Source organism: Pantoea eucrina, assembly GCF_002095385.1.
GTDB classification, from domain to species: domain Bacteria; phylum Pseudomonadota; class Gammaproteobacteria; order Enterobacterales; family Enterobacteriaceae; genus Pantoea; species Pantoea eucrina.
This window is the reverse complement of the sequence record NZ_MIPP01000031.1, coordinates 1-46,503: the sequence shown is the minus strand read 5'-3', so window position 1 is coordinate 46,503 and position 46,503 is coordinate 1. Positions and strand designations below refer to the sequence as shown.

The following is a 46,503-nucleotide window of genomic DNA, read 5'->3' as shown; positions in this document are numbered from 1 at the left end:
CAGCCGCCGGAGATGAACGCCGGGGATCGGGTGCCGGCCGAGCGTCAGCGTGTGCTGCGCTGGGTGCTGACGGGGCTGGCGGTGCTGCTGCTGCTGACCGTTGCGGGTATCAGTTTTGGCCGTAACGCTACGGGCTGGGCATGGGTAAGCGGTGACATGCTGCAGCAGCTGCTGCCATGGCGCGCACCGCGCGTGCTGGCGGCGCTGGCGGTGGGAATGATGCTGGGCGTGGCGGGTACGCTGATCCAGCGTCTGACCGGCAACCCGATGGCCAGCCCGGAAGTGCTGGGTATCAGCTCCGGGGCGGCGTGCGGCGTGGTGCTGATGCTGTTTTTTGTGCCGGGCGATGCGCTGGCGTGGCTGCTGCCGGCAGGGATAGCCGGAGGAGCGTTAACGCTCGGCGTCATTATGCTGGTTGCCAGCCGGGGGGGCTTTTCACCGCAGCGTATGCTGCTGGCAGGAATGGCGCTGAACAGCGCGTTTGCCACGCTGCTGATGCTACTGCTGGCGAGCGGCGATCCGCGCATGGAGGGGCTGCTGAGCTGGATCTCCGGCTCCACCTATAGCATCTCGCTGCCGCAGGCGCTGCAGAGTGCGGTCATCGCGCTGATACTGGTCGCCCTGGCACCGCTGGCAAGCCGCTGGCTGACGCTGTTGCCGCTTGGCAGCGCCACCGCCCGCTCCGCGGGGATGTCACTGACTGCCTCACGATTGCTGCTGCTGCTGCTGGCCGCCGCGCTGACCGCCGCCGCGACGCTGACGGTCGGACCGCTGAGCTTTATCGGGCTGATGGCACCGCATATTGTGCGTATGCTCGGCTTCCGGCGCGCGCTGCCGCAGATGATGATGGCTGGCGTAACCGGCGCCGGGCTGATGCTGGTGGCTGACTGGTGCGGCCGGATGCTGGCGTTTCCGGATCAGATCCCGGCAGGGCTGATGGCAACCTTCTTTGGCGCCCCCTATTTCATCTGGCTGCTGCGCCGCGCGTGACAGAAAAAAGGTGCGCCGTGGCGCACCTTTTTGTTATGGCCTGCCAGGGCAGGGCGGGTCGCTCCTCAGAGCAGTCCGGCGTTACAGCTGGGCAAAGCAGCGACGCGCTGCGGCAACGGTACGCTCAATATCTTCCGGCGTGTGCGCCAGCGACATAAAGCCCGCCTCGTAGGCGGAGGGGGCCAGGTAGATCCCCTCGCTCAGCATCAGATGGAAGAAGCGCTTAAAACGCTCTGTGTCACAGCGGGTGACATCTGCATAGCAGGTCACGCTTTCAGCATCGGTGAAGAACAGACCAAACATGCCGCCCACGTGGTTTACCACCAGCGGGATATTTTCCGCCTGCGCGGCAGCCAGCAGGCCCTCTGCCAGCTGCGTGGTTAGCGCGGTCAGCGTGGCGTGCGTGCCTGGCTGAGCAATCTGCGTCAGGCAGGCAAAACCGGCTGCCATTGCAATCGGGTTACCCGACAGCGTGCCCGCCTGGTAGACCGGACCTGTAGGTGCCAGCGCTTCCATCACGTCGCGACGGCCACCAAATGCGCCGACCGGCATGCCGCCGCCGATGATTTTACCGAGGCAGGTAAGGTCAGGCATCACGTTGTAGTAGGTCTGCGCGCCGCCCAGCGCCACGCGGAAACCGGTCATCACCTCATCGATAATCAGCAGGGCACCAAACTCGTCGCACAGCGCGCGCAGGCCTGGCAGGAAGTCAGGCTGCGGCGGGATACAGTTCATGTTGCCGGCAACCGGTTCCACGATGATACAGGCGATATCGTCCGGATACTCTTCAAACGCCGTGCGGACAGAGGCGAGATCGTTATAGGTGCAGGTCAGCGTATGGCGGGCAAAGTCAGCCGGCACGCCAGGGGAGTTCGGCTGACCCAGCGTCAGTGCACCGGAACCCGCTTTGACCAGCAGGCAGTCGGCATGACCATGGTAGCAGCCCTCAAACTTGATAATTTTATCGCGATGGGTAAAGCCGCGCGCCAGGCGGATGGCGCTCATGGTCGCTTCCGTACCGGAGTTCACCATGCGCACCATATCCATACCCGGCATCAGCTCGCACACCAGCTCCGCCATTTTCACTTCCATCTCAGTCGGCGCACCAAAGCTCAGGCCGCGCGCGGCAGCCTCAATGACCGCGTTGCGGATGGTCGCGTTATTGTGGCCCAGTACCATCGGGCCCCAGGAGCCGACATAGTCGATATAGGCTTTACCATCTGCGTCATACAAAAAGGCGCCATCGGCGCGTTCAATAAACAGAGGTACGCCGCCGACACCGGTAAACGCGCGCACCGGGGAGTTCACGCCGCCCGGGATCAGACGTTGTGCTTCGGTGTATAGATTTTCTGACTTACTCATGGTTTGGCTCCGGCTGTCTGGAAAAATTCATCCCGTCATTCTACGGGAAGATGCCGCGACGGTGAACCGCCGCGCAGCGCGCAGCAGGGGCCTCGCGCACGCAGGTTTAAACTGTAGTTCATTTCAGGGGCACACAGTGTCAAGGGTGCTACTTGATTGCACCGGGCGGCTGGCAGATAATAGCGTGATTAAGGTTGTTTTCTGACCTGGACGTTTACGCGGAGTAAAACATGAGTGATGACGTAGCAGCGCTGCCTTTGCAGTTTACCGATGCAGCAGCCAATAAAGTAAAAAATCTGATTGCGGATGAAGAGAATCCGGCGCTGAAACTGCGCGTCTATATCACCGGCGGCGGTTGCAGCGGCTTCCAGTATGGTTTTACCTTTGATGACCAGATGAACGATGGCGATATGACCATCGAAAAGCAGGGCGTATCGCTGGTAGTGGATCCAATGAGCCTGCAGTATCTGGTGGGCGGATCGGTGGACTACACCGAAGGTCTGGAAGGTTCGCGCTTTATTGTTACCAACCCCAATGCTAAAACCACCTGCGGCTGTGGTTCCTCTTTCAGTATCTGATGCCAGTCTGGCTGCCGTTCCGGCAGCCAGTTCTACCACTCAATAGTGACTAATTGTGTTGTGTCGTGCCGGCGCGCATCGCCCGTGAGCGTCTGCCGGGAAATACGCGGCTGAGCGCCGCTACCGCCCGCGCAGTCAGCGGCGGGCAGCCCCGGTGCACTGGCGGATGAGACAGTGCAGCGTGACACGATAGTCAGCGACACCGCAATCGAGCCGCTGGTGCCAGCCGCCATGGCGGACGCCGCGCCCGCCAGCATAATGGCCAGCAGTACAGCTCGGGTCATGATTAATTCCTGGTGTAGTCAAAAGCGCGTTGCGCTAAAAGGGCACGTAGCTTACGTGGCTGCCGTGCCTGCTCTCTTCATTGTCGACATATGCGGGCTGAACTTTATGCGCGGGCGCTTATTTTTTTAGCGGATGCAGCGCAGCGCAGAGCTGCTGCGCGGCCAGCAGCAGGCGCGGACCGGGGCGGCTCAGCCAGTCGGGGTTAATGGCAATCACCGGTACGCTGAGCTGTGAGCGCCAGAACCGGGTGATGCTGGCGGCCTGTGCGGTATCGCCGCTGATGACAATCGCTTGCGGCTGCCGTATCAGCACCTGCTCCCGGCTGACCTGCGGCCAGCTAACCCGGCTGTCGGCAAAAATATTCTGCCCGCCGCACAGCGTGACGATCTCATTTTGCAGCGTGTTACGCGAAGCGGTAAACAGCGGCTGCTGTCCGAACTGCAGAAACAGCGCCACCGGAGCAGCGTGCCGGTAGCGCTGGCGCAATGCAGCTTCCTGCGCCCGCAGCGCCTGCGCAGCTGAAACAGCCTGTTCAGGCCGCGGGCTCCAGCGCGCCAGCGACTGCACGGTATCTATCATCTCATCCAGGCTTTGCGGATCGATCCAGACCACCCTGACGCCAGCGTGCTGCAGCTGTTCAATCTGACGCGCCGGGTTACCGCCACGCCACGCCAGTACCACGTCTGGTTTCAGTTGCAGCACCTGCTCAACGCCGATGCCCTGCCAGTTCGCTACCTGCGGCAGCGTCCGGGCAGCGGGTGGATAGTCGGACCAGGCGCTGACCGCCACCGGTGTGATACCGGCGGCAAAGGCCATCTCTGTAAGATGCGGGGCGAGGGTAATGACGCGCGGAGCCGCTAACACCAGGCCGCTGCAGAGCAGCAGCAGCCCGGCGAGCAGCCACTTAGCCATGCGTCAGACGGGCAAGCAGGCGCTCTGTCATCAGAGAGGATTGTCTGGCCGCCACGCTGAGAAACTCATCAAAACTCAGGTGGGAGGTTTTATCGGCGACGTCAGAGATGGCGCGTACCACGACAAACGGCACGTTAAACTGGTGACAAACATGACCAATGGCGGTGGCTTCCATTTCTACGGCAATCGCCTGCGGAAACTGTGAGCGGATGCGTGCCAGCGGCTCTGCACCGTTGATAAACGCGTCGCCGCTGACCACCAGGCCGCGCACGGCGTTCAGCTGCAGCTCGCTAATTGTCTGCTCAGCGGCCGTCACCAGCTGGCTGTCGGCCACAAACGCTTCCGGGCAACCTGCCATCTGACCCGGCACATAGCCAAAAGCGGTGACGTCAGCGTCGTGATAGCGTACTTCATCAGATACCACGATATCCCCGACCTGCAGCGTCGGCGCAAGGCCACCCGCAGAGCCGGTGTTGATCACCAGATCGGGTTTGCAGAGCTGCAGCAGCAGGGTGGTGCCCAGCGCGGCGGCCGTTTTCCCGATTCCTGATTTCAGCAGGGCAACCTCAACGCCATTCAGGGTACCGGTATAGATTTCACATCCGGCCAGCTTCAGCGTCTGACGGTTTTCAATTTTGTCACGCAGCAGGGTAACTTCCTGCTCCATCGCGCCAATAATGCCTGCTTTCATAAAGAATCTCGCTGTGTTTATAGATGTTTAAGAGGAAACTGAGGCATAGTCTATCATGGCTTCAGAGCGATGAATTCACCAAAAAGAGGGCCCGCTATGGTGGCGATTAATTTCAGGAAGAAGATCGGTTTCACGCGCCCTTATACCAGCCGTAAAGCACCGGAAGGCGAATACGCGATCACCCGCCATTTTGAGAGCGATCGGGGCCGGATCATTAACTCCGCCGCTATCCGCCGGCTGCAGCAAAAAACCCAGGTATTCCCGCTGGAGCGCAACGCAGCCGTACGCTCGCGGCTGACTCATTCGCTGGAGGTCCAGCAGACCGGCCGCTACATTACCAAGGAGATTCTCCATACCCTGAAAACCCAGGGCGGCGGGCTGGAGCAGTATGGCCTGGACGGTTTTGAAGGGGCTACAGAGACGCTGGTCGAGATGGCCTGTCTGCTGCATGACGTCGGCAACCCGCCGTTTGGACATTTTGGCGAAGCGGCGATTAATGACTGGTTCGAAGATAATCTGCCGGCAGAGCTGGTGGATCCGCTGGTCGCCGGCGTGGCCAGCGACGAACAGCAGGCTGACTTTAACGAACTGAATGCAATGATTCGTCAGGATCTGTGCAATTTTGAGGGGAATGCACAGGCGATTCGGCTGGTCCATACGCTGCTGCAGCTTAACCTTAGCTATGCCCAGGTCGCCTGCATTCTGAAATATACTGCCCCCGCCTGGTGGCAGGGTGAGAAGCCGGCTGAATTCAGCGTCCTGATGAAAAAACCCGGCTTTTATCTCTCTGAACGGGAATATATTGCGGAGCTGCGCGTCGCCACCGATCTGGCGGAACATCATCGCTATCCGCTGACCTGGATAATGGAGGCGGCGGATGATATTTCATACTGTATTGCCGACCTGGATGACGCCGTTGAAAAAGCGATATTTACCGTGGATACGCTCTATCACGCGCTGGTTAAAGCCTGGGGGCCGCTGATTCCCGGTGATGCATTTAGCCGCACCATTGGTGAGGCCTGGAAAGAGGCGAATCAGAAAAAACGGCGCAGCATCAGCGATCAGTTTTTTATGTCGCTGCGCGTAAACGTGCAGAATCTGCTGGTAGGCCATGCGGTGCGGCGCTTTGTCGATAACCTGCCGGCCATTTTCTCCGGCAATTTTAATCACGCCCTGCTGGAAGATGATGGTGATGAAGGGCGGCTGCTGAAGCTGTTTAAAACCGTGGCGCGTCAGCAGGTATTTAATCATCCTGAAGTAGAGCAGCTGGAGCTGCAGGGCTACCGGGTAATTAAAGGCCTGCTGGAGATCTATCAGTCGCTGATGCAGCTCAATTATGAGCAATTTACCACCTTAATGAATGATGATTATCTGGCGGGCCATCCTATTGAGACGCGCCTGTTCCATAAGCTCTCCGGTAAACATCGTAAGGCGTACCAGCAGCAGATGCGCGCGCGCGTCGTTGAGCATAAATATCAGCGGCTGTTATGGGAGCGCTATTATCGCTTCCGCCTTATTCAGGATTATATCAGCGGCATGACGGATAATTATGCGTGGGACGAATATCGCCGGATGATGGCGGTAGAATAGGGCCAGTTTTGTAAAGACGACGCATAAATATTTACCTTTAGGCAAAACTTTATCGCCTTTTTTGCGTATAAAATTTATCTCCGTTATGACGGCCACAGCAATGGTCAGGCTGCAACTTTCAGAGAGAAAAAACGAATGAAAAAAAACAGATTGATGCTGAGTGCGCTGGCACTGAGTCTGAGTATGGCGTGCGCGCCTGCTGCAGTATTTGCCGCTGAAACGGCGTCCTCCTCCAGCCAGCAGCTGCCCAGTCTGGCACCCATGCTGGAAAAAGTGATGCCTTCCGTGGTGAGCATCAACGTTGAAGGCAGCACTGCGGTAAAAACGCCGCGCATGCCGCAGCAGTTTCAGCAGTTCTTTGGCGATAATTCGCCTTTCTGTCAGGATGGATCGCCTTTTCAGGGATCGCCGCTCTGTCAGGGTGGCGGTGGCGCAGATGATGGCGCACCGGGCAATGCACAAAAACAGCCGTTCCGCGCGCTCGGTTCCGGCGTCATTATTAACGCAGAGAAAGGCTATGTGGTTACCAACAACCACGTAGTGGACAACGCCACAAAAATTCAGGTTCAGCTCAGCGACGGCCGCCGCTATGAGGCCAAAATCATCGGTAAAGATCCGCAGTCTGATATTGCCCTGATCCAGCTGCAGGATGCGAAAAACCTCACGGCGATTAAAATGGCCGATTCCGATACGCTGCGGGTAGGTGACTATACCGTTGCGATCGGCAACCCTTACGGGCTGGGTGAAACCGTGACCTCCGGCATCGTCTCTGCGCTGGGCCGCAGCGGCCTGAATGTGGAGAATTACGAGAACTTTATCCAGACTGACGCCGCCATCAACCGCGGCAACTCGGGCGGTGCGCTGGTCAATCTGAACGGCGAGCTGATCGGGATTAACACGGCTATTCTGGCACCGGATGGCGGTAACATCGGCATCGGCTTTGCTATTCCCAGCTCGATGGTGAAAAACCTGACGGCGCAGATGGTGGAGTTTGGTCAGGTTAAACGCGGTGAGCTGGGGATCCTCGGCACCGAGCTGAACTCAGAGCTGGCGAAAGCGATGAAGGTTGATGCCCAGCGCGGCGCCTTTGTCAGCCAGGTTCTGCCTGGTTCTGCGGCGGCAAAAGCGGGCGTGAAAGCCGGCGACGTCGTGGTTTCACTGAATGGCAAGCCGCTGAGCAGCTTTGCTGCCCTGCGTGCTGAAGTGGGCTCGCTGCCGACGGGCACCAAACTGCAGCTGGGTCTGCTGCGCGAGGGTAAATCCCAGAGCGTGACGGTAGAGCTGCAGCAGAGCACCAAAGATAAAGTGCAGTCGGCGACCATTTACACCGGTATTGAAGGCGCCGATCTCAGCAACGTGGAGAGCAATGGCCATAAAGGGGTGCGCGTTGACAGCGTGAAAGCAGGCAGCGCGGCCGCGCGTATCGGCCTGAAGAAAGGTGACATCATCCTCGGGGTTAACCAGCAGGCGATCGATAACCTGGGTGAACTGCGTAAAATTCTCGACACGAAACCGCCGGTACTGGCGCTCAACATTCTGCGCGGTGACGCGTCGCTTTATCTGCTGATGCAGTAATTCTCTCTGCATAAACCGGGCGGGCTGCGGCTCGCCTTTTTTCTTTTGTGCGCCCGGTAACATTTTCCGCAATCTCTCCGCCACTATGTGCAATTGCACAATGTCAGCCGTCAGCAGGATGCGTATTCTGTCGGTTTGCCCCTTGCTCAGGAAGTGATCCATGGCAACCTCTCATCTTGATGCGCGTCTGGCGCAGGATATCGTTGCGCGCACCATGAAAATTATCGACAGCAACGTCAACGTGATGGATGCGCGCGGGCGCATTATCGGCAGCGGCGATCGTGAACGTATCGGCGAGCTGCACGAGGGCGCGCTGCTGGTACTGTCGCAGGGCAGGGTGGTAGATATTGATGAAGCGGTAGCAAAGCATCTGCACGGCGTGCGGCCTGGCGTCAATCTGCCGCTGCGCATTGAAGGCAGCATCGTGGGAGTCATCGGGCTGACCGGAGAACCTGCTGCCCTGCGGCATTACGGCGAACTGGTCTGTATGACGGCGGAGATGATGCTGGAACAGGCGCGGCTGCTGCATCTGCTGGCGCAGGATAGCCGCCTGCGCGAAGAGCTGGTGCTTAACCTGATCCGCAGCGACACACTCTCGCCGACGCTGAACGAATGGGCGCAGCGGCTGGGTATCGATCTTAACCAGCCGCGTGTGGTGGCGGTAGTGGAAGTGGATAGCGGCCAGCTGGGCGTAGACAGCGCAATGTCAGAGCTGCAGCAGCTGCAGACGCTGCTGACCACGCCGGATCGCGATAACCTCATTGCCATCGTATCGCTGACGGAGATGGTGGTGCTGAAACCCGCGCTGAACGCTCACGGCCGTTACGATCATGACGATCACCGCCGGCGCGTTGACCAGCTGCTGCAGCGTATGAAAGAGAGCGGTCAGGTGCGTATGCGGATTGCGCTGGGCAATTATTTCCCCGGACCGGGCGGCATTGCGCGCTCGTGGCGTACTGCCCGCACCACTATGTCAGTGGGCAAGCAGCGTATGCCGGAGCAGCGCAGTTTTTTTTATCAGGATCTGGTGCTGCCGGTACTGCTCGACAGCCTGCGTGGCGGCTGGCAGGCCAGCGAGCTGGCGCGTCCGCTGGAAAAACTCAGAAGCATCGATACCAACGGTTTATTACGGCGTACGCTGCTCGCCTGGTTCAGCCATAACGTGCAGCCTGGCGCCACGGCACGCGCGCTGTTTATTCATCGTAATACGCTGGAGTATCGTCTGAACCGGATTTCAGAACTGACCGGACTGGATCTCGGCAATTTCGACGACCGGCTGCTGCTGTATGTGGCGCTGCAGCTGGATGAACGGGCGTAAAAAAGGCCAGCAGCGCTGGCCTGAGTGCAATGTGTAAACGGATCAGCGGCTGTTACGGGTCAGCTGATCGAGATCGGCTTCAATCTCAGCGATCTTATTAGAGACCACGCTCTCCAGATGGCGCAGATCGTCGAGGATCTTGCGCTTCAGATCCACCTCAACCCGATCGCGCTGGCAAATCTGATCCAGCTCATCGATAACGTAACGCAGGTTGGGGCTGATCTCCTGAATTTCACGGAAGCCCTGACCGTTATGTTCGGCCACCACGGTTTTGCGCTGGCGCGGATATTTGAATTTCACGCTCTTGGCAAAAAATTCGCCTTTATCTTTGCGGAAATAGATTTTCAGGATGTCGTTGTTCGCTTCCTGACGCAGACTGTAACGATCGATGTCTTCAGGATTGCTGATACCTAAGCTTTTCAGGTTGTCATACATGGCGTTTAAATTCCCTCTGAGAGTGAGTGAGCGCGCAGACATGTCATCAATCGTTCCAGGTCGGATCCGGAACGCTTACGGCATACTTATAAACTTTAGACGAAAAACCGGGTCAGACAGTGCGCGTCCGGAGTTAACTGGCGCGGATTATGAACTGTTTGAAAAGTAAACGCACCAGTTAATTTGCGGCGCAAAACAGGTTGTATCAGGCGGGGTGTAAAGAAAAAATGACGGCACCGTTGCCAGTGCCGTCATGAGTAAGAAAAGCGCTCAGAGAGGTTAATCGATAGTACGCAGCAGTTCGTTGATACCCGTTTTGCTCAGCGTCTTAGCGTCAACTTTTTTCACGATTACCGCGCAGTAGAGGCTGTAGCTGCCATCTTTCGACGGCAGATTACCTGAGACCACGACTGAACCAGCCGGGACGCGGCCGTAGTGAACTTCACCGGTTTCGCGATCGTAAATTTTGGTGCTCTGGCCGATATAAACGCCCATTGAGATCACCGAACCCTCCTCGACAATCACGCCCTCAACGATTTCGGAACGTGCGCCGATAAAGCAGTTATCTTCGATGATGGTTGGATTAGCTTGCAACGGCTCCAGTACGCCGCCAATGCCCACGCCGCCGGAGAGATGCACGTTTTTGCCAATCTGCGCACAGGAGCCCACGGTGGCCCAGGTATCAACCATGGTACCTTCATCGACAAAAGCCCCGATGTTGACGTAGGAAGGCATCAGCACGGTGTTACGCGCAATAAAAGCGCCCTGGCGTACGGCTGCTGGTGGCACCACGCGGAAACCTGCCGCTTTAAAGCGCGCATCGTCCCAGCCGGCAAATTTCATCGGCACCTTGTCATAAAAGCGGGTTTCAGCCCCTTCCATAACCTGATTGTCATTGATGCGAAACGACAGCAGCACCGCTTTTTTCAGCCACTGATGCGTTACCCATTCGCCATCGATTTTTTCAGAGACGCGCAGTTCGCCGCTGTCCAGCAGACCAATCACCTGATTGATCGCTTCACGGGTGGCACTGTCGACGCTGGCGGGCGTGATGTCAGCACGGCGCTCAAAGGCGGATTCAATAACGCTCTGTAACTGTTGCATAGCTATTTCCTGAGTCTGTCATACGGATGCCCGGACGTGTCCGGACAGGATTCAATTTATCTGTGCAGTGTGATTCAGGACACTTTATCGTTTGGATTAAGGGCCTCTGTCAACCGTTGTTGTAACACATCGCGCATTTCTGCATTCAGCGCACGCCGTTCGCTGTTGGCGAGGATAAAGAGATCCTCAACCCGTTCGCCGATGGTGCTGATGCGCGCACCGTGCAGCGACACGCCGAGATCGGCAAAGACTTCACCTACCCGGGCAAGCAGTCCTGGCTGATCGAGCGCGATCAGCTCCAGATAGCTGCGCCGGTCGGTGTGGGTCGGTAAAAATTTCACGTCAGTGTCCACGCTGAAATGTTTCAGGCGCGCGGACTGGCGACGGGTACGCGGCGGCACCCACTCCTGCTGCGTAATGGCCTGCTGCAATGCCTGAATAATCAGCGGATGGCGATCGGGTGAAAGCGGACTGCCATCGGGTTCGAGGACGATAAAGGTATCCATTGCCATGCCGTCACGGCTGGTAAAGATTTGCGCGTCGTGCACGCTGAGATTACGGCGGTCGAGTTCACCCGCTACGGCGGCAAACAGATAGGGGCGATCCGGGCTCCAGATAAAAATCTCCGTGCCGCCGCGCGTCGCCTGTGGGCTGACCAGCACCAGCGGCTGGCTGAGGTCGTGGTCAATCAGATGACGGGCGTGCCACGCCAGCTGATTAGGCGTATGGCGCAGAAAATAGTCGGCGCGGCAGCGGCTCCAGATATGGTGCAGCCGCTCTTCATTGAGGTTCTCCATGCGCAGCAGCGCCAGCGCCTGCAGACGATGGTGGCGCACCCGCTCGCGCAGATCCGGGCTATTTTCCATGCCGCGTCGCAGCTGCTTCTCGGTAGCAAAAAACAGCTCGCGCAGCAGGCTCTGCTTCCAGCTGTTCCACAGGCTCTCATTGGTGGCGCAGATATCGGAGACGGTGAGGCAGACCAGATAGCGCAGGCGATTCTCATTCTGCATTACCTCGGCGAACTGCTGGATCACCGTAGGGTCCTGAATATCGCGACGCTGGGCGGTGACCGACATCAGCAGATGATGACGCACCAGCCAGGCCACCAGCTGGGTCTCCCGGGAGTTGAGGTTGTGCAGCTCAGCAAACTCCAGCGCATCCTGCGCGCCCAGTATTGAGTGATCGCCGTTGCGGCCTTTGGCAATATCATGGAGCAGCGCTGCCATCAGCAGCAGCTCCGGCTGGGGCAGGCGCGGCCAGAGTTCCACACACAGCGGATGCTTTGGCCGCGTGCTCTCATCGGCGAAGCTCTCCAGCTTCTGCAACACGCGAATGGTGTGCTCATCCACCGTGTAGGCGTGAAACAGATCAAACTGCATCTGGCCGACCACGTTGCCCCAGAGCGGCGTATAGGCGGAGAGTACGCTATGGCGATGCATCGGCAGCAGCGCGCGTTTTACCGCGCCGGGATGACGCAGAATCGCCATAAAAGTGCGGCGCGCCTCAGCAATCTGGCACAGCGGCTGCCGCAGATGGCGGCGCGCATGACGCAGCTGGCGCAGGGTAGTGGAGTAGATCCCGGTAATTGAGGCGTTGCGTACCATGACATAAAACATGCGCAGAATGGCCTGCGGCTCGCGCTGAAACAGATCCGGGTCGCGCAGGTCAATCAGGTCGCCGCGTAGCTGAAAATCATCATCCAGCGCACGCGGCTTTTCGGTCGCTGGCAGGGCGAGGATCGCTTCATCAAACAGCTGCAGCAGCATCTGGTTCAGCTCGCTAATGCGGCGTGTTACGCGGTAGAAATCTTTCATCATGCGCTCAACCGGCTCGTTGCCTTCGCCGGAGTAGCTGAGGCGATGCGCGACGGTCAGTTGCCGATCAAAAAGCAGGCGGTTGTCGTAGCGTGGCAGCGTCAGATGCAGGGCGAAGCGGATGCGCCAGAGAAACTCCTGACACTCGTTGATCTCATTGCGCTCCGCTTCGGTCAGGAACCCAAAGCCCATCATCTCATCCATGGTGGTGGCACCAAAATGGCGACGCGCTACCCACTGCAGGGTATGGATATCGCGCAGGCCGCCCGGACTGCTTTTGATATCGGGTTCGAGATTGTAACTGGTGCCGTGGTAACGCTGATGGCGCTCCTGCTGCTCTTCAATTTTGGCAGCAAAAAAGCGCGATGAGGGCCAGAAGCCTTCGCTGAAGATATTCTTCTGCAGCTCAAGAAACAGCGCAACGTCGCCGGTCAGCATGCGCGACTCAATCAGGTTGGTTGCCACGGTGAGATCGGATAAGCCCTCCAGCAGGCACTCCTCAAGCGTGCGCACGCTGTGTCCCACCTCAAGCCGCAGATCCCACATAAGCGTGATCAGTTCAGAGGTGCGCTGCGCGGCGGCCTCATCAAGGGGCTGACGGCTGAGGATCAGAATGTCGATGTCCGACAGCGGATGCAGCTCGCCACGGCCATAGCCGCCCACCGCGACCAGCGCCATATCACTTAGCGTATCAAAACCGAAGAAACGCCACAGCCGTCGCAGCAGACGATCGATAAAGAGCGTGCGCGTGTCGATCAGCGACTCCACGTCGCTGCCGGCATCAAAGGCGAGGCTCAGCGCGTGCTGAAACTGCTCCAGCGCGGCTTTCAGCTGTTCACGCGTTAGCGCGTCGTCAGCCCAGCCGGCGGGTGAATCGGTGAGAATTTTGTGTACTGCCTCGGTCACGTTACCGCTCATCAACATGCCCCTTCGCGCATTAAAAAGCCGGCATCAAGCCGGCTCAGTGGGTAGCAGAGAGAGGATCAGACGTTTTCCAGCCGCGCCGGAATAGTGTCATCCTCACGCAGCGTCAGAATCTCACAGCCAGTTTCTGTCACCACAATAGTATGCTCATACTGCGCGGACAAGCTGCGATCTTTGGTTTTCACCGTCCAGCCATCCTTCATGGTGCGGATGCGGTAATCGCCTGCGTTAACCATCGGCTCCACGGTAAACGTCATGCCGGCCTGCAGCACCACACCGCTGTCGTCGGCGTCATAGTGCAGCACCTGCGGCTCTTCATGGAAGCCTTTGCCAATACCGTGACCGCAATACTCACGCACAACGGAGAAATCCTGCGCCTCAACGTATTGCTGGATCGCGCGTCCCAGCTCACGCAGGCGGATGCCTGGCTTAACGAGACGCAGAGCGATATAGAGGCTCTCCTGCGTCACGCGGCAGAGGCGCTCGCCGAGGATAGTGGGTTTGCCGACGATAAACATTTTTGAGGTATCACCGTGATACTCATCTTTAATGACGGTGACATCAACGTTCACGATATCACCCTCTTTCAGGACGCGATCGTCGCTGGGAATACCGTGGCACACCACCTCGTTTACCGAGATGCAGACCGATTTAGGGAAGCCGTGATAGCCAAGGCAGGCAGAAACCGCCTGCTGCTGCTGTGTGATGTGCTCGTGGCAGAGGCGATCAAGCTCACCGGTGGTCACACCCGGCACAACGTGAGGGGCGATCATTTCCAGCACTTCAGCGGCCAGGCGGCCCGCCACGCGCATTTTTTCGATTTCGTCAGGAGTTTTAATTGAGATAGCCATGAATTTTTCCGCAATCGCCGAAATTTTCGACAATAATGAGTTCTGTGGCAGTCATGTTAGCAGGCAGCAAATGGGCTGCCAAATCGGGATTGCCGCACACGTTTTGCGCTAACAACCGCTGGCGTATTTATACCTGTTATGGTATAAAGCGCGCCGACGATTCTCTGCTGTCTTACGAAAGCGAGACGGCAGGAAGCGCATAAATCTCATTATGTGTACTAAAACACACATGTATCGACACATACGCCGGGGTGCCTTGAAAGAGGTCGGTCGTATGGGATACATGGAGGCCCAACCCCAAACATACTTTAGAGGTAATCATGGCAACTGTTTCCATGCGCGACATGCTCAAGGCTGGTGTTCACTTCGGTCACCAGACCCGTTACTGGAACCCAAAAATGAAGCCATTCATTTTTGGTGCACGTAACAAGGTTCACATCATCAACCTTGAGAAAACTGTACCAATGTTCAACGACGCTCTGGCTGAGCTGCAGAAGATCTCTTCTCGCAAAGGTAAAATCCTGATCGTTGGTACTAAGCGCGCTGCTGCTGAAGCGGTAAAAGAGTCAGCTCTGAGCTGCGACCAGTTCTTCGTTAACCACCGCTGGTTAGGTGGTATGCTGACTAACTGGAAAACCGTTCGTCAGTCAATCAAACGTCTGAAAGATCTGGAAACTCAGTCTCAGGACGGCACGTTCGACAAACTGACCAAGAAAGAAGCACTGATGCGTGCTCGTGAGCTGGCCAAGCTGGAAAACAGCCTGGGTGGTATCAAAGACATGGGCGGTCTGCCAGATGCGCTGTTTGTTGTTGATGCTGACCACGAACACATCGCAATCAAAGAAGCAAACAACCTGGGTATCCCGGTATTTGCTATCGTTGATACCAACTCTGATCCAGATGGCGTTGATTTCGTTATCCCTGGTAACGACGATGCGATCCGTGCTGTAAGCCTGTACCTGACTGCTGTTGCCACTACCGTGCGCGAAGGCCGTTCACAGGACCTGGCTGAGCAGGCTGAAGACGCGTCTTTAGAAAACGCTTAATAAGGATTGCTCTTTCTGAGAGCCCTTAGACATCAGATGTTATCTGTATAAGGGGCCGCACAGGCCCCTTTTATTTATCTCCGTCTGTCGCGCTCCCTGTTACGGGCTGGCGGGGCAGAGTAAATTTTCCGCAACAGGTTTCTGCGCGTGCGCACGCACCCGGAAACGAACCGAGGATTCTGGAATGGCTGAAATTACCGCTGCATTGGTAAAAGAACTGCGTGAGCGTACTGGCGCAGGCATGATGGACTGCAAAAAAGCGCTGACCGAAGCGAACGGCGACATCGAGCTGGCAATTGAAAACATGCGTAAGTCTGGCGCAATCAAAGCTGCGAAAAAAGCAGGTAACGTTGCAGCTGACGGCGTGATCAAAACCAAAATCGTTGATGGTTACGGTGTGATTCTGGAAGTTAACTGCCAGACTGACTTCGTTGCTAAAGATGGCGGTTTCCAGGCGTTTGCTGACAAAGTTCTGGATGCAGCTACTGCCGGCAAAATCACCGACGTTGAAGCGCTGAAAGCACAGTTCGAAGAAGAGCGTGTTGCACTGGTTGCTAAAATCGGTGAGAACATCAACATCCGTCGCGTAGCAGTACTGGAAGGCGCTCAGCTGAACAGCTACCAGCACGGCGCGCGTATCGGCGTTCTGGTTTCTACCACCGCTGCTGATGAAGAGCTGAGCAAGCAGATCGCAATGCACGTTGCGGCAAGCAAGCCAGAGTTCGTTAAGCCAGAAGATGTTTCTGCTGACGTGGTTGAGAAAGAGTACCAGGTACAGCTGGATATCGCGATGCAGTCTGGCAAGCCAAAAGAGATCGCAGAGAAGATGGTTGAAGGCCGTATGAAGAAATTCACCGGCGAAGTCTCTCTGACTGGTCAGGCTTTCGTTATCGACCCAAGCAAAACTGTGGGTCAGGCGCTGAAAGAGAAAGGCGCAGATGTCATCAACTTCATCCGCTTTGAAGTGGGCGAAGGCATTGAGAAAGTTGAAACCGACTTTGCAGCTGAAGTGGCTGCGATGTCCAAACAGTCTTAATGAGTGACCGGAACCGCCGCGAGGCGGTTCTTTTTTGTCTGCGTTTTGGCGCAGTGATTTTCAGTCTCATCCCAATAGCTTTTTTGACGCGCTAAGCGGATGATCCACCAGATTTAACTTCTCATTCATCTTATCCTCCAGGAAGAATTGACCATGGCGACCAACGCAAAACCTGTATACCAACGTATCCTACTGAAACTGAGCGGCGAGGCCCTGCAGGGTGCCGAAGGTTTTGGTATCGACGCGAGCGTGCTTGACCGCATGGCGCAAGAGGTGAAAGAGCTGGTTGAGCTGGGCATCCAGGTAGGTGTGGTGATTGGTGGCGGTAATCTGTTCCGTGGCGCAGGCCTCGCTCAGGCGGGCATGAACCGCGTAGTAGGCGACCACATGGGTATGCTGGCGACCGTCATGAACGGCCTGGCAATGCGTGATGCGCTGCACCGCGCCTATGTGAACGCACGCCTGATGTCTGCCATCCCCCTTAACGGCGTCTGTGACAACTACAGCTGGGCTGAAGCGATCAGCCTGCTGCGTAATAACCGCGTGGTGATCTTCTCTGCCGGTACCGGCAACCCGTTCTTTACCACCGATTCTGCTGCCTGCCTGCGCGGCATTGAGATTGAAGCGGACGTCGTGTTGAAGGCGACCAAAGTAGATGGCGTCTACTCAGCCGATCCGGTGAAAAATCCGGACGCGACGCTGTACGATCAGCTCAGCTACGCTGAAGTACTGGAAAAAGAGCTGAAAGTTATGGATCTGGCCGCCTTTACGCTGGCGCGTGACCACGCACTGCCGATTCGCGTCTTCAACATGAATAAGCCTGGCGCACTGCGTCGCGTGGTAATGGGTGAAAAAGAAGGCACCCTGATTACGCATTAATATCCGACGCAAGGTAAAATAAGGTATATTCTGATAGCGCAGTGCCTGACGCTGCGCCACTACCTGACATAATCGATGTTGCAGGCGGCTTGTACGTCAGCAGCAGGTAGCAGGATGATCGATGTTTATCGATACCAGTTCCGACGCGTGCGGAAATGGCCAGGTCAAACCGAATCCAAGGGTTTTAACGTGATTAACGATATTAAAAAAGATGCCGAAACACGCATGGACAAGTGCGTGGAAGCATTCAAAAGCACCATCAGCAAAGTGCGTACCGGTCGTGCTTCACCTTCACTGCTCGACGGCATTGTGGTGGAATACTACGGTACACCTACGCCACTGCGTCAGCTCGCCAGCGTAACGGTAGAAGATTCCCGTACGCTGAAAATCAACGTGTTCGATCGCTCTCTGGGTCCGGCCGTTGAGAAAGCGATTATGACGTCCGACCTCGGCCTGAATCCAAGTTCAGCCGGCACCGACATCCGTGTTCCGCTGCCAGCGCTGACAGAAGAGCGCCGTAAAGATCTGATCAAAATCGTTCGTGGCGAAGCAGAGCAGGGGCGTGTTTCCGTGCGTAACGTTCGCCGTGATGCCAACGATAAGATCAAAGCGCTGCTGAAAGATAAAGAGATCAGCGAAGATGACGAACGTCGTTCACAGGATGATATCCAGAAAATGACCGACCTTCACATCAAGCATGTTGATGCTGCGCTGGCAGAAAAAGAGAAGGAGCTGATGGACTTCTGAGTCTGTCAGCCCGATCTGTATCTGCTGGAGGCAGGTAAGCGCCTGCCTGTAACAGATATAAAACGCCGTTCAGAGCCGTATTCGTACCGAATGCACTCTGGCGGCGTTTTACATTGTGCCTGGCGCCGTTGCGGGCACCTATGATGACTTCACAGGGATAGCATGATGAAGCAATTAACTCTTCTGGGATCCACCGGCTCAATTGGCACCAGTACGCTGGCGGTTGTCGCCGCGAATCCCGATCTCTATCAGGTTACGGCGCTGGTCGCAGGGCAGAATGCTGCGCTGATGGCTGAGCAGTGCCAGCAGTTCCGGCCACGCTATGCAGCGATGTCTGATGAGACCGCCGCTGCCGACCTGCGTGAGCGACTGAGAGCACTCAATGTCGATACCGAAGTGCTCTCCGGCGTTCAGGCAGCCTGCGATCTGGCGGCGCTGGATGAGGTTGATCAGGTGATGGCGGCGATTGTCGGCGCCTCGGGCCTGCAGCCAACGCTGGCAGCGATTCGTGCCGGAAAAACCGTGCTGCTGGCTAACAAGGAGTCACTTGTCACATGCGGCCGCTTGTTTATGGAGGCTGTGCGCCAGCATCAGGCGCAGCTGCTGCCGGTCGATAGCGAGCATAATGCCATTTTTCAGAGTTTGCCCGCTTCCATACAGCATCAGTTGGGGTACGCTGATCTGCGGGAGAACGGGATCGACTCGATTCTCCTTACGGGATCGGGTGGTCCTTTTCGTGACACGCCACTGGCCGATCTGGCTGCTATGTCGCCGGATCAGGCCTGTGCGCATCCGAACTGGTCAATGGGGCGCAAAATCTCCGTTGATTCGGCCACTATGATGAATAAAGGTCTTGAATACATTGAAGCCCGCTGGTTGTTCAACGCCACTGACGCGCAAATGGAGGTCATCCTGCACCCGCAGTCGGTGATCCACTCTATGGTGCGTTATTGTGACGGCAGCGTGCTGGCGCAGCTGGGATCGCCTGATATGCGCACACCGATTGCTCACAGCATGGCATGGCCTGCACGTATCGCCGCTGGCGTCACGCCGCTTGATTTCACCCGAATGAAAGCGCTGACGTTTGCTGAACCCGATTACGTACGCTATCCCTGCCTGAAGCTGGCAATCGATGCGTGTACTGCAGGGCAGGCGGCCACGACGACGCTGAATGCAGCAAATGAAATCGCGGTAGCAGCGTTTTTGCAGCATCAGATTCGCTTTACCGATATTGCCGCCCTCAACAGCGAAGTACTGGCTACGCTCAGCTCGCCGGAGCCAGCCAGTATTGATGAGGTGCTGGAAATCGATCGACTGGCGCGGCAGCATGCAAAGGCACTGCTGTCACGCGTCACTCTGGCTGGCTGATAGCCCCGCTATTTGTTCGCTCTGGCTGAAAATGGTATAGTCGCTCGCGTTTTACGGCACGACATTGTTTCGATGTCATCCGGCTTACGGGCCGGCCTTTGCCGCAGGCGCAATGTATTCAGAAAACACAGCATTTCTGATGAAAGGAATTATTACGCGTTATGTCGTCCAACAATCACAATACAATCGATGACGGGTCGTACTGCACACCACGTCACGTGGCCATCATTATGGATGGTAATGGTCGCTGGGCAAAAAATCAGGGCAAACTGCGTATTTCAGGCCACAAAGCCGGGGTAAAATCGGTTCGCCGTGCCGTCAGCTTTGCGGTCAGCCACAAGCTGGAAGCGTTAACGCTCTATGCGTTCAGCAGTGAAAACTGGAGCCGACCGCCGCAGGAAGTGACGGCATTAATGGAATTATTTATCTGGGCTCTCGACAGTGAAGTAAAGAGCCTGCATAAGCATAATGTACGTCTGTGCATTATTGGTGATATCAGCCGTTTTTCTGGTCGTATTCAGGAACGCATTCGCCGCGCCGAGGAACTGACTCAACAAAATAATGGACTGACCCTCAACATTGCTGCCAACTATGGCGGCCGTTGGGATATTATCCAGGGTGCCAGGAAACTGGCCGAACAGGTTCAGGAAGGGCTACTGCGTCCTGACCAGATAACCGAAGAAAGCCTTGCTCCCTACCTCTGTATGCAGGAGCTGGCGCCGGTGGATTTAGTGATAAGGACCGGGGGAGAGCATCGAATCAGCAACTTCCTGCTGTGGCAGATAGCCTATGCTGAGTTCTGGTTTACCGATGTTCTTTGGCCTGATTTTGATGAACATGTTTTTGAAGGTGCACTGAATGCATTCTCTCTGCGGGAGCGACGCTATGGCGGCGCTGCACCAGGCGGCGCCTGAGCTACCTGGGGGTAACCTTTGCTGAAGTCTCGTCTGATCACCGCGTTTATTTTGATTCCGCTGGTGATCGCTGCGCTATTCTGGTTACCGCTGTCTGGTTTCGCGATTACCACGATTGCTATCTGCATGCTCGCCGCCTGGGAGTGGGGGCAGCTGGCCGGTATGGCTACCCGTCAGCAGCGCGTCTGGCTGGCGCTGCTCTGTGGCCTGCTGCTGGCAGCGATGCTGTTTACCTTACCGTCCTATTCTCACGATGCGCATCAGCCTCAGCTGGAAAGCTCGCTCTGGGCCGCACTTGGCTGGTGGGTCGTTGCTCTCTTTCTGGTGCTGTTCTATCCCGCCTCTGCCGCACTCTGGCGCGGCTCGCGTCCGCTTCGTCTGCTGTTTGGCGTGCTGACTATCGTCCCGTTTTTCTGTGGCATGATCGCGCTGCGCCAGTATCACTACGACATTGATCACTTCGCCGGCGCCTGGTGGCTCCTGTTCGTTATGCTGCTGGTATGGGGCGCGGACTCGGGTGCCTATATGTTTGGCCGGCTGTTCGGCAAACACAAGCTGGCGCCTAAAGTTTCACCGGGTAAAACCTGGGAAGGCTTTTTTGGTGGCCTGCTCTCTTCCGCTATTATCGCCTGGCTGTTTGCACTGCTGGCTCCGCTGACGGTGGCGCCGGGCACGCTGATTGCGTGTGCCGTTGTTGCCACGCTTGCCTCGGTATTAGGCGATCTCACTGAAAGCATGTTTAAGCGCGAAGCGGGCATTAAAGACAGCGGAAATCTTATCCCCGGCCACGGTGGTATCCTCGATCGTATCGATAGCCTCACAGCGGCCGTGCCGGTATTTGCCTGCCTGCTGCTGCTGGTGTTTCATACCCTCTAGGAGCAGCAACTATGTTAAGCATTCTCTGGAGTTTTGCTGCTTTCATCGTCGCGCTGGGCGTGCTGATCACCGTGCATGAGTTTGGCCACTTCTGGGTGGCACGCCGGTGCGGCATCTATGTCGAACGCTTTTCTATCGGTTTCGGTAAGGCGCTCTGGCGACGGACTGACCGGCAGGGGACAGAGTATGTTATTGCGCTGATCCCGCTCGGCGGCTATGTCAAAATGCTGGATGAGCGCGTAGAGAGCGTTTCCGCTGAGCGCCGTCACGAGGCGTTTAACAACAAAACCGTGCTGCAGCGTGCTGCCGTCATCGCCGCGGGGCCGGTTGCCAATTTCCTCTTCGCTATCTTCGCTTACTGGCTGGTCTTTATGCATGGCGTGCCCGGCGTACGGCCGGTGGTTGGCGAAATTGTGAGCGGCTCCGTCGCAGCGGAAGCGCAAATTCAGTCAGGCATGGAACTTAACGCAGTTGACGGTATCGAAACGCCTGACTGGGATGCTGTGCGCATGGCCCTGATTGGGAAAATCGGCGATGAGAGTACCACGCTGACCGTTTCTCAGTTTGGCGAAAGCGCAACCCAGCAGAAGCGGGTCGACCTGCGTGACTGGCAGTTTGAGCCAGACAAGCAGGATCCGGTGGTAGCGCTCGGCATTCGTCCACGCGGGCCACAGATTGAAACCACGCTGGCAGAAATACAGGCGGATTCACCCGCCAGCGCTGCCGGTTTGCAAGCGGGCGACAGGATCGTTAAAGTCGATGGTCAGCCGTTAACGCAGTGGCAGACATTTGCCGGCCAGGTACGGGATAATCCGGGTAAACCGATGGCGCTTGAGGTTGAGCGAAATGGCGCCCGGCACTCTCTGACGCTGACGCCAGCCGCGAAGCCGGGCAAGCCTGAAGAGGGATTCGCCGGCGTTATTCCGCGCGTGCAGCCGCTGCCTGACGCGTATAAAACGGTGAAACAGTATGGGCCGGTGGCCGCTATCGGTGAGGCAGGCGTCAAAACCTGGCAGCTGATGAAGCTTACGGTGTCGATGCTGGGTAAGCTGATTACAGGTGATGTAAAGCTGAATAACCTGAGCGGCCCGATTTCGATTGCGCAGGGTGCCGGTTTATCAGCGGAGTACGGGGTGATTTATTATCTGATGTTCCTGGCGCTGATAAGCGTCAATCTGGGCATCATCAACCTGTTTCCGTTACCGGTTTTAGATGGTGGGCATCTGCTTTTTCTGGCGATCGAAAAGATCAAAGGAGGACCGGTGTCCGAGCGAGTTCAGGACTTCAGTTATCGCATCGGCTCAATTTTGCTGGTGCTGTTAATGGGGCTTGCACTTTTCAATGATTTCTCTCGCCTGTAACGTCTGGAACGCAGACAGGTGCGGGATGTGTTAGGAAAACGCATAACAACGATGGCGATGAAAAAGTTGCTCATAGCGTCGCTGCTGTTTAGCAGCGCCACCGTTTACGGTGCAGACGATTTCGTGGTGAACGACATTCATTTCGAAGGTCTCCAGCGAGTCGCCGTCGGCGCGGCTCTGCTCAGCATGCCGGTACGCGTCGGTGATACGGTGAATGATGATGATATCAGAAACACCATTCGCTCACTGTTTGCCACCGGCAATTTTGAAGATGTGCAGGTTTTACGTGACGGAACGACCCTGATTGTTCAGGTTAAAGAGCGTCCGACTATTGCCAGCATCACATTCTCCGGTAACAAGGCGGTGAAAGAGGATCAGCTGAAGCAGAACCTCGAAGCGTCAGGCGTTCGCGTCGGCGAAGCGCTGGATCGCACCACGCTCTCTTCAATCGAGAAGGGACTGGAAGATTTCTACTACAGCGTCGGCAAATACACCGCCAGCGTAAAAGCGATTGCCACACCGCTGCCGCGTAACCGCGTGGATCTGAAATTTGTTTTCCAGGAAGGTGTCTCTGCCAAAATTCAGCAGATCAACATCGTGGGTAACAAAGCGTTCAGCTCTGATGAACTGATCTCCCGCTTCCAGCTGCGTGATGAAGTGCCGTGGTGGAACGTAGTCGGCGATCGCAAATATCAGAAGCAGAAGCTGGCCGGCGACCTTGAGACGCTGCGCAGTTTCTATCTGGATCGCGGTTATGCGCGCTTTAATATCGACTCGACTCAGGTCAGCCTGACGCCGGATAAAAAAGGCATCTACATCACCGTCAACATCAATGAAGGCGACCAGTATAAAATCGCCGGCGTGATTGTGAACGGCAGCATGGCGGGCCACTCAGCAGAAATTGAACATCTGACCAAAATCCCGAATGGTGAGCTTTACAACGGCACCAAAGTGACGCAGATGGAAGATGATATCAAAAAGCTGCTGGGCCGCTATGGCTATGCCTATCCGCGCGTCGTGACGCAGCCAGAAATCAGCGACGCTGACAAAACCGTTAAGCTGCATATTAACGTTGATGCCGGTAATCGCTATTACGTGCGTAAAGTCCGTTTTGAAGGGAACGACACCTCAAAAGATGCTGTACTGCGCCGTGAGATGCGTCAGATGGAAGGCGCATGGCTGGGCAGCGATCTGGTTGATCAGGGTAAAGAGCGTCTGAACCGCACCGGTTACTTTGAAACGGTTGATGTGGATACGCAGCGCGTACCAGGCGTGCCGGATCAGGTGGATGTGGTCTACAAAGTTAAAGAGCGCAACACCGGTACCTTTAACTTTGGCGTGGGCTACGGAACAGAAAGCGGCGTCAGCTTCCAGGTGGGTGTTACCCAGGATAACTGGCTCGGTACCGGTAATACCGTTAGTATCAGCGGTACCAAAAATGATTATCAGACCTATGCTGAATTCTCACTGACCGATCCCTACTTTACGGTTGACGGCGTGAGTCTGGGCGGTCGCCTGTTCTATAACGACTTTAAAGCGGACGATGCCGATCTGTCAGACTACACCAACAAGAGTTACGGTGTTGATGGTACGCTCGGCTTCCCGGTTAATGAGAACAACACCCTGCGCGTTGGCTTAGGCTATGTGCATAACGATCTGTCGAACATGCGGCCGCAGGTAGCAATGTGGCGTTACCTCGACTCGGTCGGGCGTCCACAGGGACTCAATAATAAAGGCGATTTCTCTGCGGATGATTTTACCTTTAACTATGGCTGGACCTACAATACGCTGGATCGCGGCTTCTTCCCGACGCGCGGTAACCGCACCAACCTGAACGGTAAGGTGACGATTCCAGGTTCAGACAACGCGTTCTATAAAGCGACGCTGGACACGCAGCAGTATGTGCCGCTGAACCGTGACGGCACCTGGGTAGTCCTGGGGCGTGGTCGTGTGGGCTATGGAGACGGCATCGGGGATAAAGAGATGCCGTTCTATGAGAACTTCTACGCCGGTGGCTCCAGCACGGTACGTGGTTTCCGTTCCAATACTATTGGTCCGAAAGCCGCTTACCTTAACGATCGCTCCTCATCGTGTAATCTGACCGATCCAAACGGGATCTGTAAGTCAGATGATGCAGTAGGCGGTAACGCAATGGCGATTGCCAGCCTCGAGCTGATCACGCCAACGCCGTTCCTGAGCGAGAAGTACGCTAACTCCGTGCGCACTTCACTGTTTGTGGACGCCGGTACCGTCTGGGATACTAACTGGCAGAATACGGCAGCCACCCGCGCTGCGGATATTCCGGACTATAGCGATCCTAACAACATTCGCGTCTCTGCAGGCCTGGCGCTGCAGTGGATGTCGCCACTGGGCCCGCTGGTCTTCTCCTATGCCCAGCCGGTGAAGAAAGTCGAGGGAGACAAAGCAGAGCAGTTCCAGTTTAACATTGGTAAAACCTGGTAATGTTCTGAGCAGGGAAGCGGAAGCGAAGTACGGCATAGCTTAGCGCAGCAAAGCGCTAAGCGAGCCAAACACTGTGTCGCAGACACAAACGTTGATGGTAAGGAGTTTATAGTGAAAAAGTTGTTGTGTGCCGCAGGTCTGGGTCTTGCTTTAGCGGTTTCCGCTGGCGTTCAGGCTGCTGACAAAATTGCAGTGGTAAACGTGTCCAGCATTTTCCAGCAGTTACCGCAACGTGCGACCGTTGCTAAACAGCTTGAAAATGAGTTCAAAGGCCGCGCAACTGAGCTGCAGGGCCAGGAACGCGATCTGCAGACCAAAATGCAGAGACTGCAGCGTGATGCTTCTACCATGAAGGCGAGCGAGCGCAGCCGCATGGAAAAAGACATCATGTCCCAGCGCGAAGCCTTCTCCAGCAAAGCCCAGGCTTTCGAACAGGATAACCGTCGTCGCCAGATGGAAGAGCGTAACAAACTGCTGAGCCGTATCCAGGATGCCGTGAAGAAAGTGGCAGACAGCGATGGTTATGATGTCGTGATTGATGCTAACGCCGTAGCCTATGCTGCTAATGCGAAAGACATTACTGCTGACGTGCTGAAACAGGTTAAATAATCGATGTCATCAATTCGACTGGCTGATTTAGCCCAGCAGTTGGATGCAGAATTGCACGGAGATGGCGATATCGTCATCTCCGGCATTGCTTCTATGCAATCCGCCACCCCTGGTCAAATCACTTTTCTTGCCAACAGCCGCTACCGCGAGCAGCTCGCCAGCGTTCAGGCGTCAGCCGTGGTGCTGACGGAAGCGGATCTGGAATGGTGCAATACTGCCGCCCTGGTAGTGAAAAATCCCTATCTTACCTATGCCCGCATGGCACAACTGCTGGACACCACGCCACAGCCCGCGCAGAATATCGCGCCCAGCGCGGTGATCGATCCTTCCGCCTCGCTGGGACAAAATGTGTCGGTAGGGGCGAACGCGGTGATTGAGTCTGGCGTTGAGCTGGGTGACAACGTCGTGATTGGTGCAGGCTGCTTTGTCGGCAAAAAGAGCCGGATTGGCAGCGGCACGCGCCTCTGGGCCAACGTGACGATTTATCATGAGATTCAGATTGGTCAGGATTGTCTGATTCAGTCAGGCACTGTCATCGGTGCAGATGGTTTCGGGTATGCTAACGATCGCGGCAACTGGGTGAAAATCCCTCAGCTCGGCACGGTCATCATCGGTGACCGGACAGAGATTGGTGCCTGCACCACTATCGATCGCGGTGCGCTGGATAACACTCTGATCGGCAATGGTGTTATCATAGACAACCAGTGTCAGATTGCCCACAACGTTGTAATTGGTGACAATACAGCCGTTGCGGGAGGTGTGATCATGGCCGGTAGCCTGAAGATTGGACGTTACTGTATGATTGGCGGCGCCAGCGTCATTAACGGCCATATGGAGATCTGCGATAAAGTAACCGTAACCGGTATGGGCATGGTGATGCGTCCCATTACAGAGCCGGGGGTTTACTCCTCAGGGATCCCACTGCAACCGAACAAAGCCTGGCGTAAAACGGCAGCGCTGGTGATGAATATCGATGACATAAGCAAACGTCTGAAAGCCATCGAACGCAAAGTTGATAAAAACAGCTAAGCACATCCGCGCGACCCGCTTTCATAATAATGCCGCCTGCCTGCTTTTGCCCTTCAGTGTGGTAAAGGACGGCAGGTAGCGCAGAGAAGCGAACGCCACCGAACTGATTTGCGGCCTGCGAAAGATCATTTTGATCGGTGCAGGCCGTGTTATTGTTGCCATCAGATTTTTTAGGACAGGAAGAGTATTTTGACTACTGAAACGCATACTCTGAAAATCGAAGAGATTTTAGAACTGCTGCCGCACCGCTATCCGTTTTTGCTGGTGGATCGCGTGCTGGATTTTGAAGAGCACAAATATCTGCGTGCGGTAAAGAACGTTTCTGTTAATGAACCGTTTTTCCAGGGGCACTTCCCTGGTAAACCGATTTTCCCAGGCGTTCTGATTTTAGAAGCGATGGCGCAGGCGACCGGTATTCTGGCGTTTAAAAGCGTTGGCAAACTGGAACCTGGCGAGCTCTATTATTTTGCCGGTATCGATGAAGCCCGCTTCAAGCGCCCGGTAGTACCAGGCGACCAGATGATCATGGAAGTCACCTTCGAAAAAACCCGTCGTGGTCTGACACGTTTTAAAGGCGTTGCTACAGTGGATGGTAAAATTGTCTGTGAAGCGACCATGATGTGTGCCCGTAGCCGGGAGGCATAATTAGTGATTGATTCAACCGCCACCATCCATCCGACCGCCATCGTTGAAGAGGGTGCTGTACTGGGTGCAAATGTTCATATCGGTCCCTTCTGTATTGTGGGCGCTGACGTGGAAATTGGCGCAGGTACGGTATTGAAATCACACGTAGTGGTTAATGGCCATACGCGCATCGGCGAAGAGAACCAGATCTATCAGTTTGTCTCTATTGGTGAGGTAAACCAGGATCTGAAATATGCGGGTGAGCCTACCCGCACCGAAATCGGCGATCGCAACCGGATCCGCGAAAGCGTGACCATTCATCGCGGCACCACGCAGGGTGGCGGACTGACTAAAGTTGGCAGCGACAACCTGCTGATGGTGAATGCGCACATTGCACACGACTGCGTGATTGGCAGCCGCTGCATTCTGGCAAATAACGTGACGCTGGGCGGCCACGTTTCCGTGGATGATTTTGCGATCATCGGCGGCGTGACGGCCGTGCACCAGTGGTGCACTATCGGCGCTCACGTTATGGTTGGCGGTTGTTCCGGCGTGGCGCAGGATATTCCGCCATACATTATTGCGCAGGGTAACCACGCCACGCCGTTTGGCGTCAATATTGAAGGTCTCAAGCGTCGCGGCTTCAGCAAAGAGGCGCTGCATGCTATTCGCAACGCTTACAAGCTGCTCTACCGCAGCGGTAAAACGCTGGAGGAGGTAAAGCCTGAAATCGAGGCGCTGGCGCAGCAGCACAGCGAAGTCCAGCCGTTCTTTGATTTCTTCGCCCGTTCAACCCGTGGATTGATCCGTTAATTCATGTCAGTGCGTCCCTTAACGATTGCCCTGGTCGCCGGAGAAACCTCCGGCGATATTCTTGGTGCCGGTCTGATCCGCGCGCTGAAAGCGCGTCATCCTGATGCACGCTTTGTTGGCGTAGCGGGTCCGCTGATGCAGGCAGAAGGCTGCGAAGTCTGGTACGAAATGGAAGAGCTGGCGGTGATGGGCATTGTCGAAGTGCTGGGCCGCCTGCGACGCCTGCTGACCATCCGCAAAGACCTGACGCAGCGCTTCACCGCGCTCCGCCCTGACGTATTTGTGGGTATCGATGCGCCAGATTTTAATATCACCCTGGAAGGCAACCTGAAGCGTGCCGGTATTCGTACCGTGCACTACGTCAGCCCTTCCGTCTGGGCATGGCGTCAGAAACGTGTCTTTAAGATTGGCCGCAACACCGATATGGTGCTGGCGTTTCTGCCGTTCGAGAAAGCGTTCTACGATCGCTTTAACGTGCCGTGTCGTTTTATCGGTCACACCATGGCTGATGCGATGCCGCTGCAGCCTGATAAGCAGGCCGCGCGTCGCGAGCTGGGTATTGCAGACAATGCGATCTGTCTGGGTTTACTGCCAGGCAGTCGTGGCGCAGAAGTTGAAATGCTGAGCGCCGATTTTCTGCGCGCGGCGCAGCTGCTGCGTCAGCGCTACCCGGCGCTGGAAATCGTGGTTCCGCTGGTTAACGCAAAGCGGCGGGCGCAGTTTGAACAGATTAAAGCGGAGATTGCGCCTGAGCTGCCTATGCACCTGCTGGATGGCAAAGGGCGTCAGGCGATGATCGCCAGCGATGCGGCTATTCTGGCATCCGGCACCGCGGCGCTGGAGTGTATGCTGGCAAAGTGCCCGATGGTCGTGGGGTATCGTATGAAACCCGTTACCTTCTGGCTGGCGAAGCGCCTGGTCAAAACGCCTTACGTCTCGCTGCCTAATCTGCTGGCGGGACGGGAGCTGGTTAAAGAGCTGCTGCAGGATGAGTGCCAGCCGCAGACGCTGGCCGCCGCGCTGGAGCCGCTGCTGCATGCGGGTGCCGAACGCGACGCGCTGCTGGAAACCTTTACTCAACTGCATCAGCAGATCCGCTGGAATGCCGATGAGCAGGCGGCGGATGCGGTACTGGAGATTGCTCATGGCTGAATTTATCTATCCTGATGCGCAACGTATTGCGGGCGTGGACGAAGTCGGACGCGGCCCGCTGGTAGGGGCCGTAGTAACGGCGGCGGTGATCCTCGATCCTGCTAACCCGATTGCTGGTCTGGCAGACTCAAAAAAGCTGTCGGAAAAGCGCCGTCTGGCGCTGTATGATGAAATTACCGAAAAGGCGCTGGCGTGGAGCTCGGCAGGGCTGAGCCAGAAGAGATCGACCAGCTCAATATTCTGCATGCCACGCTGCTGGCGATGCAGCGCGCGGTGGCAGGGCTGCACCTTACGCCCGATTTTGTGCTGATCGATGGCAATCGCTGTCCGGCGCTGGCGATGCCTGCGCAGGCGGTGATCAAAGGCGACAGTCTGGTGCAGGAAATCAGCGCTGCATCCATTATTGCCAAAGTGACGCGCGATCGCGAAATGGCTGAACTCGATCGTCTCTTTCCGCAGTATGGCTTTGTGCAGCATAAAGGTTACCCCACCGCGCTTCATATGGCGAAGCTCAAACAGTTTGGTGCCACGCCGCATCATCGTCGCAGTTTTGCGCCGGTGCGCAACGCGCTGCTGGATGCCGAACTGCACGCCTCAGTACAACCCGCGCCGCTTTATTAAGCCTGACGCTGTTTTAACCGGAAACCGATATGGCTGAACCTCGTTTTATACATCTGCGCGTGCACAGCGACTACTCCATGGTCGATGGCCTGGCGAAGACCGGTCCGCTGGTGAAAAAAGCCGCGGCGCTGGGGATGCCGGCAATAGCGATTACGGATTATACCAACCTCTGCGGCCTGGTGCGCTTCTATGGCAGCGCCCACGGTGCCGGCGTTAAGCCGATTATCGGCGCTGATTTCCAGGTCGCCAGCGAGCTGATGGGCGATGAGCTTACGCAGCTTACGCTGCTCGCGGCGAATAACACGGGCTATCAGAATCTGACACTGCTGATTTCGCGCGCCTATCAGCGCGGCTACGGCATTGCCGGGCCTATCCTCGATCGCGACTGGCTGATTGAGCTGGGCGAAGGGCTGATTGTCCTGTCGGGCGGACGACGCGGCGATGTCGGACGCAGCCTGCTGCGCGGCAATAACGCGCTGGTGGCGCAGTGTCTGAGCTTTTATCAGCAGCACTTTCCCGACCGTTACTACCTTGAGCTGCTCCGCACCGGACGTGCCGATGAGGAGAGCTATCTGCATGCCGCCGTTGAGCTGGCGATAGCGGAAGGGATACCGGTAGTGGCAACCAATGAAGTCTGCTTCATCAATGAAGAGGACTTCGATGCGCATGAGATCCGCGTGGCGATCCACGACGGTTATACGCTGGACGATCCGAAACGTCCGCGCCACTACAGTCCTCAGCAATATATGCGCAGCGAAGAGGAGATGTGCGAGCTGTTTTCGGACATCCCGGAAGCGCTGGAAAACAGCGTAGAGATTGCTAAGCGCTGTAACGTCACCGTCCGCCTCGGCGAATATTTTCTGCCGCAGTTCCCGACCGGCGAGATGACCACCGAAGAGTTTCTGGTGGTGAAATCACGCGAGGGGCTTGAAGAGCGCCTGGCGTTTCTCTTTCCGGATGAAGAGCTGCGTGCGCAGAAGCGCCCGGCCTACGATGAGCGTCTGGAGATTGAGCTCAACGTTATCAACCAGATGGGGTTCCCGGGCTACTTCCTGATCGTGATGGAGTTTATCCAGTGGTCAAAAGATAACGGGATCCCGGTCGGACCCGGACGCGGTTCCGGTGCCGGTTCACTGGTGGCCTATGCGCTGAAGATCACCGACCTCGATCCGCTGGAATTTGACCTGCTGTTTGAACGCTTCCTGAATCCGGAACGTGTCTCCATGCCCGACTTTGACGTCGACTTCTGCATGGAGAAGCGCGATCAGGTGATCGATCACGTTGCCGAGATGTATGGCCGTGAAGCGGTTTCGCAGATTATCACCTTCGGTACCATGGCGGCGAAAGCGGTGATCCGCGATGTAGGGCGCGTGCTGGGCCATCCTTATGGCTTTGTCGATCGCATCTCCAAGCTGGTGCCACCCGATCCGGGCATGACGCTGGAAAAAGCGTTTCAGGCTGAACCGCAGCTGCCTGAGATCTATGACGCCGATGAAGAGGTCAGGGCGCTGATCGACATGGCGCGCAAGCTGGAAGGTGTCACGCGAAACGCCGGCAAGCACGCTGGCGGCGTGGTCATTGCGCCGACCAAAATCACCGATTTTGCCCCGCTTTACTGCGATGAAAACGGCCAGTTCCCCGTCACCCAGTTTGATAAAAATGATGTGGAGTATGCCGGACTGGTGAAGTTTGACTTCCTCGGCCTGCGTACGCTGACCATCATCGACTGGGCGCTGAAGATGATCAACCCGCGCCGTGAAAAGCAGGGGCTGCCGCCGATCGACATTGCGGCTATTCCGCTTGATGATAAAAAAAGCTTCGATATGCTGCAGCGCTCAGAGACCACCGCGGTGTTCCAGCTTGAATCGCGCGGCATGAAAGATCTGATCAAGCGACTGAAGCCTGACTGCTTTGAAGATATGATCGCCCTGGTGGCGCTGTTTCGTCCCGGCCCGCTGCAGTCCGGCATGGTGGATAACTTTATCGACCGTAAGCATGGCCGCGAAGAACTCTCCTATCCTGACATCCAGTGGCAGCATGAGAGTCTGAAGCCGGTACTGGAGCCTACCTACGGCATCATTCTCTATCAGGAGCAGGTGATGCAGATCGCACAGGTGCTGGCGGGTTATACGCTGGGCGGCGCTGATATGCTGCGTCGTGCGATGGGTAAAAAGAAACCGGAAGAGATGGCGAAGCAGCGTTCAGTGTTCAAAGAGGGCGCTGAAAGCATGGGTATCAACGGCGAGCTGTCGATGAAAATCTTCGACCTGGTAGAGAAGTTCGCCGGCTATGGTTTTAACAAATCGCACTCTGCAGCCTATGCGCTGGTCTCCTATCAGACGCTGTGGCTGAAAGCACACTATCCGGCTGAGTTTATGGCTGCGGTCATGACCGCCGATATGGATAACACCGAGAAAGTGGTCGGGCTGGTGGATGAGTGCTGGCGCATGGGTCTGAAAGTGCTGCCGCCGGATATCAATGCCGGCCTCTATCCGTTCCACGTTAACGACGACGGTGAAATTGTCTACGGCATCGGCGCGATCAAAGGCGTCGGTGAAGGCCCGATTGAAGCGATTCTCGAAGCGCGTAATCAGGGCGGCTATTTTAAAGAGCTGTTCGATCTCTGCGCGCGTACCGATACGCGCAAAATTAACCGCCGGGTGATGGAGAAGCTGATCATGTCCGGCGCGTTTGACCGGCTCGGGCCCCATCGCGCGGCGCTGATGAGCGCCCTGAGCGATGCCCTGAAAGCCGCTGACCAGCATGCTAAAGCAGAAGCGACGGGGCAGGCAGATATGTTTGGCGTGCTGGCTGAAGAGCCGGAGCAGGTCGAAAAATCGTATGCGTCAATTACGCCGTGGCCAGAGCAGGTGCAGCTGGATGGCGAGCGTGAAACGCTGGGGCTCTATCTTACCGGGCATCCGATTAATCAGTATCTGAAAGAGATTGAGCGCTACGTCGGCGGGATGCGGCTGAAAGATATGCATCCTACTGAACGTGGCAAGGTCACCATCGCTGCGGGGCTGGTGATTGCCGCCCGCGTGATGGTGACCAAGCGCGGCAACCGAATTGGTATTTGTACTCTGGACGATCGCTCCGGTCGTCTGGAAGTCATGCTATTTACCGATGCGTTAGATAAGTACCAGCAGCTGCTGGAGAAAGACCGTATCCTGATCGTCAGCGGACAGGTCAGCTTTGATGACTTCAGCGGCGGGCTTAAAATGACCGCCAGGGAAGTGATGGATATCGATGAAGCGCGGGAAAAATATGCGCGCGGACTTGCTATCTCGCTGACGGACAGGCAAATTGATGACCAGCTTTTAAACCGTCTCCGCCAGTCTCTGGAACCTCATCGTTCCGGGACCATTCCGGTACATCTCTATTATCAGAGAGCAGATGCGCGGGCGAAGCTGCGCTTTGGTGCAGCGTGGCGTATTTCGCCCAGCGATCGTTTACTTAACGACCTGCGGTCGTTAGTAGGATCGGAGCAGGTGGAACTGGAGTTTGACTAAAACAGGAACATTATGAGTCTTAATTACCTGGATTTTGAACAGCCGATCGCCGAACTCGAAGCGAAGATCGATTCGCTTAAATCGATTGGCCGTTCAGATGAGAAACACGATATTAATCTGGATGAAGAGATTCAGCGCCTTCGCGAGAAAAGCGTTGAACTGACCCGTAAAATCTTCTCCGATTTAGGTGCATGGCAGGTCGCGCAGCTGGCGCGTCATCCGCTGCGTCCCTATACGCTGGACTACGTGCGCAACACATTTGACGACTTTGACGAGCTGGCAGGCGATCGCGCCTATGCTGACGACAAAGCGATTGTGGGTGGTATCGCACGTCTGGATGGCCGTCCGGTGATGATCATTGGTCATCAGAAAGGGCGTGAAACCAAAGAGAAAATTCGCCGTAACTTCGGTATGCCTGCACCAGAAGGCTATCGTAAAGCGCTGCGTCTGATGGAGATGGCAGAGCGTTTTAAGATGCCACTTATCACCTTTATCGACACGCCGGGTGCTTATCCGGGCGTGGGCGCCGAAGAGCGCGGTCAGTCTGAAGCGATTGCCCGTAACCTGCGTGAGATGTCTGGTCTGAAAATTCCGGTGATCTGCACCGTGATTGGCGAGGGCGGCTCCGGTGGCGCGCTGGCGATTGGCGTGGGCGACAAAGTGAACATGCTGCAGTACAGCACCTACTCGGTGATCTCACCGGAAGGCTGTGCGTCAATTCTGTGGAAAAGCGCAGATAAAGCGCCGCTGGCGGCAGAAGCGATGGGCATCACCGCCGGGCGTCTGCAGGAGCTGAAGCTGATCGACTCGATCATTCCTGAGCCGCTGGGTGGCGCGCATCGTCGTCCGGTTGATATGGCCGCTTCTCTGAAGCAGCAGCTGCTGGCCGATCTGGCCGATCTCGACGGGCTGAGCACGGAAGAGCTGCTCGATCGCCGCTATCAGCGCCTGATGAACTACGGTTACGCGTAAGGTAAGCTCTGCAGCAAAAAAGCGGACTCCGGTCCGCTTTTTTTATGCCTGTTTTCCACGATCGGGCCTGAGTTCCCTGCAGGACCGCCATTTATGGCGGCAGCGATCCCCCAGGGGCGCCATTTATGGCGACCGAAATGCATCGCTGAAAACATCAGGCCAGCAACGGCGCTATTCCGGAACATTCTCCGGCCACTTTTCGCTATCCTTACTCTGTGCCACAAGACCACAGGAGGTGAGCATTGAATATTATTGCGATCATGGGACCGCACGGCGCGTTCTACAAAGATGAACCAATTCGCGAACTGGATGCCGCGCTGAAACTGCAGGGCTTTCACACCGTTTATCCCAGCAATGCCAGCGACCTGCTGAAGCTGATTGAGCACAACCCGCGCGTATGCGGCGTCGTATTTGACTGGGATGAGTACAGCATGGCGCTCTGCAGCGACATCAACCAGCTCAATGAGTCGCTGCCGCTCTACGCCTTTATCAACACCCATTCGCAGATGGACGTCAGCGTTAATGAAATGCGCATGGCGCTGCAGTTTTTTGAATATGCGCTCAGCACCGCAGACGATATCGCGCTGCATATCCGCCAGTATACCGATGAGTACATCGATAAAATTTTACCCCCACTGACCAAAGCGCTGTTTACCTATGTTAAAGAGGGTAAATACACCTTCTGTACGCCAGGCCATATGGGCGGTACCGCCTTTCAGAAAAGCCCGGTCGGCAGCCTGTTTTATGACTTTTTCGGCGCTAACACGCTTAAAGCGGATGTCTCTATCTCCGTCACCGAACTGGGTTCGCTGCTCGATCATACCGGCCCGCATCTCGACGCCGAAGAGTATATTGCCCGTACCTTTGGGGCAGAGCAGAGCTATATGGTGACCAACGGCACCTCAACCTCAAACAAAATTGTCGGTATGTATGCCGCCCCGGCAGGCAGTACGGTACTGATTGACCGCAACTGTCACAAATCGCTGACCCATCTGCTGATGATGAGCGACATCGTGCCCGTCTGGCTCAAGCCAACGCGTAATGCGCTGGGCATTCTGGGCGGTATTCCGCAGCGTGAATTTACCCGGGAGGCTATTCAGAGCAAAGTGGATAGCACGCCGCGCGCCAGCTGGCCGGTCCATGCGGTGATCACCAATTCAACGTACGACGGATTGCTCTACAACACGGAATATATCAAGCAGACGCTGGATGTGCCGTCGATCCACTTCGATTCCGCCTGGGTGCCTTATACCAATTTTCATCCCATCTACAGCGGAAAAAGCGGCATGAGCGGTGAACGGATCCCGGGCAAGGTGATCTATGAAACGCAATCCACCCATAAGCTGCTGGCCGCGTTTTCCCAGGCTTCACTGATTCATATCAAAGGCGACTACGACCACGATACGTTTAACGAAGCCTATATGATGCACACCACTACCTCGCCGAGCTACGGCATTGTGTCATCGATTGAAACCGCTGCGGCGATGCTGCGCGGCAATCCGGGTAAGCGGCTAATTAACCGTTCGGTTGAGCGCGCGCTGCACTTCCGGCGCGAGATCCAGCGGCTGCGTGAAGAGTCTGATGGCTGGTTTTTTGATATCTGGCAGCCAGAGCAGGTGGATGAGGCAGAGTGCTGGCCGATCCAGCCGGGAGAAGAGGCATGGCACGGCTTTCAGCAGGCCGATCGCGATCATATGTATCTCGATCCCATTAAAGTCACGATCCTGACGCCCGGCATGAGCGAACTGGGCGCGATGGCGGAAGAGGGGATCCCGGCGGCGCTGGTGGCGAAATTTCTCGATCAGCGCGGCGTGGTGGTAGAGAAAACCGGGCCTTATAACCTGCTGTTTCTGTTCAGTATCGGGATCGATAAAACCCGCGCCATGAGCCTGCTGCGCGGTCTGACCGAGTTTAAACGCGCCTACGATCTTAATCTGCGCGTGAAAAATATGCTGCCGGATCTCTATGCGGAGGATCCCGATTTCTATCGCAATATGCGGATCCAGACGCTGGCGCAGGGGATCCACCAGCTGATCCTGCAGCACGATCTGCCGCGGCTGATGCTGAAAGCCTTTGATGTCCTGCCTGAAATGAAAATGACGCCGCATCAGGCGTTCCAGCATCAGGTCAAAGGTGAGGTTGAAACCGTGGATATCCGCGAACTGGTAGGGCGTACCTCCGCCAATATGATCTTGCCCTATCCGCCAGGCGTGCCGCTGGTAATGCCCGGTGAGATGATCACAGAACAGAGCCGGGCCGTGCTCGACTTTCTGCTGATGCTCTGCACCATCGGGCGCCACTACCCTGGCTTTGAAACCGATATTCACGGCACCACGCTGACAGAGGATGGGCGCTATCTGGTGCGGGTACTGCGCGACGCGCCGCAGTCCTGACTTCGGATAAATGCCTCTGGTCACGCTGACGTCCGGCACGTAGGCTTGGCGGCTCAGATTTTTTTTCGGAGCCGCTATGCTACAGATCAAACAGATTCACCACATTGCGATTATTGCCACTGACTATCCGCGCAGCAAAGCGTTCTACTGCGATGTGCTGGGCTTCTCCCTGCTGGGTGAGTACTACCGCGCTGAGCGGGATTCATGGAAAGGCGACCTCGGCCTGCATGGCGTCTATACCATTGAGCTGTTCTCATTTCCCTCCCCGCCGCCGCGCGTAACCGCACCTGAAGCCTGCGGCCTGCGCCATCTGGCATTTTGCGTAGAGGATGTGGCGCAGTCGGTTGCGGCGCTGGCAGAAAAAGGCGTGATCTGCGAACCGGTGCGTATCGATGCGCTGACCGGTAAAGCCTGCACCTTTTTTACCGATCCGGATGGTTTGCCGCTGGAGCTTTATCAGGCGTAAAATAGCCGCCGCAGAATGCCGCAATCAGGCGGCATCATCAGATGGAACGGCACTATGTCTTTTTCCCACCTTGCTGCGCTGCTGGATCCCGCCGGTCGCTACGTGGTGGCATTCAGCGGCGGGCTCGACTCCACCGTGCTGCTGCATCAGCTGGTCTGCTGGCAGCAGCAGCATTCGCAGCTGAGCGTGCGGGCGCTGCACGTGCATCACGGCCTGAGTCCGCACGCCGACCGATGGGCCGCACACTGCCGGCAGCAGTGCCAGCGCTGGCATATCGCCTGCGACGTATTGCCGGTAACGGTTGATGCCAGGGCAGGAGGCGTGGAGGCGTCGGCGCGCAGAGAGCGCTATCAGGCGCTGTTCGCCCGGCTGCAGCCGGATGAACAGCTGCTCACCGCGCAGCATCTGGACGATCAGTGTGAAACGCTGCTGCTGGCGCTAAAGCGCGGCAGCGGCCCGGCGGGGCTGGCGGCAATGCCGCCGCGGCGCACAGTGCAGGGGCATGAACATCTGCGTCCGCTGCTCAGCCTTAGCCGTGAGCAGCTGGAGCAGTGGGCGGCTGAGCACCAGCTCAGCTGGATTGAGGATGAGAGCAATGACGACAGCCGCTACGACCGCAACTTTTTGCGTCAGCAGATTATGCCGCTGCTGCATCAGCGCTGGCCGCACTTCAGCGCTGCCAGCGCCCGCAGCGCCGCGCTCTGCGCAGAGCAGGAGCAGCTGCTGGATGAGCTGCTGCAGCAGGAGCTGAGCCAGCTGCTTACGCCACAGGGCGCACTGCATTTTCCGCCGTTGCAGAGCATGAGCGAAGCGCGGCGTAACGCGCTGCTGCGCCGCTGGATCGCCGGGCAGGGCGGGGCGATGCCGTCACGTGCAGCGCTGCAGCGCATCAGTACTGAGGTTATCGCGAGCCGGACTGATGCACAGCCGGCGCTGCAGCTGGGAAATTTTACGCTGCGCCGCTATCGCGATGCGCTCTACTGGTTGCCGCCGCAGCCGTCGCTGCGTGACCAGGCATGCTGCTGGCCGCAGCTTACCCGATCGCTGGTGCTGCCCGGCGGAGTGGGTCAGCTGCTGGCTGACTTCTCACGCGCGGAGCTGCGTCTGCCTGCGGCGGATGAAACGGTTTACGTTCGCTTTCAGGCGCGCGGCTACTATCATCTGCTGGGACGGGCGGGCGGACGCGAAATGAAAAAACTGTGGCAGGAGCTGGCGATCCCGCCCTGGCAGCGGGAGCGTATTCCACTGATCTACTATAACCATACGCTGATTTGCGCGCCGGGCCTGTTTGTTACCCATGAAGGCGCTGCCTGCAGCGATCGGGGCTGGCAGGCGATCTGGCATCAGCCTGACAGGGAGAAGGTATCATGAGGCACTGGCTGACGGCTGTGCTATGTTTTGTATCGCTGCCGCTATGGGCAGAAGGCGATGCGGCCGCGGGCGCAGAAAAAGCAGCCCGCTGTATGGCGTGTCACGGTGCAGAGGGCAAAAGCGCGATACCCCTCTATCCTCATCTGGCCGGGCAGCAGGCGCCTTATCTGGCGCATGCGTTGCACGCCTATCAGAAAGGTGAGCGCAGCGGCGGTCAGGCAGAGGTGATGAAAGCGTTTGTGGCGGGACTAAGCGATACCGATATTGAGGATTTAGCGGCTTACTATAGCGGACTTAAGCCGTAGTAAACGCGGGCGGAGAGGGTCCGCCCGCCGCGAGACTACTCGTCTTCGCTGACCACCACGGTGCCGAGTTCAGGATGGCTGAAGCTGGCAATGTGATCGAGGCGCAGCTCGCGGGTTTCCCCGGAGAGGTCAACCGCAAGATATTCGACGTTTTTGCGCGAAACCATATCCCGCGCTTTCGCCTTCAGCTGGTCGCCATTTTTCAGCTGCAGTGACAGCATCCAGTGTCGGGTGCAGGCGAGTTCCAGGTTGTCGTAGTCATCGCAATTGATGGGTTTATAAGCTTCATTTGTCAACATAGTCGCTCACCATTAAGTTTGCAGCAGCCGAGGCTGCCTGATCCCTGACAGAAGAGTTTAGCGCGGAATGAGCGGCGATATCATTGAGTGCATTCAGCGCGCGCATCAGCGCGTCGGGCACATATCCCGGCTCACCGCTGCCGATTTCAGCATATTTCTGGCGAACTAACTCACAATACGTTTGCACATGCACCTCCTCAGCAGAGCATAAATACCCTGGTTGCCTGGCGACTATAACACAGGGGTTTCCCGGAAATCAGCCAGGGCAAGCGGGGAAACAGAGATAGAAAAGCAGCAGAACAGCGGCTGGCACGGCCTGCCGGACGCTGGCTTGCGCACAAAAGGTTAAGTTGATGAACAGGAAAATTCAGTACAGAACGCCGTATGAACCGGCAGGTGACAGATGATTATGCTGTCGCGCACGGTTGAGATCCCGGAGAGTGAAATAGAGCTGACGGCTATCCGCGCTCAGGGGGCAGGGGGGCAGCACGTGAATAAAACCTCGACGGCTATTCATCTGCGGTTTGATGTCCGCGCATCTTCGCTGCCGGAGTTTTATAAAACGCGGCTGCTCGCTGCCAGTCATCACCTGATTACGGCAGAAGGCGTGGTCATTATTAAAGCGCAGGAGTATCGCAGTCAGGAGATGAATCGTGAGGCCGCGCTGCAGCGCCTGATCAATCTGATCCGCGAGTTAACCACGGTGGAGAAAGCGCGTCGCGCGACGCGGCCCACGCGCGCGTCAAAAGAACGGCGGCTGGAGGGGAAATCGCGGCGCAGCAGCGTAAAAGCGATGCGTGGCAAAGTGCGATAAAAAACGCCTCCCGCAGGAGGCGTTTGCCATTACTTATTCAGCGCGCTGGCCAGGAAGCTGACGATCTCATGCTGGCTGATCATCTGCTTCTCGCTTGCGGAGCGGGATTTGTACTCAATCTCTTCGTTGTCGAGATTGCGATCGCCAATCACGATGGTGTGCGGCACGCCAATCAGCTCCATATCAGCAAACATCACGCCCGGACGCTCTTTACGATCGTCGAGGATAACGTCGATGCCTCTGGCGCGCAGTTCGCTGTAGAGCGATTCTGCCAGCTGCTGAACCCGGAAAGATTTATGCATATTCATTGGCAGAATTGCGACTTCAAACGGTGCCAGCGCCGCAGGCCAGATAATGCCGCGCTCGTCATGGTTCTGCTCAATTGCGGCAGCCACCACGCGGGTAATACCGATACCGTAGCAGCCCATGGTCATAATCTGGTTGCGGCCATCTTCGCCCTGTACGGCTGCTTTCATCGCATCGGAGTATTTGGTGCCGAGCTGGAAAATGTGACCCACCTCGATACCGCGCTTGATCTGCAGTACGCCTTTACCATCCGGGCTTGGATCGCCCTCGACCACATTGCGGATATCTTCAACCCGCGCTTCCGGCAGATCGCGGCCCCAGTTAATGCCGGCAAAGTGCTGACCGTCGATGTTGGCACCGGCGGAGAAATCACTCATTTTTGCCACGGTACGGTCCGCAATGACCGGGATGGTCAGACCGACCGGACCGATAGAACCAAAGCCTGCACCCGTTACGGCACGGATCGCCTCTTCATTGCCCATTTCCAGCGGCGAAGCGACGATATCGAGATGTTCAGCTTTGATCTCGTTCAGCTCATGATCGCCACGCACCAGCAGAGCAACCAGCTGATGGCCGCTCTCTTCACTCGCCTTCACAATCAGCGTCTTAACCGTTTTCTCAACCGGGATCTGGTGCTGCTCAACCAGCTCCGCGATGGTTTTGGCATGTGGCGTGGCAAACTGTGTCATCGGCTGTGTTGCCGCCGGACGCTCGCCAGCCGGAGCCAGCGCTTCAGCTTTCTCAATGTTTGCGGCGTAGTCTGACTCGCTGGAGAAGATCACATCATCTTCACCGCTCTGCGCCAGCACCTGGAATTCATGTGAACCGCTGCCGCCGATAGAGCCGGTGTCAGCCTGCACCGCGCGGAAATCGAGACCCATGCGGGTAAAGCTCTGACTGTAGGCGCGATACATCGCATCGTAGGTTTCCTGCAGCGACGCCTGCGAGGTATGGAAGGAGTAGGCGTCTTTCATGATGAACTCACGCGAACGCATCACGCCAAACCGTGGGCGCACTTCATCGCGGAACTTGGTCTGAATCTGATACAGATTAAGCGGCAGCTGCTTATAAGAGCTCAGCTCGTTGCGGATCAGATCGGTAATGACCTCTTCATGCGTCGGACCGAGCACAAACGGACGTTCGTGACGATCTTTAATGCGCAGCAGCTCCGGGCCATACTGCTCCCAGCGCCCGCTCTCTTCCCACAGGTCGGCCGGCTGAACCACCGGCATAGAGATTTCAATTGCGCCGGCGTTGTTCATCTCTTCGCGCACGATGTTTTCAACTTTTCGCAGCACGCGAACCCCGGTCGGCAGCCAGGTATAGAGTCCGGAAGCCAGTTTGCGGATCATCCCGGCACGCAGCATCAGCTGATGGCTGATCACTTCTGCATCGGAAGGCGTCTCCTTAAGCGTGGAGAGCAGATATTGAGTAGTACGCATTAATTATGATTCCAGTTATATGGAAGAAGAAGAGCAGACCGTTACTGGCCGTTAGTGTACCAGCGAGAAACAGCGCTCAAAAGCCTGTTTTAGCGTGGATCCACGGCAATGACCTCAGTACCCGCTTCATCAATGCGCCAGCGCACGTTGAAATCGAGCAGCCAGGCGGCATATTCGCGATCCAGCGATTCACCTTTGCGATAGGCGGGACGCGGATCCTGGGCCAGAACTTCGGTAATAAAACGCTGCAGCTGAGGAATATGCGCCTGCTGCTGAATCTGCTGCTGAGCGGCGGCTGAAAAACGCACCGGCATGGTCGCTTTAGGTGCAGCCTGAGCATACCCGGCGCGCGCGTCGGGCAGCGCTTCGGCAAACGGCAGGTAGGGCTTGATATCAATCACCGGTGTGCCATCAACCAGATCAAGGCTGCCGAGCTGCAGGATAACCTGCGATTTTTCACAGCGGATCCCTTTTAGCTCAACCAGTGACATGCCTACCGGGTTAGGACGAAACGTTGATCGCGTTGCAAAGACGCCCATTCGCGCGTTGCCGCCGAGGCGTGGCGGGCGGACAGTAGGGCGCCAGCCGCCGGCCATGGTCTGATGAAACATAAACAGGATCCAGATGTGGCTGAACGCTCCAGACCGCGTACGGCTTCCGGCTGATTGTACGGGGCCTGCAGATGCAGTTCACCGCCGCCATCCTGAACCAGGCCCGGCTGCCGCGGTACGGCAAATTTCTCTTTCCACGGGGAGCGGATCACGCCAATCTGCGCAACGGCAAACTCACTCATTGGCCGGAAACTTTCAGCGCTGAGCCCTGGCAGATTGCCTGGCGGTAGCAGCCTGGCGTACTGGTCACAATTTCACATTTGTGCAGCAGCACGGCGTTGGCCTTCATACCTGCTGCTTTGATCTGCAGACGTTTACGCGCAGTATTGATATTCGGAGGTGAATCCTGCGTGCTGCTCTGGCAATCTTCGCCAGACACTTCACCCAGATCGCGGAAAGGATTGCTGACCAGATCGGTTGCGTCGGTATAGATTTTCACCGGAGCCGGGCGCGGGGCCGGCTTGCGCTGCGGCTGAGCGGATGACTGCTGCGGACGAGCCGGAGCGCTGCTTATCGGGTGATATTCACGAACGCACCCGGTCAGCATCAACGCCAACAGGCAGAGCGGTAAAAAACGCATGGCAACATCCTCCTGTAATAAAAGTGGCGTTATTGAAACAAGGACGCCCGCAAATAACAAGTCAGCAGCCACATGCAGAAATAGAAAGGGCGGCCAGCGCCGCCCTCAGGAGAGAAAAGAAGTGAACTTACCAGCCTTTAACCGCGCCACCGTTAAAGATTTTGTTCGCAGACTCAGCCACTTCGTCTGACTGATACGCTTCAACAAACTTCTTCACGTTCTCAGCGTCTTTATTATCTTCACGGCTCACCAGCAGGTTAACGTATGGGGAATCTTTATCTTCCACAAAGATGCCATCTTTTGCCGGGGTCAGACCAATCTGGCTGGCATACGTTGTGTTGATAACCGCGAGTGCAATCTGCTGATCGTCAAGCGAGCGTGGCAGCTGTGGCGCTTCCAGTTCAACAATCTTCAGGTTCTTTGGATTTTCCACAATATCCAGCGACGTTGGCAGCAGGCCAACACCCTCTTTCAGCTTAATCAGTCCCGCTTTCTGCAGCAGCAGCAGAGAGCGGCCCAGGTTGGTTGGATCGTTAGGGATGGCGATCTGCGCGCCATCCTGCAGTTCGGTCAGCGACTTAATCTTTTTGGAGTAGCCGGCAATCGGGTAAACAAAGGTGTTGCCAACCGGTACCAGCTTGTAGCCACGATCTTTGATCTGCTGATCCAGATAGGGCTTATGCTGGAAAGCGTTAACGTCAATATCCCCTTTGCTCAGCGCTTCATTAGGTAACACGTAATCGTTAAATGTCACCAGCTCGACGTCGAGATTATATTTATCTTTAGCCACTTTAACGGCAGTTTCAGCAACCTGCTGTTCAGCACCGACAATCACGCCCACTTTGATATGGTTGGGATCTTTTGCCTGCTGATCGCATCCGGCCAGAGCAATAGCACCAATCAGAGCACCTGCTGCGGCAATCTTTTTAAATGTGAAAGACATATCCTTTCCTTAATAGAGAAGTATTGATGTTATTGGCTTATTTATGCGACACCGCGCGAACAATGCGATCGCCGCAGAACTGAATGAGATATACCAGCACGACCAGCAGCACCAGTACAGTATTCATTACGGTAGCGTTATACCCGATATAGCCATACTGATAGCCAATCTGGCCCAGACCACCCGCGCCCACGGCACCGCCCATAGCAGAATAGCCAACCAGCGTAATGAGCGTAATGGTGGCCGCGTTAACCAGGCCCGGCATCGCTTCCGGCAGCAACACCTTGCGGACAATCTGCAGCGGCGTGGCACCCATCGCGCGGGAGGCTTCGATCAGGCCGGTCGCAGCTCCAGCAGGGCATTTTCAACCATACGGGCAATAAACGGCGCGGCGCCAACGGTCAGCGGGACAATCGCCGCCTGCAGGCCGATAGAGGTGCCGACAATTGCGCGGGTAAACGGAATCATCCATACCAGCAATATAATGAACGGGATCGATCGGAAGATATTGACGATAGCAGAGAGCACGCGGTAAAGCGCGCTGTTCGCCAGAATCTGACCGGGGCGTGTAACATACAGTAGTACGCCGACCGGCAGGCCAATAACAAACCCGAAAAAGCCAGAGACAAAGGTCATCATCAGCGTTTCCCAGACGCCGCGCGTCAGTAACCACAGCATCGCTTCAGACATAACCTAATACCTCTACTTTCACATGATGTTCTTTCAGCCAGCTTATCGCGGCCTGCGTATCTGTTTCACTGCCATCCATTTCTGCCAGCATGATGCCGAACTTGACTCCGCCTGCATAATCCATCTGCGCACTGATAATGTTGTTGTTCACATTAAAGCGGCGGGCAGCTTCTGACAGCAGCGGTGCATCAACAGATTTCCCGGTAAACTCCAGGCGCAGCAGGGGCACAGCCTGTGCGGCAGGCTGCGCGCGCATGCGCTCCTGATAATCTTCCGGAATATCCAGATGCAGCGTCGACTGAATAAACTGCTGCGCCAGCGGCGTTTTTGGATGAGAAAAAACTTCGCTGACGCTATCTTTTTCAATCAGCTCGCCGTTACTGATCACAGCAACCTGATCGCAGATGCGCTTAACCACATCCATCTCATGGGTGATAAGCAGAATAGTAATACCGAGGCGGCGGTTAATGTCTTTCAGCAACTCCAGTATCGAACGGGTGGTCGCCGGGTCGAGCGCGCTGGTGGCTTCGTCGCACAGCAGTACTTTGGGATTGCTGGCCAGCGCACGCGCAATAGCCACACGCTGTTTTTGCCCGCCAGAGAGATTAGCTGGCCAGCTGTCATGCTTGTCATTCAGGCCAACCAGCTCCAGCAGCTCGCTAACGCGCGCTTTGATCTGATCGCGTGACAGATTGCCCAGCTCCAGCGGCAGCGCCACATTGCCGGCCACCGTACGCGAGTTCATCAGGTTGAAGTGCTGAAAAATCATGCCGATCTGGCGACGTGCCAGCGTCAGCTGCCCGGAAGAGAGTGCGGTGAGATCCTGTCCGTCGACCAGCACACGACCGGATGTAGGGCGCTCAAGCAGGTTGACGCAGCGGATCAGCGTACTCTTGCCCGCGCCTGACGAACCGATGACGCCATAAATCTGTCCCGCCGGCACATGCAGGCTGACGCCGGAGAGCGCCTGTATTGTGCGTGAACCCTGCTGGAACACTTTGGTGATATTTTCGAGTTTAATCATTAGTTAATTATTATCGTCTGACGTTATCCGTGGTGTATCAATATTCGATCAGCGAAGCTGGACGAAAGCTGAATGGATGGTAAGGCATCCAGACGTCTAAATCAATCGACGTAATGCAATCTGCCATTCTCTCGCTATGCCCAATCATGCAATACTTAGCACTATTAATTGCAGCAGGAGTATTTACGTGGCGAACCCAGTCCCGGCTATTTTTCTCGATCGTGATGGCACATTAAATGTTGATCACGGTTATGTTCATGAGATCGACAATTTTCAGTTTATAGAAGGCACCATTGAAGCGCTGCAGGCGCTGAAAAAGATGGGCTACGCGCTGGTGCTGGTCACTAACCAGTCGGGTATTGCCCGCGGGATGTTTACGGAAGATACCTTTATGCAGCTGACGGAGTGGATGGACTGGTCACTGGCCGATCGCGATATCGACCTGGACGGCATCTACTATTGTCCTCACCTGCCGGATGCCACCGTGCCTGCTTACCGTCAAAACTGCGACTGTCGTAAACCTCAGCCTGGAATGCTGCTGTCTGCGCAGCAGGAGCTGAACATCGATATGGCCGCTTCATATATGGTAGGGGATAAGCTGGAAGATATGCTGGCAGGGCAGGCCGCTGGCGTCGGCACCCGCGTGCTGGTGCGCAGCGGTAAAACGGTTACCGCTGAAGGTGAAGCAGCAGCAGATTGGGTGTTAAATAGCCTGGCAGAGCTGCCGGCGCGCATTAAACAGGCATAAATAACCGGTTTTGCGCAAACATTAACCGGGTGATAAAAAAGTTGAAATTAGTGCTTGTCA

At 56.4% G+C, this 46,503-nt stretch carries 41 protein-coding genes and 3 pseudogenes; 28 read left to right on the top strand and 16 right to left on the bottom strand.

Going from position 1 to position 46,503, the window contains the following annotated elements; all coding sequences use genetic code 11:
- Positions 1–990 (top strand): iron ABC transporter permease (locus HA43_RS13485; RefSeq protein ID WP_139803628.1); only part of this gene is annotated, 990 nt, incomplete at its 5' end.
- Positions 991–1,071: 81 nt separating this feature from the next.
- On the opposite strand, the gene hemL is transcribed toward HA43_RS13485, so the two are convergent.
- Positions 1,072–2,352 carry a glutamate-1-semialdehyde 2,1-aminomutase gene (hemL, locus tag HA43_RS13480; RefSeq protein ID WP_039382689.1) on the bottom strand — a complete coding sequence of 427 codons (1,281 nt, stop codon included), beginning with the start codon at positions 2,350–2,352 and terminating at the stop codon, positions 1,072–1,074.
- Between the two features lie 230 nt (positions 2,353–2,582).
- On the opposite strand from hemL, the gene erpA reads away from it, so the two are divergent.
- Positions 2,583–2,930: an iron-sulfur cluster insertion protein ErpA gene (gene erpA, locus HA43_RS13475; RefSeq protein WP_039382693.1), complete on the top strand. Its 348-nt coding sequence runs from the start codon at positions 2,583–2,585 to the stop codon at positions 2,928–2,930.
- A gap of 32 nt (positions 2,931–2,962) precedes the next feature.
- Here erpA and HA43_RS13470 read toward each other — a convergent pair whose 3' ends face one another.
- The 3 genes from HA43_RS13470 to mtnN all read right to left on the bottom strand — a co-directional run bounded on the left by HA43_RS13470 (position 2,963) and on the right by mtnN (position 4,818).
- Positions 2,963–3,214, bottom strand: a complete 252-nt coding sequence (locus HA43_RS13470) for a hypothetical protein (protein WP_039382696.1) — start codon at positions 3,212–3,214, stop codon at positions 2,963–2,965.
- A gap of 118 nt (positions 3,215–3,332) precedes the next feature.
- Positions 3,333–4,127 carry a vitamin B12 ABC transporter substrate-binding protein BtuF gene (gene btuF / locus HA43_RS13465; protein ID WP_094111885.1) on the bottom strand — a complete coding sequence of 265 codons (795 nt, stop codon included), beginning with the start codon at positions 4,125–4,127 and terminating at the stop codon, positions 3,333–3,335.
- On the bottom strand, positions 4,120–4,818 hold the full coding sequence (gene mtnN, locus HA43_RS13460) for a 5'-methylthioadenosine/S-adenosylhomocysteine nucleosidase (RefSeq protein ID WP_039382702.1): 699 nt from the start codon (positions 4,816–4,818) through the stop codon (positions 4,120–4,122). Before mtnN ends, btuF begins: the two co-directional genes overlap by 8 nt.
- Positions 4,819–4,914: 96 nt before the next feature.
- On the opposite strand from mtnN, the gene dgt reads away from it, so the two are divergent.
- The 3 genes from dgt (at position 4,915) to HA43_RS13445 (ending at position 9,301) form a co-directional block, all read left to right on the top strand.
- Positions 4,915–6,408, top strand: coding sequence for a dGTPase (gene dgt, locus HA43_RS13455; RefSeq protein WP_039382705.1), 1,494 nt, complete (start codon positions 4,915–4,917; stop codon positions 6,406–6,408).
- Positions 6,409–6,543: 135 nt separating this feature from the next.
- Positions 6,544–7,983 (top strand): serine endoprotease DegP, encoded by a 1,440-nt coding sequence (gene degP, locus HA43_RS13450; RefSeq protein ID WP_039382707.1) that lies wholly within the window; start codon positions 6,544–6,546, stop codon positions 7,981–7,983.
- Between the two features lie 160 nt (positions 7,984–8,143).
- The gene (locus tag HA43_RS13445) at positions 8,144–9,301 is read left to right on the top strand and encodes a CdaR family transcriptional regulator (RefSeq protein WP_071669051.1); all 1,158 of its coding nucleotides are present in this window, start codon (positions 8,144–8,146) and stop codon (positions 9,299–9,301) included.
- Between the two features lie 42 nt (positions 9,302–9,343).
- On the opposite strand, the gene HA43_RS13440 is transcribed toward HA43_RS13445, so the two are convergent.
- From HA43_RS13440 to map, 4 genes are all read right to left on the bottom strand, one after another.
- Entirely contained in the window at positions 9,344–9,736 is a 393-nt protein-coding gene (locus tag HA43_RS13440; protein WP_039382714.1) for a DUF3461 family protein, read from the bottom strand.
- A gap of 279 nt (positions 9,737–10,015) precedes the next feature.
- On the bottom strand, positions 10,016–10,840 hold the full coding sequence (dapD, locus tag HA43_RS13435) for a 2,3,4,5-tetrahydropyridine-2,6-dicarboxylate N-succinyltransferase (RefSeq protein ID WP_039382717.1): 825 nt from the start codon (positions 10,838–10,840) through the stop codon (positions 10,016–10,018).
- Positions 10,841–10,914: 74 nt separating this feature from the next.
- Complete coding sequence (gene glnD, locus HA43_RS13430; protein WP_071669050.1) at positions 10,915–13,572, bottom strand: bifunctional uridylyltransferase/uridylyl-removing protein GlnD; 2,658 nt, start codon at positions 13,570–13,572, stop codon at positions 10,915–10,917.
- Positions 13,573–13,637: 65 nt separating this feature from the next.
- Positions 13,638–14,429, bottom strand: coding sequence for a type I methionyl aminopeptidase (gene map / locus HA43_RS13425; protein ID WP_039382722.1), 792 nt, complete (start codon positions 14,427–14,429; stop codon positions 13,638–13,640).
- Positions 14,430–14,749: 320 nt separating this feature from the next.
- Here map and rpsB point away from each other — a divergent pair, with 320 nt between their 5' ends.
- The 21 genes and pseudogenes from rpsB to HA43_RS13310 all read left to right on the top strand — a co-directional run bounded on the left by rpsB (position 14,750) and on the right by HA43_RS13310 (position 38,986).
- Positions 14,750–15,475: a 30S ribosomal protein S2 gene (gene rpsB / locus HA43_RS13420; RefSeq protein ID WP_039382724.1), complete on the top strand. Its 726-nt coding sequence runs from the start codon at positions 14,750–14,752 to the stop codon at positions 15,473–15,475.
- 184 nt (positions 15,476–15,659) lie between these two features.
- Positions 15,660–16,511, top strand: a complete 852-nt coding sequence (gene tsf / locus HA43_RS13415; protein ID WP_039382726.1) for a translation elongation factor Ts — start codon at positions 15,660–15,662, stop codon at positions 16,509–16,511.
- A 153-nt stretch (positions 16,512–16,664) separates the two neighbouring features.
- Positions 16,665–17,390, top strand: a complete 726-nt coding sequence (pyrH, locus tag HA43_RS13410) for a UMP kinase (RefSeq protein ID WP_039382729.1) — start codon at positions 16,665–16,667, stop codon at positions 17,388–17,390.
- 189 nt (positions 17,391–17,579) lie between these two features.
- Positions 17,580–18,137, top strand: a complete 558-nt coding sequence (gene frr / locus HA43_RS13405; protein WP_039385717.1) for a ribosome recycling factor — start codon at positions 17,580–17,582, stop codon at positions 18,135–18,137.
- A gap of 165 nt (positions 18,138–18,302) precedes the next feature.
- Entirely contained in the window at positions 18,303–19,505 is a 1,203-nt protein-coding gene (ispC, locus tag HA43_RS13400; protein WP_175540480.1) for a 1-deoxy-D-xylulose-5-phosphate reductoisomerase, read from the top strand.
- Between the two features lie 161 nt (positions 19,506–19,666).
- Positions 19,667–20,419, top strand: a complete 753-nt coding sequence (ispU, locus tag HA43_RS13395; protein ID WP_039382733.1) for a (2E,6E)-farnesyl-diphosphate-specific ditrans,polycis-undecaprenyl-diphosphate synthase — start codon at positions 19,667–19,669, stop codon at positions 20,417–20,419.
- Between the two features lie 18 nt (positions 20,420–20,437).
- Positions 20,438–21,295, top strand: a complete 858-nt coding sequence (gene cdsA, locus HA43_RS13390) for a phosphatidate cytidylyltransferase (protein ID WP_039382735.1) — start codon at positions 20,438–20,440, stop codon at positions 21,293–21,295.
- An 11-nt stretch (positions 21,296–21,306) separates the two neighbouring features.
- Positions 21,307–22,656: a sigma E protease regulator RseP gene (rseP, locus tag HA43_RS13385; protein ID WP_094111884.1), complete on the top strand. Its 1,350-nt coding sequence runs from the start codon at positions 21,307–21,309 to the stop codon at positions 22,654–22,656.
- Positions 22,657–22,707: 51 nt separating this feature from the next.
- Entirely contained in the window at positions 22,708–25,119 is a 2,412-nt protein-coding gene (gene bamA, locus HA43_RS13375) for an outer membrane protein assembly factor BamA (RefSeq protein ID WP_039382738.1), read from the top strand.
- 111 nt (positions 25,120–25,230) lie between these two features.
- Positions 25,231–25,728 carry a molecular chaperone Skp gene (gene skp / locus HA43_RS13370; protein ID WP_039382739.1) on the top strand — a complete coding sequence of 166 codons (498 nt, stop codon included), beginning with the start codon at positions 25,231–25,233 and terminating at the stop codon, positions 25,726–25,728.
- A 3-nt stretch (positions 25,729–25,731) separates the two neighbouring features.
- Positions 25,732–26,757, top strand: coding sequence for a UDP-3-O-(3-hydroxymyristoyl)glucosamine N-acyltransferase (gene lpxD, locus HA43_RS13365; RefSeq protein ID WP_039382740.1), 1,026 nt, complete (start codon positions 25,732–25,734; stop codon positions 26,755–26,757).
- 189 nt (positions 26,758–26,946) lie between these two features.
- Positions 26,947–27,402 carry a 3-hydroxyacyl-ACP dehydratase FabZ gene (fabZ, locus tag HA43_RS13360; protein WP_007893924.1) on the top strand — a complete coding sequence of 152 codons (456 nt, stop codon included), beginning with the start codon at positions 26,947–26,949 and terminating at the stop codon, positions 27,400–27,402.
- 3 nt (positions 27,403–27,405) lie between these two features.
- Positions 27,406–28,194 carry an acyl-ACP--UDP-N-acetylglucosamine O-acyltransferase gene (gene lpxA, locus HA43_RS13355; protein WP_094111883.1) on the top strand — a complete coding sequence of 263 codons (789 nt, stop codon included), beginning with the start codon at positions 27,406–27,408 and terminating at the stop codon, positions 28,192–28,194.
- Between the two features lie 3 nt (positions 28,195–28,197).
- Positions 28,198–29,346 carry a lipid-A-disaccharide synthase gene (gene lpxB, locus HA43_RS13350; RefSeq protein ID WP_094111882.1) on the top strand — a complete coding sequence of 383 codons (1,149 nt, stop codon included), beginning with the start codon at positions 28,198–28,200 and terminating at the stop codon, positions 29,344–29,346.
- Positions 29,339–29,967 (top strand): annotated as a pseudogene (rnhB, locus tag HA43_RS13345) (ribonuclease HII). Before lpxB ends, rnhB begins: the two are co-directional and overlap by 8 nt.
- Positions 29,968–29,996: 29 nt before the next feature.
- Positions 29,997–33,479 (top strand): DNA polymerase III subunit alpha, encoded by a 3,483-nt coding sequence (dnaE, locus tag HA43_RS13340; protein WP_071669047.1) that lies wholly within the window; start codon positions 29,997–29,999, stop codon positions 33,477–33,479.
- 12 nt (positions 33,480–33,491) lie between these two features.
- Positions 33,492–34,451 (top strand): acetyl-CoA carboxylase carboxyl transferase subunit alpha, encoded by a 960-nt coding sequence (gene accA / locus HA43_RS13335; RefSeq protein ID WP_094111881.1) that lies wholly within the window; start codon positions 33,492–33,494, stop codon positions 34,449–34,451.
- 242 nt (positions 34,452–34,693) lie between these two features.
- Complete coding sequence (locus HA43_RS13325) at positions 34,694–36,844, top strand: lysine decarboxylase LdcC (protein ID WP_094111879.1); 2,151 nt, start codon at positions 34,694–34,696, stop codon at positions 36,842–36,844.
- Positions 36,845–36,920: 76 nt separating this feature from the next.
- Positions 36,921–37,310 (top strand): VOC family protein, encoded by a 390-nt coding sequence (locus HA43_RS13320; RefSeq protein ID WP_039382762.1) that lies wholly within the window; start codon positions 36,921–36,923, stop codon positions 37,308–37,310.
- A gap of 54 nt (positions 37,311–37,364) precedes the next feature.
- Complete coding sequence (gene tilS, locus HA43_RS13315) at positions 37,365–38,681, top strand: tRNA lysidine(34) synthetase TilS (RefSeq protein ID WP_094111878.1); 1,317 nt, start codon at positions 37,365–37,367, stop codon at positions 38,679–38,681.
- Positions 38,678–38,986 carry a c-type cytochrome gene (locus tag HA43_RS13310; protein ID WP_071669045.1) on the top strand — a complete coding sequence of 103 codons (309 nt, stop codon included), beginning with the start codon at positions 38,678–38,680 and terminating at the stop codon, positions 38,984–38,986. The genes tilS and HA43_RS13310 overlap by 4 nt, the downstream gene beginning before the upstream one ends.
- A gap of 35 nt (positions 38,987–39,021) precedes the next feature.
- On the opposite strand, the gene rof is transcribed toward HA43_RS13310, so the two are convergent.
- Positions 39,022–39,285 carry a Rho-binding antiterminator gene (gene rof / locus HA43_RS13305; protein ID WP_039382769.1) on the bottom strand — a complete coding sequence of 88 codons (264 nt, stop codon included), beginning with the start codon at positions 39,283–39,285 and terminating at the stop codon, positions 39,022–39,024.
- Positions 39,272–39,472 (bottom strand): YaeP family protein, encoded by a 201-nt coding sequence (locus tag HA43_RS13300; RefSeq protein WP_094111877.1) that lies wholly within the window; start codon positions 39,470–39,472, stop codon positions 39,272–39,274. Before HA43_RS13300 ends, rof begins: the two co-directional genes overlap by 14 nt.
- A 216-nt stretch (positions 39,473–39,688) precedes the next feature.
- Between HA43_RS13300 and arfB the strand changes: the two genes are divergently transcribed.
- Positions 39,689–40,099, top strand: a complete 411-nt coding sequence (gene arfB, locus HA43_RS13295) for an alternative ribosome rescue aminoacyl-tRNA hydrolase ArfB (protein ID WP_039382771.1) — start codon at positions 39,689–39,691, stop codon at positions 40,097–40,099.
- A gap of 29 nt (positions 40,100–40,128) precedes the next feature.
- Here arfB and proS read toward each other — a convergent pair whose 3' ends face one another.
- The 6 genes and pseudogenes from proS to metN all read right to left on the bottom strand — a co-directional run bounded on the left by proS (position 40,129) and on the right by metN (position 45,695).
- Positions 40,129–41,847, bottom strand: a complete 1,719-nt coding sequence (proS, locus tag HA43_RS13290; RefSeq protein ID WP_071669042.1) for a proline--tRNA ligase — start codon at positions 41,845–41,847, stop codon at positions 40,129–40,131.
- An 89-nt stretch (positions 41,848–41,936) separates the two neighbouring features.
- A pseudogene (gene tsaA / locus HA43_RS13285) lies at positions 41,937–42,640 on the bottom strand (tRNA (N6-threonylcarbamoyladenosine(37)-N6)-methyltransferase TrmO).
- A complete protein-coding gene (rcsF, locus tag HA43_RS13280; RefSeq protein WP_039382781.1) occupies positions 42,637–43,038 on the bottom strand; it encodes an Rcs stress response system protein RcsF in 402 nt (133 codons plus the stop codon). The pseudogene tsaA and the gene rcsF overlap by 4 nt, the downstream one beginning before the upstream one ends.
- A gap of 127 nt (positions 43,039–43,165) precedes the next feature.
- Entirely contained in the window at positions 43,166–43,981 is an 816-nt protein-coding gene (locus HA43_RS13275; protein ID WP_065650069.1) for a MetQ/NlpA family lipoprotein, read from the bottom strand.
- A 37-nt stretch (positions 43,982–44,018) separates the two neighbouring features.
- Positions 44,019–44,671 (bottom strand): annotated as a pseudogene (locus tag HA43_RS13270) (methionine ABC transporter permease MetI).
- Complete coding sequence (gene metN, locus HA43_RS13265) at positions 44,664–45,695, bottom strand: methionine ABC transporter ATP-binding protein MetN (protein ID WP_071669040.1); 1,032 nt, start codon at positions 45,693–45,695, stop codon at positions 44,664–44,666. The pseudogene HA43_RS13270 and the gene metN overlap by 8 nt, the downstream one beginning before the upstream one ends.
- Positions 45,696–45,882: 187 nt before the next feature.
- Between metN and gmhB the strand changes: the two genes are divergently transcribed.
- Complete coding sequence (gene gmhB, locus HA43_RS13260) at positions 45,883–46,443, top strand: D-glycero-beta-D-manno-heptose 1,7-bisphosphate 7-phosphatase (RefSeq protein WP_071669039.1); 561 nt, start codon at positions 45,883–45,885, stop codon at positions 46,441–46,443.
- Positions 46,444–46,503 lie beyond the last annotated feature (60 nt).

What these genes read in the sequence shown, in the direction of transcription:
- hemL (WP_039382689.1), bottom strand. Translation starts at nt 2,352, where the DNA reads ATGAGTAAGTCAGAAAATCTATACACCGAAGCACAACGTCTGATCCCG.
- erpA (WP_039382693.1), top strand. Translation starts at nt 2,583, where the DNA reads ATGAGTGATGACGTAGCAGCGCTGCCTTTGCAGTTTACCGATGCAGCA.
- HA43_RS13470 (WP_039382696.1), bottom strand. Translation starts at nt 3,214, where the DNA reads ATGACCCGAGCTGTACTGCTGGCCATTATGCTGGCGGGCGCGGCGTCC.
- btuF (WP_094111885.1), bottom strand. Translation starts at nt 4,127, where the DNA reads ATGGCTAAGTGGCTGCTCGCCGGGCTGCTGCTGCTCTGCAGCGGCCTG.
- mtnN (WP_039382702.1), bottom strand. Translation starts at nt 4,818, where the DNA reads ATGAAAGCAGGCATTATTGGCGCGATGGAGCAGGAAGTTACCCTGCTG.
- dgt (WP_039382705.1), top strand. Translation starts at nt 4,915, where the DNA reads ATGGTGGCGATTAATTTCAGGAAGAAGATCGGTTTCACGCGCCCTTAT.
- degP (WP_039382707.1), top strand. Translation starts at nt 6,544, where the DNA reads ATGAAAAAAAACAGATTGATGCTGAGTGCGCTGGCACTGAGTCTGAGT.
- HA43_RS13445 (WP_071669051.1), top strand. Translation starts at nt 8,144, where the DNA reads ATGGCAACCTCTCATCTTGATGCGCGTCTGGCGCAGGATATCGTTGCG.
- HA43_RS13440 (WP_039382714.1), bottom strand. Translation starts at nt 9,736, where the DNA reads ATGTATGACAACCTGAAAAGCTTAGGTATCAGCAATCCTGAAGACATC.
- dapD (WP_039382717.1), bottom strand. Translation starts at nt 10,840, where the DNA reads ATGCAACAGTTACAGAGCGTTATTGAATCCGCCTTTGAGCGCCGTGCT.
- glnD (WP_071669050.1), bottom strand. Translation starts at nt 13,572, where the DNA reads ATGAGCGGTAACGTGACCGAGGCAGTACACAAAATTCTCACCGATTCA.
- map (WP_039382722.1), bottom strand. Translation starts at nt 14,429, where the DNA reads ATGGCTATCTCAATTAAAACTCCTGACGAAATCGAAAAAATGCGCGTG.
- rpsB (WP_039382724.1), top strand. Translation starts at nt 14,750, where the DNA reads ATGGCAACTGTTTCCATGCGCGACATGCTCAAGGCTGGTGTTCACTTC.
- tsf (WP_039382726.1), top strand. Translation starts at nt 15,660, where the DNA reads ATGGCTGAAATTACCGCTGCATTGGTAAAAGAACTGCGTGAGCGTACT.
- pyrH (WP_039382729.1), top strand. Translation starts at nt 16,665, where the DNA reads ATGGCGACCAACGCAAAACCTGTATACCAACGTATCCTACTGAAACTG.
- ispC (WP_175540480.1), top strand. Translation starts at nt 18,303, where the DNA reads ATGAAGCAATTAACTCTTCTGGGATCCACCGGCTCAATTGGCACCAGT.
- ispU (WP_039382733.1), top strand. Translation starts at nt 19,667, where the DNA reads ATGTCGTCCAACAATCACAATACAATCGATGACGGGTCGTACTGCACA.
- rseP (WP_094111884.1), top strand. Translation starts at nt 21,307, where the DNA reads ATGTTAAGCATTCTCTGGAGTTTTGCTGCTTTCATCGTCGCGCTGGGC.
- bamA (WP_039382738.1), top strand. Translation starts at nt 22,708, where the DNA reads ATGGCGATGAAAAAGTTGCTCATAGCGTCGCTGCTGTTTAGCAGCGCC.
- lpxD (WP_039382740.1), top strand. Translation starts at nt 25,732, where the DNA reads ATGTCATCAATTCGACTGGCTGATTTAGCCCAGCAGTTGGATGCAGAA.
- lpxB (WP_094111882.1), top strand. Translation starts at nt 28,198, where the DNA reads ATGTCAGTGCGTCCCTTAACGATTGCCCTGGTCGCCGGAGAAACCTCC.
- dnaE (WP_071669047.1), top strand. Translation starts at nt 29,997, where the DNA reads ATGGCTGAACCTCGTTTTATACATCTGCGCGTGCACAGCGACTACTCC.
- accA (WP_094111881.1), top strand. Translation starts at nt 33,492, where the DNA reads ATGAGTCTTAATTACCTGGATTTTGAACAGCCGATCGCCGAACTCGAA.
- HA43_RS13320 (WP_039382762.1), top strand. Translation starts at nt 36,921, where the DNA reads ATGCTACAGATCAAACAGATTCACCACATTGCGATTATTGCCACTGAC.
- tilS (WP_094111878.1), top strand. Translation starts at nt 37,365, where the DNA reads ATGTCTTTTTCCCACCTTGCTGCGCTGCTGGATCCCGCCGGTCGCTAC.
- HA43_RS13310 (WP_071669045.1), top strand. Translation starts at nt 38,678, where the DNA reads ATGAGGCACTGGCTGACGGCTGTGCTATGTTTTGTATCGCTGCCGCTA.
- rof (WP_039382769.1), bottom strand. Translation starts at nt 39,285, where the DNA reads ATGTTGACAAATGAAGCTTATAAACCCATCAATTGCGATGACTACGAC.
- arfB (WP_039382771.1), top strand. Translation starts at nt 39,689, where the DNA reads ATGATTATGCTGTCGCGCACGGTTGAGATCCCGGAGAGTGAAATAGAG.
- proS (WP_071669042.1), bottom strand. Translation starts at nt 41,847, where the DNA reads ATGCGTACTACTCAATATCTGCTCTCCACGCTTAAGGAGACGCCTTCC.
- rcsF (WP_039382781.1), bottom strand. Translation starts at nt 43,038, where the DNA reads ATGCGTTTTTTACCGCTCTGCCTGTTGGCGTTGATGCTGACCGGGTGC.
- HA43_RS13275 (WP_065650069.1), bottom strand. Translation starts at nt 43,981, where the DNA reads ATGTCTTTCACATTTAAAAAGATTGCCGCAGCAGGTGCTCTGATTGGT.
- metN (WP_071669040.1), bottom strand. Translation starts at nt 45,695, where the DNA reads ATGATTAAACTCGAAAATATCACCAAAGTGTTCCAGCAGGGTTCACGC.